This is a genomic window from Pseudactinotalea sp. Z1748 (genome assembly GCF_049725185.1).
In the GTDB taxonomy this organism is placed as follows: domain Bacteria; phylum Actinomycetota; class Actinomycetes; order Actinomycetales; family Beutenbergiaceae; genus CALKWS01.
Genome location: NZ_JBMPQB010000002.1, coordinates 368,967 through 425,199, shown reverse-complemented (window position 1 = coordinate 425,199; position 56,233 = coordinate 368,967). Strand labels below are relative to the sequence as shown.

The 56,233-nt window shown below is 69.8% G+C and carries 56 protein-coding genes and 1 tRNA gene (2 of these 57 only partly in view); 18 read left to right on the top strand and 39 right to left on the bottom strand.

Annotated features, from left to right (window positions below; translation table 11 throughout):
* From ACO0LU_RS06275 to ACO0LU_RS06230, 10 genes are all read right to left on the bottom strand, one after another.
* Positions 1–49: the 5' portion of a 50S ribosomal protein L25/general stress protein Ctc gene (locus ACO0LU_RS06275; RefSeq protein ID WP_424790546.1), read on the bottom strand. 602 nt of this gene lie to the left of the window's left edge; the window shows 49 of its 651 coding nt (coding positions 1–49); its start codon is at positions 47–49; its stop codon lies beyond the left edge, outside the window.
* Positions 50–281: 232 nt separating this feature from the next.
* Positions 282–1,268, bottom strand: coding sequence for a MurR/RpiR family transcriptional regulator (locus ACO0LU_RS06270; RefSeq protein WP_424790545.1), 987 nt, complete (start codon positions 1,266–1,268; stop codon positions 282–284).
* Positions 1,265–2,164, bottom strand: coding sequence for a phosphonate ABC transporter, permease protein PhnE (gene phnE / locus ACO0LU_RS06265; RefSeq protein WP_424790544.1), 900 nt, complete (start codon positions 2,162–2,164; stop codon positions 1,265–1,267). The genes ACO0LU_RS06270 and phnE (ACO0LU_RS06265) overlap by 4 nt, the downstream gene beginning before the upstream one ends.
* Positions 2,161–2,985: a phosphonate ABC transporter, permease protein PhnE gene (gene phnE / locus ACO0LU_RS06260; protein ID WP_424790543.1), complete on the bottom strand. Its 825-nt coding sequence runs from the start codon at positions 2,983–2,985 to the stop codon at positions 2,161–2,163. The genes phnE (ACO0LU_RS06265) and phnE (ACO0LU_RS06260) overlap by 4 nt, the downstream gene beginning before the upstream one ends.
* On the bottom strand, positions 2,982–3,764 hold the full coding sequence (phnC, locus tag ACO0LU_RS06255) for a phosphonate ABC transporter ATP-binding protein (RefSeq protein WP_424790542.1): 783 nt from the start codon (positions 3,762–3,764) through the stop codon (positions 2,982–2,984). Before phnC ends, phnE (ACO0LU_RS06260) begins: the two co-directional genes overlap by 4 nt.
* Positions 3,765–3,829: 65 nt before the next feature.
* Positions 3,830–4,882, bottom strand: a complete 1,053-nt coding sequence (gene phnD, locus ACO0LU_RS06250; RefSeq protein WP_424790541.1) for a phosphate/phosphite/phosphonate ABC transporter substrate-binding protein — start codon at positions 4,880–4,882, stop codon at positions 3,830–3,832.
* 131 nt (positions 4,883–5,013) lie between these two features.
* On the bottom strand, positions 5,014–5,796 hold the full coding sequence (locus ACO0LU_RS06245; RefSeq protein ID WP_424790540.1) for an HAD family hydrolase: 783 nt from the start codon (positions 5,794–5,796) through the stop codon (positions 5,014–5,016).
* A gap of 3 nt (positions 5,797–5,799) precedes the next feature.
* The gene (locus ACO0LU_RS06240) at positions 5,800–6,780 is read right to left on the bottom strand and encodes a ribose-phosphate diphosphokinase (protein ID WP_424790539.1); all 981 of its coding nucleotides are present in this window, start codon (positions 6,778–6,780) and stop codon (positions 5,800–5,802) included.
* A complete protein-coding gene (gene glmU, locus ACO0LU_RS06235; protein ID WP_424790538.1) occupies positions 6,777–8,411 on the bottom strand; it encodes a bifunctional UDP-N-acetylglucosamine diphosphorylase/glucosamine-1-phosphate N-acetyltransferase GlmU in 1,635 nt (544 codons plus the stop codon). Before glmU ends, ACO0LU_RS06240 begins: the two co-directional genes overlap by 4 nt.
* Positions 8,412–8,543: 132 nt before the next feature.
* Positions 8,544–8,616 (bottom strand) — tRNA-Gln (locus ACO0LU_RS06230).
* A 138-nt stretch (positions 8,617–8,754) separates the two neighbouring features.
* On the opposite strand from ACO0LU_RS06230, the gene ACO0LU_RS06225 reads away from it, so the two are divergent.
* The 7 genes from ACO0LU_RS06225 (at position 8,755) to ACO0LU_RS06195 (ending at position 15,955) form a co-directional block, all read left to right on the top strand.
* A complete protein-coding gene (locus tag ACO0LU_RS06225) occupies positions 8,755–9,441 on the top strand; it encodes a TetR family transcriptional regulator (protein ID WP_424788030.1) in 687 nt (228 codons plus the stop codon).
* Entirely contained in the window at positions 9,438–10,373 is a 936-nt protein-coding gene (locus ACO0LU_RS06220; protein ID WP_424790537.1) for an ABC transporter ATP-binding protein, read from the top strand. Before ACO0LU_RS06225 ends, ACO0LU_RS06220 begins: the two co-directional genes overlap by 4 nt.
* Complete coding sequence (locus ACO0LU_RS06215; protein WP_424790536.1) at positions 10,370–11,557, top strand: ABC transporter permease; 1,188 nt, start codon at positions 10,370–10,372, stop codon at positions 11,555–11,557. Before ACO0LU_RS06220 ends, ACO0LU_RS06215 begins: the two co-directional genes overlap by 4 nt.
* A gap of 84 nt (positions 11,558–11,641) precedes the next feature.
* Entirely contained in the window at positions 11,642–12,148 is a 507-nt protein-coding gene (locus ACO0LU_RS06210; protein WP_424790535.1) for a MarR family winged helix-turn-helix transcriptional regulator, read from the top strand.
* A gap of 97 nt (positions 12,149–12,245) precedes the next feature.
* On the top strand, positions 12,246–14,045 hold the full coding sequence (locus ACO0LU_RS06205) for an ABC-F family ATP-binding cassette domain-containing protein (protein WP_424790534.1): 1,800 nt from the start codon (positions 12,246–12,248) through the stop codon (positions 14,043–14,045).
* Positions 14,046–14,143: 98 nt separating this feature from the next.
* Positions 14,144–14,848 carry a Crp/Fnr family transcriptional regulator gene (locus ACO0LU_RS06200; RefSeq protein WP_424790533.1) on the top strand — a complete coding sequence of 235 codons (705 nt, stop codon included), beginning with the start codon at positions 14,144–14,146 and terminating at the stop codon, positions 14,846–14,848.
* A 27-nt stretch (positions 14,849–14,875) separates the two neighbouring features.
* On the top strand, positions 14,876–15,955 hold the full coding sequence (locus ACO0LU_RS06195) for an LLM class flavin-dependent oxidoreductase (RefSeq protein ID WP_424790532.1): 1,080 nt from the start codon (positions 14,876–14,878) through the stop codon (positions 15,953–15,955).
* Between the two features lie 22 nt (positions 15,956–15,977).
* Here ACO0LU_RS06195 and ACO0LU_RS06190 read toward each other — a convergent pair whose 3' ends face one another.
* The 11 genes from ACO0LU_RS06190 to ACO0LU_RS06140 form a co-directional block, all read right to left on the bottom strand.
* A complete protein-coding gene (locus ACO0LU_RS06190) occupies positions 15,978–16,883 on the bottom strand; it encodes an NADP-dependent oxidoreductase (protein WP_424790531.1) in 906 nt (301 codons plus the stop codon).
* Positions 16,884–16,906: 23 nt separating this feature from the next.
* A complete protein-coding gene (locus ACO0LU_RS06185) occupies positions 16,907–17,146 on the bottom strand; it encodes a heavy-metal-associated domain-containing protein (protein WP_424790530.1) in 240 nt (79 codons plus the stop codon).
* A 145-nt stretch (positions 17,147–17,291) separates the two neighbouring features.
* Complete coding sequence (locus ACO0LU_RS06180; protein WP_424790529.1) at positions 17,292–18,233, bottom strand: 4-(cytidine 5'-diphospho)-2-C-methyl-D-erythritol kinase; 942 nt, start codon at positions 18,231–18,233, stop codon at positions 17,292–17,294.
* On the bottom strand, positions 18,230–19,138 hold the full coding sequence (gene rsmA, locus ACO0LU_RS06175) for a 16S rRNA (adenine(1518)-N(6)/adenine(1519)-N(6))-dimethyltransferase RsmA (RefSeq protein ID WP_424790528.1): 909 nt from the start codon (positions 19,136–19,138) through the stop codon (positions 18,230–18,232). The genes ACO0LU_RS06180 and rsmA overlap by 4 nt, the downstream gene beginning before the upstream one ends.
* 2 nt (positions 19,139–19,140) lie before the next feature.
* Positions 19,141–19,962 (bottom strand): SDR family NAD(P)-dependent oxidoreductase, encoded by an 822-nt coding sequence (locus ACO0LU_RS06170; RefSeq protein ID WP_424790527.1) that lies wholly within the window; start codon positions 19,960–19,962, stop codon positions 19,141–19,143.
* 82 nt (positions 19,963–20,044) lie between these two features.
* Complete coding sequence (locus ACO0LU_RS06165) at positions 20,045–21,454, bottom strand: transglycosylase family protein (RefSeq protein ID WP_424790526.1); 1,410 nt, start codon at positions 21,452–21,454, stop codon at positions 20,045–20,047.
* A gap of 178 nt (positions 21,455–21,632) precedes the next feature.
* The gene (locus ACO0LU_RS06160; RefSeq protein WP_424790525.1) at positions 21,633–22,784 is read right to left on the bottom strand and encodes a G5 domain-containing protein; all 1,152 of its coding nucleotides are present in this window, start codon (positions 22,782–22,784) and stop codon (positions 21,633–21,635) included.
* Between the two features lie 182 nt (positions 22,785–22,966).
* Positions 22,967–23,869 (bottom strand): TatD family hydrolase, encoded by a 903-nt coding sequence (locus ACO0LU_RS06155; RefSeq protein WP_424790524.1) that lies wholly within the window; start codon positions 23,867–23,869, stop codon positions 22,967–22,969.
* A 115-nt stretch (positions 23,870–23,984) separates the two neighbouring features.
* Positions 23,985–25,790 (bottom strand): methionine--tRNA ligase, encoded by a 1,806-nt coding sequence (gene metG, locus ACO0LU_RS06150; RefSeq protein ID WP_424790523.1) that lies wholly within the window; start codon positions 25,788–25,790, stop codon positions 23,985–23,987.
* 83 nt (positions 25,791–25,873) lie between these two features.
* A complete protein-coding gene (locus tag ACO0LU_RS06145; protein WP_424790522.1) occupies positions 25,874–26,605 on the bottom strand; it encodes a pyrimidine reductase family protein in 732 nt (243 codons plus the stop codon).
* On the bottom strand, positions 26,602–27,792 hold the full coding sequence (locus tag ACO0LU_RS06140) for an aminotransferase class I/II-fold pyridoxal phosphate-dependent enzyme (protein WP_424790521.1): 1,191 nt from the start codon (positions 27,790–27,792) through the stop codon (positions 26,602–26,604). Before ACO0LU_RS06140 ends, ACO0LU_RS06145 begins: the two co-directional genes overlap by 4 nt.
* Before the next feature lie 158 nt (positions 27,793–27,950).
* Between ACO0LU_RS06140 and ACO0LU_RS06135 the strand changes: the two genes are divergently transcribed.
* Positions 27,951–28,529: an isochorismatase family protein gene (locus ACO0LU_RS06135; protein WP_424790520.1), complete on the top strand. Its 579-nt coding sequence runs from the start codon at positions 27,951–27,953 to the stop codon at positions 28,527–28,529.
* 15 nt (positions 28,530–28,544) lie between these two features.
* On the opposite strand, the gene ACO0LU_RS06130 is transcribed toward ACO0LU_RS06135, so the two are convergent.
* Together ACO0LU_RS06130 and ACO0LU_RS06125 are read right to left on the bottom strand one after the other, a co-directional pair.
* Positions 28,545–29,567 (bottom strand): 6-phosphofructokinase, encoded by a 1,023-nt coding sequence (locus ACO0LU_RS06130; protein ID WP_424790519.1) that lies wholly within the window; start codon positions 29,565–29,567, stop codon positions 28,545–28,547.
* Between the two features lie 85 nt (positions 29,568–29,652).
* Positions 29,653–30,222 (bottom strand): helix-turn-helix domain-containing protein, encoded by a 570-nt coding sequence (locus ACO0LU_RS06125; RefSeq protein WP_424790518.1) that lies wholly within the window; start codon positions 30,220–30,222, stop codon positions 29,653–29,655.
* 71 nt (positions 30,223–30,293) lie between these two features.
* Between ACO0LU_RS06125 and ACO0LU_RS06120 the strand changes: the two genes are divergently transcribed.
* Complete coding sequence (locus ACO0LU_RS06120) at positions 30,294–31,298, top strand: NAD(P)/FAD-dependent oxidoreductase (RefSeq protein ID WP_424790517.1); 1,005 nt, start codon at positions 30,294–30,296, stop codon at positions 31,296–31,298.
* A 92-nt stretch (positions 31,299–31,390) separates the two neighbouring features.
* Here the strand turns inward: ACO0LU_RS06120 and ACO0LU_RS06115 are convergent, their stop codons facing one another.
* Positions 31,391–31,996 carry a class I SAM-dependent methyltransferase gene (locus tag ACO0LU_RS06115; RefSeq protein WP_424790516.1) on the bottom strand — a complete coding sequence of 202 codons (606 nt, stop codon included), beginning with the start codon at positions 31,994–31,996 and terminating at the stop codon, positions 31,391–31,393.
* Between the two features lie 112 nt (positions 31,997–32,108).
* The gene (gene rsmI / locus ACO0LU_RS06110; RefSeq protein ID WP_424790515.1) at positions 32,109–33,026 is read right to left on the bottom strand and encodes a 16S rRNA (cytidine(1402)-2'-O)-methyltransferase; all 918 of its coding nucleotides are present in this window, start codon (positions 33,024–33,026) and stop codon (positions 32,109–32,111) included.
* Positions 33,027–33,055: 29 nt separating this feature from the next.
* Here rsmI and ACO0LU_RS06105 point away from each other — a divergent pair, with 29 nt between their 5' ends.
* Positions 33,056–34,792 (top strand): dolichyl-phosphate-mannose--protein mannosyltransferase, encoded by a 1,737-nt coding sequence (locus ACO0LU_RS06105; RefSeq protein WP_424790514.1) that lies wholly within the window; start codon positions 33,056–33,058, stop codon positions 34,790–34,792.
* 44 nt (positions 34,793–34,836) lie between these two features.
* On the opposite strand, the gene ACO0LU_RS06100 is transcribed toward ACO0LU_RS06105, so the two are convergent.
* Positions 34,837–35,667: an aldo/keto reductase gene (locus ACO0LU_RS06100; protein WP_424790513.1), complete on the bottom strand. Its 831-nt coding sequence runs from the start codon at positions 35,665–35,667 to the stop codon at positions 34,837–34,839.
* Between the two features lie 86 nt (positions 35,668–35,753).
* Between ACO0LU_RS06100 and ACO0LU_RS06095 the strand changes: the two genes are divergently transcribed.
* Positions 35,754–36,800, top strand: a complete 1,047-nt coding sequence (locus ACO0LU_RS06095; RefSeq protein ID WP_424790512.1) for a glutathione S-transferase family protein — start codon at positions 35,754–35,756, stop codon at positions 36,798–36,800.
* Between the two features lie 21 nt (positions 36,801–36,821).
* Here ACO0LU_RS06095 and ACO0LU_RS06090 read toward each other — a convergent pair whose 3' ends face one another.
* From ACO0LU_RS06090 to ACO0LU_RS06060, 7 genes are all read right to left on the bottom strand, one after another.
* Positions 36,822–37,493, bottom strand: a complete 672-nt coding sequence (locus ACO0LU_RS06090) for an OmpA/MotB family protein (protein WP_424790511.1) — start codon at positions 37,491–37,493, stop codon at positions 36,822–36,824.
* 5 nt (positions 37,494–37,498) lie between these two features.
* Entirely contained in the window at positions 37,499–38,185 is a 687-nt protein-coding gene (locus tag ACO0LU_RS06085; RefSeq protein WP_424790510.1) for a hypothetical protein, read from the bottom strand.
* An 87-nt stretch (positions 38,186–38,272) separates the two neighbouring features.
* On the bottom strand, positions 38,273–39,595 hold the full coding sequence (locus tag ACO0LU_RS06080; RefSeq protein ID WP_424790509.1) for a serine/threonine-protein kinase: 1,323 nt from the start codon (positions 39,593–39,595) through the stop codon (positions 38,273–38,275).
* Positions 39,592–40,299, bottom strand: a complete 708-nt coding sequence (locus ACO0LU_RS06075) for an RNA polymerase sigma factor (RefSeq protein ID WP_424790508.1) — start codon at positions 40,297–40,299, stop codon at positions 39,592–39,594. Before ACO0LU_RS06075 ends, ACO0LU_RS06080 begins: the two co-directional genes overlap by 4 nt.
* A gap of 58 nt (positions 40,300–40,357) precedes the next feature.
* Positions 40,358–40,705, bottom strand: a complete 348-nt coding sequence (locus ACO0LU_RS06070; RefSeq protein WP_424790507.1) for a hypothetical protein — start codon at positions 40,703–40,705, stop codon at positions 40,358–40,360.
* A 69-nt stretch (positions 40,706–40,774) separates the two neighbouring features.
* On the bottom strand, positions 40,775–41,431 hold the full coding sequence (locus ACO0LU_RS06065; protein WP_424790506.1) for a LuxR C-terminal-related transcriptional regulator: 657 nt from the start codon (positions 41,429–41,431) through the stop codon (positions 40,775–40,777).
* Positions 41,428–42,666 (bottom strand): PspC domain-containing protein, encoded by a 1,239-nt coding sequence (locus tag ACO0LU_RS06060; protein WP_424790505.1) that lies wholly within the window; start codon positions 42,664–42,666, stop codon positions 41,428–41,430. Before ACO0LU_RS06060 ends, ACO0LU_RS06065 begins: the two co-directional genes overlap by 4 nt.
* Before the next feature lie 159 nt (positions 42,667–42,825).
* On the opposite strand from ACO0LU_RS06060, the gene ACO0LU_RS06055 reads away from it, so the two are divergent.
* On the top strand, positions 42,826–44,436 hold the full coding sequence (locus tag ACO0LU_RS06055) for a PspC domain-containing protein (protein WP_424790504.1): 1,611 nt from the start codon (positions 42,826–42,828) through the stop codon (positions 44,434–44,436).
* Positions 44,437–44,533: 97 nt separating this feature from the next.
* Positions 44,534–44,800: a hypothetical protein gene (locus ACO0LU_RS06050; protein WP_424790503.1), complete on the top strand. Its 267-nt coding sequence runs from the start codon at positions 44,534–44,536 to the stop codon at positions 44,798–44,800.
* An 89-nt stretch (positions 44,801–44,889) separates the two neighbouring features.
* Here ACO0LU_RS06050 and ACO0LU_RS06045 read toward each other — a convergent pair whose 3' ends face one another.
* Positions 44,890–46,083 (bottom strand): glycosyltransferase family 4 protein, encoded by a 1,194-nt coding sequence (locus ACO0LU_RS06045; RefSeq protein WP_424790502.1) that lies wholly within the window; start codon positions 46,081–46,083, stop codon positions 44,890–44,892.
* 350 nt (positions 46,084–46,433) lie between these two features.
* On the opposite strand from ACO0LU_RS06045, the gene ACO0LU_RS06040 reads away from it, so the two are divergent.
* On the top strand, positions 46,434–47,258 hold the full coding sequence (locus ACO0LU_RS06040) for a methyltransferase domain-containing protein (protein WP_424790501.1): 825 nt from the start codon (positions 46,434–46,436) through the stop codon (positions 47,256–47,258).
* On the opposite strand, the gene ACO0LU_RS06035 is transcribed toward ACO0LU_RS06040, so the two are convergent.
* The 4 genes from ACO0LU_RS06035 to ACO0LU_RS06020 are packed head-to-tail and all read right to left on the bottom strand — an operon-like array spanning position 47,222 to position 50,160.
* Positions 47,222–47,620 carry an MmcQ/YjbR family DNA-binding protein gene (locus tag ACO0LU_RS06035; RefSeq protein WP_424790500.1) on the bottom strand — a complete coding sequence of 133 codons (399 nt, stop codon included), beginning with the start codon at positions 47,618–47,620 and terminating at the stop codon, positions 47,222–47,224. The genes ACO0LU_RS06040 and ACO0LU_RS06035 overlap by 37 nt on opposite strands.
* 37 nt (positions 47,621–47,657) lie before the next feature.
* Positions 47,658–49,232, bottom strand: a complete 1,575-nt coding sequence (gene guaA / locus ACO0LU_RS06030) for a glutamine-hydrolyzing GMP synthase (RefSeq protein ID WP_424790499.1) — start codon at positions 49,230–49,232, stop codon at positions 47,658–47,660.
* Between the two features lie 33 nt (positions 49,233–49,265).
* Complete coding sequence (locus ACO0LU_RS06025) at positions 49,266–49,718, bottom strand: DUF3626 domain-containing protein (protein ID WP_424790498.1); 453 nt, start codon at positions 49,716–49,718, stop codon at positions 49,266–49,268.
* On the bottom strand, positions 49,678–50,160 hold the full coding sequence (locus ACO0LU_RS06020) for a DUF3626 domain-containing protein (RefSeq protein WP_424790497.1): 483 nt from the start codon (positions 50,158–50,160) through the stop codon (positions 49,678–49,680). The genes ACO0LU_RS06025 and ACO0LU_RS06020 overlap by 41 nt, the downstream gene beginning before the upstream one ends.
* A gap of 154 nt (positions 50,161–50,314) precedes the next feature.
* Between ACO0LU_RS06020 and ACO0LU_RS06015 the strand changes: the two genes are divergently transcribed.
* Positions 50,315–51,481: a nucleotide sugar dehydrogenase gene (locus ACO0LU_RS06015; RefSeq protein ID WP_424790496.1), complete on the top strand. Its 1,167-nt coding sequence runs from the start codon at positions 50,315–50,317 to the stop codon at positions 51,479–51,481.
* Between the two features lie 34 nt (positions 51,482–51,515).
* Here ACO0LU_RS06015 and ACO0LU_RS06010 read toward each other — a convergent pair whose 3' ends face one another.
* Positions 51,516–52,007: a DUF3817 domain-containing protein gene (locus ACO0LU_RS06010; protein ID WP_424790495.1), complete on the bottom strand. Its 492-nt coding sequence runs from the start codon at positions 52,005–52,007 to the stop codon at positions 51,516–51,518.
* Between the two features lie 191 nt (positions 52,008–52,198).
* Here ACO0LU_RS06010 and ACO0LU_RS06005 point away from each other — a divergent pair, with 191 nt between their 5' ends.
* The 3 genes from ACO0LU_RS06005 to ACO0LU_RS05995 all read left to right on the top strand — a co-directional run.
* Positions 52,199–53,215, top strand: a complete 1,017-nt coding sequence (locus ACO0LU_RS06005; RefSeq protein WP_424790494.1) for a hypothetical protein — start codon at positions 52,199–52,201, stop codon at positions 53,213–53,215.
* Between the two features lie 131 nt (positions 53,216–53,346).
* Complete coding sequence (locus ACO0LU_RS06000) at positions 53,347–55,230, top strand: ABC transporter ATP-binding protein (RefSeq protein ID WP_424790493.1); 1,884 nt, start codon at positions 53,347–53,349, stop codon at positions 55,228–55,230.
* Positions 55,227–56,233, top strand: the 5' portion of a protein-coding gene (locus ACO0LU_RS05995; protein WP_424790492.1) for an ABC transporter ATP-binding protein. Its footprint extends 727 nt past the window's final position; 1,007 of the gene's 1,734 nt are visible here — the first part of the coding sequence; it begins with the start codon at positions 55,227–55,229; the stop codon falls past the right edge of the window. Before ACO0LU_RS06000 ends, ACO0LU_RS05995 begins: the two co-directional genes overlap by 4 nt.

The following is a 56,233-nucleotide window of genomic DNA, read 5'->3' as shown; positions in this document are numbered from 1 at the left end:
ACTCGGTACGGACATTGGCTTCAAGGGTGTACTTGTCGTTGTCAGACACGTGAGGATCTCCGAAAGGGAAGCGTGCAGGTCGGTGGGTGGGCCACGGGCGGGGACACCGGGCGGACGACGCGCGAAGGTCGGGACCACCGCGTCGAATCACGGACTGACAGCGGGCGCATCTGCCCAACCGACGTCCCTCGCCGAGGCAACCTGTCCATCCTAGCCCCATGACCGCCGTGGGTCACCACCTGTACCGGCCGGGCAGGGCGAAGGTGTGCGAGCACACACGCTCAGAGGGGGTCCTGGGCGAAGGCGTCGCCGATGACCTCCAGCATCCGGTTCTGTGCTGCCTGCGCACGCTGGGGATCGCGCGCGATCAGCGCATGCACGAGCGCATTCACCACGATGGTCTGGGGCAGTCTCGGGGTGCGGGTGATCTCCTCGGCGAACGTGCCCGTACCCAACGAGGCACTCACACCCATCGATGCCACCAGCGCCACCGTTGCGACATCCCCCAGCGGACTGGGAGTGGTCGCGGTCAGCGCGATCACGCTGGCTCCCGCCGCCGCGGCGGCCCGGGCCGGCTGGAGGGTGTCCCGGGTGCTACCCGACCCGCTGATCGCGAGGCACACATCGGCCTCGGTCAGCGCCCGGGCACGGGTACCGCGCAGGACCCGGTCCGGCGGCGCCTCGACGAGGATCCCGGTGGCGTTCAACCGCAACGCCGCCTCCAGCGCGATCGGCTCCGAGAGTCCGGTGCCGACCACCAGGACGCTGCGTGCCCGGTGCAACAGATCCACAGCGCGCACCACATCGGCTTCGGGCAGCAGGGACGGAAGATGCTCCACCGCCGTGCGCACCTGGGCGAGGTACTCACGAACCAGGCCGATGGCGTCGTCCGGACCGGCCGGGCCGGGCAACTCGAACGGGCCGGCGTCCGGGTCGGCTCCCGCCGGTCCCCCGACCTTGCCCGCCGACTCGGCATCCGCCTCGTCCCACCGACGCCCGAGCGGGGACATCGCGCCCACATCCCGGGCAAGGAGGACCCGCAGTTGGGGGTAGCCGGTGAAGCCCAGCCGCTGGGCGGTACGCACCACGGTCGCGCGCGAGGTCCCGGCTGCATCGGCTACTTCCTGCGCCGAGGCCTCGATCGCCCACTCCGGACGGCTCGCGATGACTTCGGCTACCCGCAACTCGCTCGGGTGCAGCAGCGCCATCCCGGCCCGGATCCGCCCCGGAACCGAGCCCAGTTCGGGAACCTGCGGTCCGGTGTTCATACCACCTCGGCATCCACCTCGACCAGCGTGGCCCTGGGGTCACCGGAGATGATCCGGGCTCGCACCCGCGCGGAGATCTGGTCCACCAGGACGGTGATGAGGATGATCACCATCAGCGTGATGCCGATCCGGTCCCAGGCCCGTACGTTGAACAACTGGCTCAGCAACGATCCGATCCCTCCGGCACCGAGGAACCCCAGGATCGCCCCGGCGCGGATGTTGATCTCGAACCGGTACAGCCAGAACGCCATGATCTCCGGCATCACCTGCGGGGTGATCCCCCAACGCAGCACCTGCCACTTGTTCGCCCCGGCGGCACGGGCGGCCTCCACCGGCCCCAGATCGATCCCCTCGATCGCCTCCGAGGTCAGTTTCCCCAGCGTGCCCACAGCGCCCACCCCCAGGGCCATCGCGCCGGCGAGCGGTCCGAGGCCGAAGATCGGGAGCATCACCGCGATCGCCAGGATCAACTCGGGGATCGCGCGGATGATGTTCAGGATCTGCCGTGTCACGAAGACCACGGCCCTGGGTGAGACGTTGGAGGCGGCCAGGAATCCCATCGGGAAGGACAGCAACGCCCCGAGCATGGTGCCGATCCACGCCATGTGCAGCGACTCGATCATCAGCGAGGTCGCACGGGACCAGTACTCGGTGTTCGGATCCACCAACGGGTTCTGCAGCACGCCCTGGGTCATCAGCCGGAAGTACTCCGGCCCGGTGGTGAACAGGTTGGCCAGTCGCGGCCAGTTGGCGTCCACCTGCCAGAGCGCCACCAGGATGATGACCAGGGTGAGGATCATCGCGAGCGTCTTGCGGGTCTTGGATGGCGGAGCCGGCCGGGTGCCCCCGGTGTGAGTCGGGCTGCCGGCGCGCGGTCTCGTTGTCCGGTCGCTCATGTCAGCCTCCGTCGCACCGCGCGGGAGGCTTGGTCAAGCACGAACACCACCACGAACAGGCTGACGATGATCGCACCGAGGCGCTCGTGCTGGAACTGCCCGAGCAACGTGCTGATCAGTGCGCCGATGCCGCCACCGCCGACGATGCCGATGACCACCGAGGCGCGCAGGTTCAACTCGAACACGTAGAAGCAGTAGGACAGGTAGTTCGGAGCGATCTGCGGGAAGATCGCCCACCGGGCCCGCTGGATCCGGTTGCCACCGCCGGCCTCCACCGCCTCGATCGGCCCGGGGTCCACAGCATCGGCGGTCTCGCCGGTGAGCTTGGCGATCACCCCGATGTTGAACATGATCAGCGCCAGAATGCCGGCGAGGGGGCCGGGCAGCACGATCGCGGCGAACAGCGAGCCCAGGGCCACATCGGGCAGGGCCCGCAGCACCGACAGCACCGCCTTGGACACCTGGTACGTGGCCTTGTTCGGTGCCGACGTCTTGCTGGCGAGCATCGCCATCCCCAACCCGATCGCGCAGCCCACCGCGGTGGCCAGGATGGCGATGAAGAGCGTGGTGAGCCACGACTCGATCACCACCGCACGGGTCAGGAAGGCCCAGTCGGGGTCGAAGAACTCGGCGATGACGTGCCGGCCGCGGGTGACATCGGTGAACAACGGCATCAGCGTGAAGTCGATCGACCAACCCGCCCACACGGTGATCGCGGCGGTGATGGTCAGGCCCCCGATGACCGCGGGGCTGGGCTTGGGTTTGCGCGGCCGTGCTGGTGCCGCCGCGGCGGGTCGATCAGCAGTGGCGGTGGTGCTCACGCGATCGCTCCGGGCTCCTTGGCGATCACGTCATCCGCGGTCAGGGATCGACCGTAGATGCGTTCGAAGACTTCGTCGTCGGCTTCCTCACCGGTCCCGTCGAAGACGATCTTGCCCGAGCGCATACCGATGATCCGCTGGCCGTATCGGCGTGCAAGGTCCAGGAAGTGCAGGTTCACCACCGTGGTGATGCCCAGTTCCCGGTTGATCCGCTCCAGATCCTTCATCACCTGGTTCGCCGTCGGCGGGTCCAGGGAGGCCACCGGCTCGTCAGCGAGCATGATCTTGGGGTCCTGGGCAAGCGCCCGGGCGATCGCTACCCGCTGCTGCTGACCGCCGGAGAGTTGGGAGGCGCGGACCCACGCCTTCTCCACGATGCCCACCCGCTCGAGCGCGGTGAAGGCGAGTTCCTTGTCAGCCTTGGAGTACAACGCCAGGGAGGACCGCAGCGTACCGGTGGAATGCAACCGCCCCATCAGGACGTTGTTCATCACCGAGGTGCGCCGCACCAGGTTGAAGGACTGGAAGATCATCCCGATGTCCGAGCGCAGCGCCCGCAGTTTGCGCCGTCCGGCACCCTTGACCGACTCCCCGTCGACGGTCAGATCACCTCCGGTGACGGGAACCAGGCCGTTGATGGACCGCACCAGGGTTGATTTACCGGCACCGGACAACCCGACCACGACCACGAACTGGCCATCCGGGATCGTCAGGTCCACACCGTCCAACCCCTTCACCCCGTTGGGGTAGGTCACGGACACGTCGGAGAACTCGATCATCGCTGCTTCCTCACAGGCCACACACCGGTGGGAGCGGAGTGCTCCTCCGCTCCCCCCGGTCATGGTCACTCGCCGAAGTTGGACTCCACCTGGCGGGCGGCATCCAGCGCGTCCAGGTCCGCCGGGACCAGGTCCTCGATGCTGTACACCTCATCGAAGGCATGCGCGCCGTCCTCGGTTGAGATGACCGCCATCATGGCGTCGGCGATCCGCTGCTGCAGGTCGCCCGACAGGGAGCCGGCGACGGCGACGCCGTCGTTCGGGATCTCATCGGACCACGCGAACACGGTGACCTTCTCACCGATCTCGGGATCCTCTTCCACCACGTTGTCGCGAGCGTCGTCGAAACTCACCCCGACCGGGTAGTCACCACCGGCCACGTTCAGGATGGAGTTCGGGTGGCCTCCGGCGAACTGGGTGTTCAGCCCCAGCGCGTCCAGGCCGGCCACACGCTCGAGTTGGGTGGCCGGGTAGTAGTAACCGGACGCGGAGTTGGCGTCCACCATCGAGATGAGGGTGTCCCCATCGATCAGTGCCAGGGCGTCCTCGCCCACCGGACCGGCATCGGCACTGTCGGTGCCGTTACAGAAGGTGAAGATCGCACCGTCCTCCTGCTCCACCTCGACCACATCGTCCAGGCAGTAGGTGTCGGGGTCGTTGGTGAACCACTGCGTGTGATAAGTGGGCGACCCGAAGCGCACCGATTGCAGCACGATCTCGGCGCCGGCTCGGTCGGCAGCCTGGACCAGGGCGATCGGTCCGAACATGCCGATGTCGGCCTGACCGGTCTCCATCGCGATGATCAAGGCATTGTAGGACTCGGTCACCACCGCTTCGACCTCGATGCCGAGTTCCTCGGAGAGCAGGTCGCCCAGCATGTCGGCGTCCTCCACCAATTTGTCCATGTCCTGGGATGGCACCAGGCCCAGGACGAGGGTGTCGGGGTCCTCCCCGGCGCCATCAGCAGAGTCGGCGTCGTCGCCGTCGTCCTCGGTGACATCCTCGGCCGCGCCGTTGGTGTCGGTGTCCGCGTCGGTGTCGTCGGCCCCGTTGCCGCACGCACTCAGGACGAGCAGGGAGGCGGCGGCCAGCGCCGCCCAGGTCGTGGTTCGCTTCATCGGAGGTTCCTTGTTCTTCAACTCGGTCGGCTACAGATCCCGCGCAACAACGTTTCGTCGGGCACACGCGCTTGTGAACGCACGTTTCACGCTAGTTCACGCTCCGGTTCCGGCGGAAGGCCCGGAAGGTCTCAATTGGGTGAACTCTGGGTGTCCGCACCGGTGCGGTCGTCCGCCACCGCGCCGGCATCACGCGCCCAGCGGCGGATGTGCGGGTACATCGCCTCGAACGTGGTCTCGGTCCGGCTGGCCGGCCCCAGCCCCGCACCGAAGCGGTCCAGGTACATCCCGACCCCGCCCAACGCCATCGCCGGTTCGATGTCGTTACGCCACACGTCACCCACGCTTGCCAGGTGCGCCGGTTCGGCCCCGAATTCGGTCAGGATGCCACTGAGTACCGCGCGCATCCGGGCCGGCTTACCGGCGTCGGGTACCACGGCGTCGAGCCGCTCGGCCACCTCGTGCCGGGCCAGCCACACATCCACCCCGACCAACGGCGCGTTGGTCACCAGGACCACGACCACACCGGCGGCACGCAACTCGTCCAGGAGTTGCGTCAGCCCTTTGGGCGGATGCGTCGCGTCGACGTCCAACTCCGCCCGGGAGGCGAGATAGGCCGCGGACAGGTCCTCCTGGGACAGGTCCTGGCCGCTGAGGGCCACCACCGCCTGGTACCCGTCCTCGCAGTCGGGCAGGGCCCGGCTCCCGGCCAGGAACTCCCTGATCCCGGTGCGTACCCGCTCCCGGCCCGACGGCGGTAGCCGGCCGGCCACCTGCTCGGCGTAATCCAGCACCGGGGCGTCGCCCACGCATACGGTCCCGTCGAAGTCCAGCACCAGGACCGGCCGGGGCGAAGGCGCAGCAGCGGCGGCGGCGGTGCGGGGAGGAGCCGGCCGAGCGCGATCAGGCGTCACTGGTCAGGCGTTGCCGTCGAACAAGGACGTCACCGACCCGTCGTCGAAGACCTCGCGGATGGCCCGTGCGATCAGCGGGGCTATGGACAGCACGGTGAGGGTGTCGAAGCGCTGCTCGGCCGTGATGGGCAAGGTGTCGGTGACGACCACCTCCCGGGCTCCGCACTCCGAGAGCCGTTGGGCGGCCGGGTCGGAGAGCACCCCGTGGGTGGCGGCCACGATCACCGAGGCCGCGCCGGCGCCCTCGAGCACCTTGACCGCCTCGGAGATGGTGCCGCCGGTGTCGATCAGGTCATCGACCAGCACGCAGTCGCGACCCTCCACCTCACCGACCACGCGGTTGGCCACGGCCTGGTTGGGCCGGCCCATATCGCGGGTCTTGTGGACGAATGCCAATGGTCCGCCACCAAGTTTGGCCGCCCAGTGCTCGGCGACCCGGATCCGCCCGGCGTCGGGTGAGACGACGGTGACGTTGGAGGTGTCCACCCGGGTGCGAACGTGCTCGGTCAGGATCGGCATCGCCCACAGGTGGTCCACCGGCCCGTCGAAGAAGCCCTGGGTTTGAGCGGCGTGCAGGTCCACGCTCATCAGCCGGTCCGCGCCTGCGGTCGCGAACAGGTCGGTGACCAGCCGGGCCGAGATCGGCTCGCGACCGCGATGCTTCTTGTCCTGGCGGCCATACCCGTAGAAGGGCACCACCGCGGTGATCTGCTTGGCCGAGGCCCGCTTGAGGGCATCGACCATCAGCAGGTGCTCCATGATCCACTGGTTGATCGGGGCGGTGTGGGACTGCAAAACGAACACGTCGGCACCGCGCACGCTCTCGGCAAACCGGACGTAGATCTCCCCGTTGGCGAAGTCATAGGCGGTGGTGGGCACCATCTCGATTCCCAGTTCGTCGGCCACATCGGCCGCCAGCGAGGGGTGCGCCCTGCCCGAGACCAGCACCAGCCGCTTCTCGCCATAACTCGTGATCCCGGTCATCGCTCCTCATCCAGGTGTGCCGATCCGTGCCGGTTCGCTGCTGTGTCCTGATCCGCCGCGTTGTTCGTCGTGCCGGCCCGGCTCCGCTCGGCCTGCGCCTGGGGCGACAGCTCCGCGGAGGCCCCGTCGCGGTCATCGGCCTCCAGTGCGGCCTGGGCAGCCTGGGCGGCCGGGGTTCCCGCTCGTCTGCTCAACACCCAATTCTCGATGTTTCGCTGCTGCCCCCCGGAGATGCCCAGCGCACCGGGTGGCACGTCGCGGCGTAGCACGGTCCCGGCGCCGGTGTAGGCGCCATCGCCCACCGTCACCGGAGCCACGAACATGTTGTCCGCACCAGTGCGGGCATGGTCTCCGATCGTGGTGCGCCGTTTCGTCACGCCGTCGTAGTTCACCGTCACCGAGGCGGCGCCGATGTTGGTCTCGCGTCCGATCGTGGCGTCGCCGATGTAGGACAGGTGCGGCACCTTCGAACCCGCCCCGATCTGGGCGTTCTTTGTCTCCACGAACGCTCCGATCTTGCCCCGCTCGCCCAGCGCGGTGCCCGGGCGCAGGTACGCGAAGGGACCCACGGTGGCGCCGGCATCGATCTGGGCCCGTTCGCCGTGGCTACGGATGACGGTGGCACCCGGGCCGACCTGAACGTCGGTCAGGGTGGTGTCAGGTCCGATGGTGGCCCCGGTCAGCACGTGGGTCTGACCGTGCAGCTGGGTGCCGGGTAGCAGCGTCACGTCGGGTTCCAGTTCCACACCCACGTCCACCCAGGTGCTGGTCGGATCCACGATGCTGACCCCGGCGCGCATCCAGTGCCGCAGAGTGCGGGCGTTGAGTTCGGCACCCAGGGTGGCCAGCTGCACCCGGTCGTTGACGCCCTCGACCTGCAGGGAGTCGGCCACCACCACCGTGCCCACGCGGTGTCCGGCGCGGTGGGCGTGGGCCAGCACGTCGGTCAGGTAGACCTCACCCTGGTTGTTGCCCGCATCGACCTGACCCAGGCCGTCGCGCAGCACCGCGGCGTCGAAGGCGAACACCCCGGAGTTGATCTCGGTGATGGCGCGCTGCCCGGCGGTGGCGTCACCGTGCTCGACGATGCCGGTGACCGCCCCGTCCTGATCGCGCACGATCCGCCCGTACCCGCTCGCATCGGGCAGGTGCGTGGTCAGCACCGTCACCGCGTTGCCCTGCTCGTGGTGGGTGTCCAGCACCTCCTGCACAGTCTGCGGCTGCAGCAGCGGGACGTCACCGAGAAGGACGACCACGGTGCCACTGATGGCGATCTCATCCGCCCTGGGAAGTTCCTCGCGCTGGTCGCTGGTGGCCATGGCCCGGCCCTGGGCGGCCAGGTCGAGCGCAGCCAGGCCGCACTGCACGGCACGGCCGGTGCCGGGGATCTCGTCCTGGTCGGCGATCAGCACGTCGGGATCCAGGGTCTCGATGTGCTCGGCCACCTGGTCGCGCTGGTGGCGGACCACGGTGACCAAGTGCTCGGGCTCGACTGCGCGGGCGGTGGCAAGCACGTGGCCGAGCAGGGACACTCCCCCGATCGGGTGCAGCACCTTGGCCCTGGCCGACCGCATGCGGGTGCCTTGGCCGGCAGCAAGAATGACAACAGCAGCAGGGGCGGGTCGGCTCACACGCTCCACTGTACTGCTCTGCTGCCAGGGTGCTCAGCCCCATGGTGGTGGTGATCACGTCCACCCCGCTCGGTGGAATCCGGGGGGCGCGAACCGGGCGGCGAAGAACACGACCCGGTACGGCGGCAAGGGCTCCGCCCCCAGGACTCGAACCCGGACCACACGGCACCAAAGGCCGGCGTGCTGCCAATTACACCAGGGCGGAATGCTGCGAGGTTCCCGTGCCCAGGGCCCGGGAACGTCTGCACCAGCGTCGGAGCCTACTGTAGTGTCTCGCAGCGGAACCGACGTCAGGCAGGATGATTCCGTGACCGAGTCGAGCAGACGCCCTCCGCGGGCTCGCATGAGTGCACGCGAACGCCGTGAGCAACTCCTGGATGTGGCGCGTTCGCTGTTCGCCGAGAAGGGGTTCGACTCCACCTCGGTCGAGGAGATCGCCGCCCGGGCCCAGGTGTCCAAACCCGTGGTGTACGAGCACTTCGGCGGCAAGGAGGGCGTCTACGCCGTCATCGTGGACCGTGAGGTGCAAACCCTGCTGGCGGCGTTGACCGGCGCGCTGGAACGCGGCGGCCACCCGAAGGTGACGGTCCAGGCCACCGCTCTGACGTTGCTGGATTACATCGAGACCCATACCGACGGGTTCCGGATCCTGGTGCGCGATTCCCCCGTGGCCCAGGCCACCGGGACGTTCTCCTCCCTGATCGGGGACGTGGCCAGCCAGGTCGAGCACATCCTGGCCTCCACGTTCGAACGCCAGGGCCTGCCGGCCGAGACCTCCCCCATCTACGCCCAGATGCTGGTGGGCATGATCGCCCTCACCGGGCAGTGGTGGCTGGAGACGCGCAGCCCGGACAAGCAACAGGTAGCCGCGCATCTGGTGAACCTGGCTTGGAACGGATTGCGCGGCCTGGAGCGTGATCCCACCCTGACGCCGGCGGCGCTGCGGGTCAGCGCGCAGCGCTGGGCCCGGGGCACCCACGGCCCGGCGGCCACCCCCCCGGCCGCCCCAGAGGGAAGCGCGCGCGGGTGAGCCATCTGGAACTGGATCGCCTGAACAAGTCCTACGGTTCCCTGCGAGCCCTGACGGACCTGAGTTTCGCCGTCGGGGCCGGAGAGATCCTCGGATTCGTCGGTTCCAACGGCGCCGGTAAGACCACGGCGATGCGCATCGTGCTGGGGGTACTCGCGGCCGACTCCGGCCAGGTGCGCTGGAACGGCGCCGAACTGGACCTGCGGGCCCGACGCCAGGTGGGCTACATGCCCGAGGAGCGCGGCCTGTACCCGAAGATGAAGGTGGGCTCCCAACTCGTCTACCTGGCAAGGCTGCACGGGATGTCGAAGCCGGAGGCCACGGCGGCGATGGAGCGCTGGACGCAGGTACTGGCCATCGATTCCCGGCGCGGGGACGAGGTCCAGAAACTCTCCCTGGGCAATCAGCAGCGGGTCCAGTTGGCTGCCGCGCTGGTACACAACCCCAAGGTGCTGGTGCTCGACGAACCCTTCTCCGGGCTGGACCCCGTGGCCGTGGACGTGATGAGTCAGGTGCTACGCGAACGCGCCGCCGAGGGGGTGCCGGTGGTGTTCTCCTCACACCAACTGGACCTGGTGGAGCGCCTGTGTGATCGCGTCGGTGTGATCAGCAACGGGCGGATGGCCGCGGTGGGCACGATCGACGAGTTGCGCACCACGCCCACCCAGCGCTGGCGGGTGGTCAGCAACGCACCAGCGGGCTGGGCGGATGCGGTCCCGGGCACCCGCGTGCTCAGTCAGGACGGCGCGGAGACTGTGATCGAACTGCTGCAGCCCGGCACCGACGCCGAGCAACCCCTGCTGCACGCCGCCCTGGCGCACGGCGGTGTGCGGGAGTTCGCGCTGATCCGTCCGAGGCTGGTGGACCTGTTCCGGAACGTGGTCACCACGGACAGCGACGCCGATGACGGCGGCACCGGGAGCGCCGCATGAGTACGTTCGGCGCGATCACGCTAGTAGCAGGCCGGGAGATCCGCACCAGGCTGTTGTCCAAGGCCACGATCATCGCCACGGTGGTGGTGGTGGTGCTGATCGTAGGCGGTGTGCTGGCGCTGTCGTTGTTGCTGGCCAGCCGGGACAGCTCCGCCACCCGGGTGGGTGTGGCGCAGGAGACCGCCTCCCTCACCCCGGCGCTGGAGCAGACCGGGGCCCAGGCGGGGATGAACCTCGAGGTCGTCGCGGTCGAGGTCGACGCCGCGGATCAGCAGGTCCTGGACGGGGACCTGGCGGCTCACCTGTCCGGGCCACCGGCGAGACCGGTGGTGACGGTGGACGGCATCCCGGGCGTGCAGTTGATGTCGGCGATCACCAATGCCACGCAGCAGTACGCGCTGACCGAACTGGTCACCTCCCTGGGCGGGGACCCGGCGCAGGCTCAGTCCGAACTGGCCGGGGCCGTTCCCTCCCTGCAGGTAATCGAGACCGGCACCGATCTGGACCCGATCAGGATCGTCGTAGCGTTCGTGATGGTCTCGCTGCTGCTGTTCGCGCTGTTGCAGACCACCCAGATGATCGCCACGGGGGTGGTGGAGGAGAAGGTCAGCCGGGTGGTGGAGATCCTGTTGGCCACGATCCGGCCCGGGGTGCTGATGGCCGGCAAGGTGCTGGGTATCGGCGTGGTCGGGGTGGTCCAGGTCACGCTGTTCGCCACCGCCGGGACCCTCACGGCCCTCGCCACGGGCCTGCTGGACGGGGTGCAGGTCAATATCGCAGCCTCCCTGGGTTGGCTGCTGGTGTGGTTCGTGCTCGGGTTCGGTCTCTACGCGGTACTGGTGGGCGGCGTCGCGGCGCTGGTCTCGCGTCAGGAGGACATCGGATCGGTCACCACACCGTTGTTCATCCTGATGATGGCCCCGTTCTACCTGGGCATCTGGCTGGTGCCGTCCAACCCCGACTCCCTGCTGGTGCGGGTGTTGTCCCAGATCCCCTTCTTCGCCCCGTTCATGATGCCGCCGCGGCAGGCCTTCACCGAGGTGCCCGCCACCGACCTGATCGTGGCGGTGGTGGGGGCGCTGGTGCTCATCCCGGTGCTGATCTGGCTCGGCGGGCGGATCTACTCCCGCGCCGTGCTCACCACCGGTGGCCGGATGAAACTGCGCGAGGCCCTGCGAAGTTGAGCGTTCCTCATCGGGCCGACCACTCCCCTGGCCCCCGACGGACCGCCACACGTGCGATATCTCGATGTCGAGTAATCTCGGGGTATGGGCACACCACAGGACGAGGTGGATCGGATCGTCGCCGCCTGGCATCGGGAGCGCCCCGATCTGCCCACACTGCCCCTGTCCGTGTTTTCCCGGATCACCCGCCTGGCCCGGCACTTGGACCGTGCCCGCCGCGCCGCGTTCGCCCAGCACCATCTGGAAGTCTGGGAGTTCGACGTCCTCACCGCACTGCGTCGGGCCGGGGAGCCCTACCAGCTCACCCCGGGTGTGCTGATGAACCAGACCATGGTCTCCTCCGGCACCATGACCAACCGGATCGACCGGCTCGTGGTGCACGGCCTGGTGGTGCGAACCGCCCACCCCGCCGACCGCCGGGTGGTGCAGGTGCGGTTGACCAAGGAGGGCATGGCCACGGTGGATGCTGCGATGAGCGACCTGCTGCGCATCGAGGCGGACGCGCTGAAGACACTGCCGCCGACCGAGCAGACCCACCTGGCCGACCTCCTGCGGCACCTGCTCGTGCAGTTCGAGAGCCCCGGCGCATGAGTCGTCTGCTCGGGCTGGTCACGAACGGGATCGGATCCACCGCCGTGCGGGCAACCCCCTACGTCCCGGATGAGCAATCCGCCGAGGTGGTGGTCTGATGGCTGCCCATCTGCTTGGAGCCGAGGGCCTGCGTCTGGAGTACCCGACGCGCGTGGTCTTCGAGTCGGTGACGCTCGGGCTGGAGGAAGGCGATCGGATCGGGATCGTCGGGCGTAACGGTGACGGCAAGTCGAGCCTGCTGGGGATGTTGTCCGGACAGATCGAGCCGAACGCGGGCCGGGTGACGCGTCGCGGCGGGGTGCGGTTCGGGGTGCTGGACCAGCGCGACGACCTCGATCCGGAAGAGACGGTCGGCCGCTCGATCGTGGGCGACGGGCCCGAACACGAGTGGGCGCGCGACGCCCGCGCCCGCGACGTGATCGGCGGCCTGGCCTCCGATATCCCGTGGGAGACGAGGATCGCCGACCTGAGTGGTGGGCAACGGCGCCGGGTCGCCCTGGCTGCTCTGTTGGTGAGCGACTGGGACCTGCTCGCCCTCGACGAGCCGACGAACCACATGGACGTCGAGGGCGTCGCCTGGCTGGCCGAGCACCTCAAGCGGCGATGGGCGAAAAGCGCCGGCGGGCTGCTGGTGATCACCCACGACCGCTGGTTCCTCGATGAGGTGTGCACCCAGACGTGGGAGGTCCACGACGGGATCGTCGAGCCGTTCGATGGCGGGTATGCCTCCTACGTGCTGCAACGGGTCGAGCGCGACCGGATGGCGGCGGCGAGCGAGGCGAAACGGCAGAACCTCATGCGCAAGGAACTGGCCTGGCTGCGCCGCGGAGCACCGGCCCGCACGTCCAAGCCGAAGTTCCGCATCGACGCCGCGAACCAGCTCATCGAGGACGTCCCCCCGGCGCGCAACCCGATCGAACTGCAACGACTCGCCGTGGCCAGGTTGGGCAAGGACGTGGTGGACATCGAGGACGTCTCGGTGAGTTTCGGTGACCACGAGGTGCTGCGGGACATCACCTGGAGACTCGCGCCCGGTGAGCGCACCGGCGTCCTCGGCGCGAACGGGGCGGGCAAGTCGACCCTGTTGGGATTGATCTGTGGGACGCTGCAGCCGACAACCGGGCGCGTCAAGCACGGCAAGACGGTGCGGATCGGTGTGCTGGACCAGCAGTTCTCCCAACTCGCCGAGATCGGCGGCGACCGGGTACGCGAGGTGCTGGCCCGGACCAGGACCACGTTCACGATCGACGGCAAGGACCACACTCCGGCGCAACTGCTCGAACGCCTCGGTTTCTCCCGCGAACACCTCTCCGCCCGCGTCGAGGATCTCTCCGGAGGCCAGAAGCGCCGCCTGCAACTGCTGCTGTTGCTACTCGGCGAACCCAACGTCATCGCACTGGATGAGCCGACGAACGACGTGGACTCCCAGATGCTCACCGCAATGGAGGACCTGTTGGACTCCTGGCCGGGCACGCTCATCGTCGTCTCCCACGACCGGTACCTGCTGGAACGGGTGACCGACCAGCAGTACGCGATCCTTGACGGCCGGCTGCGGCACGTGCCCGGTGGGGTCGATGAGTACCTGCGGCTGCGGCAGGCGCAGGTGACGACGCAGACCGACCGGCCCGACCTCGCGAGGACGACGTCGGACTCTGAGGACGCGTCGGCGTTGTCCGGCGCAGCGCGTCGAGCGGCCCAGAAGGAGTTCAGCGCAATCGAACGTCGACTGGTGAAGATGGCGGGCAGCATCGAGGCGGTCCATCAGCGCCTGGCCGACCACGACCAGAGCGACTACGAAGGGCTGCAACAGCACACCGACAAGCTGCGTGAGTTGGAGGCCGAAGTCGCGCAGCTGGAGGAACGGTGGCTGGAGCTGTCGGACGTCGTCACCGGCTGACGTTCCGGAGGAAACGCTCGACGGACCCGTCCCGTGCCGGCCGAGGACCCCCGGGCGGCAGCCGTTGCCTGTCCTAGACTCGCATCAGGAGGTGCAGCGTGGTCGACACCCATGTCCCGCAGGGCCGGGATGACCTGTGTGTGGTGCAGGTGCCCCTGTTTCATGGCCTGAACTTTGACGATCAGGTCAAGGTCGCCGACGTCGCCACTCCCACGAGTGTGGATGCCGGCGAGCAGATTTACGCCGCCGGGTCGGACACCTCCCAGTTGATGGTGGTGCACACCGGCGCGGTGAAGGTCTCCCGGGTCGACGCCGAGGGGCGCGAGCAGATCCTGCGAGTGCTGGGGGCGGGTGAGTTCGTCGGTGAGTCGGCGTTCCTGACCGGTGCTCGACCCGATCACTTCACCACCGCGCTGGAACCGAGCAGCATGTGCGTGTTCCGCCATGCCGACCTCGGCCGCCTGGTGGCCGCTCACCCCTCGATCGGGATGCGGATGCTGCAGGAGGTCAGCAAGCGCCTGGCCCAGACCGAGACCCGGCTGGCCTCGGTGATCTCCGGTGATGTGACCTCGCGACTGGCCGAGTACGTGCTCTCCCTGCACGGCACCACCACCGAGGACGGGGTGGTGGTGGAGTTGCCGCTGGCGAAGAAGGACATCGCCTCGCTGCTCGACACCACGCCCGAGTCGCTCAGCCGCCAACTACGCAAGCTGCAACAGTCCGGGATCGCCCACACCCGGGGTGCCCGCGGGCTGATCATCCACGACATCGACGCCCTGATGGACCTGGCCGCCGTCGCCTGAGCCTACGCCCGGGCGTATCGTGTCCGGATGAGTGAGTCGACGCCTCCGCTGCAGCCGGTCCTTGCCCCCTCCGAGGTCGAATTGGGCCTCGACACCTTCGGGGACGTCACCGTCGACACCTCCGGCGCCCCGCGCACCCAGGCCCAGGTGCTGCGCGAGGTAGTCGAGCAGGGCGTGCTGGCCGACGAGGTCGGGGTGGACGCGATCGGCCTGGGCGAGCACCACCGCGACGACTTCGCCATCTCCGCCCCGGAGATCGTGCTGGGGGCCATCGCCAGTAGGACCGAGCAGATCCTGCTGGGCACTGCCGTCACCGTGCTGAGCTCGGACGACCCGGTGCGGGTGTACGAGAAGATGGCCACCCTGGACGGCATCTCATCCGGTCGTGCCGAGGTCACGCTGGGGCGGGGATCGTTCACCGAGTCCTTCCCGCTGTTCGGTCTGGACCTGACCGACTACGAGAAGTTGTTCAGCGAGAAACTCGACCTGTTCGCCGACCTGCGCTCGGAGGGGCCGGTCACCTGGGAAGGAACGGTGCGGGGGCCCCTGCAGGGCGCCCAGGTCTACCCCAAGACCGAGGCAGGGACGCTGCGCACCTGGATCGGAGTGGGCGGGTCACCGGAGTCGGTGCTGCGGGCGGCGCGCTACAACATCCCGATGATGCTGGCGATCATCGGAGGCGACCCGGCCCGGTTCGCGCCCTTCGCCGACTTGTACCGGCGCGCCCTGGGCGAGTTCGGTCTGCAGGAACTCCCGGTGGGCGTGCACGCCCCGGGATTCGTGGCCGCCACCGACGATGAGGCGCGGGAGTTGATGTTCCCCCACTTCAAGGCCAACCGGGACCGGATCGGCGGGGAGCGTGGCTGGCCGCCGACCACCCGCTCCGACTTCGAGGCCGAGGTGGCCTCCGGAGCGGTGTTCGCCGGATCACCGGAGACGGTGGCTACCAAGATCGCCCGCACCGTGCGTCAACTCGGACTGTCCCGATTCGACCTCAAGTACAGCAACGGGCCGATGCCACACGTCCACACGATGGAGGCGATCCGACTGTACGGCACCGAGGTGATCCCGCGGGTGCGCGAGTTGCTCGCCGGCGGCGCCGACTAGCCGGGACGCCCTACTGCGCTGCTCAGGGCTCGATGATCACCTTGCCGGTGGCGTGGCCGGACTCGACCAGGGCCAGCGCCTCGCGGGCCTGGTCCAGGCCGAAGGTGTGACTGATCCGGGGCGTGATCACCTGATAGCCGATCACATCGGTGATCTTGGTGAGGGACTCGGGGTCGGCCTCCCGTCCCGACCCACCGAGCGCAACCGCAGTGTCACCGTCGGCCGCGGAGACGATCCGGGCCGGCGACTTTGCCACCGGGGCGAGGTCACGCAGGGCCTGTCCCCCGACCAGGTCCACCAGCAGGTCCACGCCCTCGGGCAGCAGTTCACGCACCGCCTCGGCCGCTCCCGCACCGGCTGCCACGAACACCGCACCGGTGGACTCTACGAGTTGCCGCTTACCCTCGGAGGCGACACCGATCACGCGGAACTGGTGCACCCGACCGATCTGGGCGGCCAGGTGCCCGACCCCGCCGCCGGCGCCCAGGATCACCAGGCTCTGCCCCTCCTCCAGTTCGATCTGGTGGGTGAGGTCGTAGGCAGTCGTTCCGGCCACCGGGATCAGGGCGGCAGTGGCGAAGGTGAGGTCCTCCGGCTTGGCCACCACGTCGGCGGCCTCCAGGAGGGTGTGGTCGGCGAACCCGCCCTCGCCGTGGGCGACCGGCCCGAGCACCTCGTCCCCGGCCGTCAAGTCCGCCACGTCCGCGCCCACCGCGGTGACCACCCCGGCGACCTCGCGGCCCATCGGCACCGGAACCGGCTCGTGCCGGCCCAGCAGACCCTGGCGGATCTTCCAGTCCACGGGGTTCACCCCGGCTGCCTTGACCTGCACGGTCACCTGGCCCTTGCCCGGCTCGGGCACCGGCCGTTCGGTGAGCTTCTCGCCGTCGGGTCCGCCGTAGGTGGTGAAGACGTACTGCCTCGACATCGTGTGATTCTCCTCGGCCGGCTTCAGAAGGCGGATGGGCGCGCGGTGTAGCCGGCCTTGGCAATAGCGGCGACCAGGTCGTCGGTGGTAGCGACCTCGGCGTCGTGCACGACCTCGACGCGGGCCGAGGCGAAGTGGACCTTCACCGAGTCCACGCCCTTGACCTTGCCGACGCGCTTTTCGATCTTGGCCACGCACGAGGGGCAGGAGAAACCTTCGGCCCGCAGGATCGTGGTGGTCGTGTTACTGGTGGTGGCGCTCATCGTGGCGCTCCCTTCGTGGTTGTCTGGGTCCGTTCCGGGCACCTCGCCCGGGCTGGTGATCCTCAAACTACGCACGTTGGGACTCCATCTCCTTGATACAGGTCAAGTCCGACGGCAGTCCCTGCCCGGTTCCTCGTGGCCGGGTTCAGTGATCGGTACGGACCTGCTCGGTGAGCCGAGCACCCGGCACCGGCCCGTGCACCACAAGCACCTCATCGGCCACCCGGGACAGGCGCACCTGCTCGGCGATCGCCACCGCCGCGGTGTGATCGGCCGCGAGCGCGGCGATGGTGGGACCGGACCCGGAGACGACTGTGGCCAGGGCATCGGTACCCTCGAACGCGGCCAGGACCTGCGTCAGGTCTGGGCGCAGGTGCACCGCCGGTTCGGCCAGATCGTTGACCAGGTGACGGGTGAGTCGGCTGGGTTCCCCGGTGAGCAACGCCTTCATCATCGACGGCGGCACGCTCACCCGACGGTTGGGCGGGATCGCCCCGGAGGCGTCCAGGAAGGCAAACACCTCGGGGGTGGGCAGCCCGGTCTCGCTGACCGCCAGCACCCAATGGTATCGCCCACGCGCCAACGCCGGCGTGAGCATGTCTCCCCGGCCCACGCCCAGCGCGGTCTGCCCGGTCAGCGCGAACGGCACGTCCGCGCCGAGTTCAGCGGCCAGGTGGCCCAGTTCCTCCCGGTCCAGCCCGGTGCCCCACAGTTGATCGCACGCCAGTAGCGTGGCGGCGGCGTCGGCGGAGCCTCCCCCCATGCCGCCGGCCACCGGGACCTCCTTGGTGATGTGCAGGTGCACCCCCGTGCTGGTCCCGGTGGCATCGGCCAGCAGGGTGGCGGCGCGATGGGCCAGGTTCCGCTCATCGGTGGGCACCTGCTCGGCGTGCCGGCCGCTGACGCTGACGGAGATGTCATCGGCGACCCGGGCGCGCACGTCCTCGAACAGGCTGACCGCTTGGAACACCGTGGCCAACGGGTGGTAACCGTCCCGGCGCACCGGGCCCACTCGCAGACGCAGGTTGATCTTGCCGGGAGCGCGCACGTGCACCGCATCCGGCCGGGGCATGGTGGCCGCGCTCACCGGGACTCCTCGGCGTCCTGGGTGGCGCGCTCGCCGGTGCTGCCCAACTCGGCTCCGGCAGCCGCGATGGCGGCGAAGCCCGTGATGTCCACCCGCTCCCCCCGCAGGGTGGGCTCGATCCCGGCGCGGCGCAGCACCTGCTCAGCCCTCGTCGTCGTCCCGGCCCAGGCGGCCAGCGCCGAGCGCAGCATCTTGCGGCGCTGGGCGAACGCGGCATCGATCACCTCGAACACCTGCTCCCGGGTGGCGCTGGTGGGCGGCGGATCCCGCCGGACCAGGCGCACCAGTGCCGAGTCCACATTGGGCGCCGGCCAGAACACCGATCGTCCGATCGATCCGGCTCTGCCCGCCGCGGCGTACCAGGCAACCTTGGCCGAGGGGACCCCGTAGGTGCGCGATCCGGGCGGTGCAGCGAGCCGGTCGGCCACCTCCGACTGGACCATCACCAGGACCTCGCGCAGGCTGGGGTAACGCTCCAGGAAGGTCAACAGCACCGGGACGGCCACGTTGTAGGGCAGGTTCGAGACGAGTTTCAGCGGATCGGCCGGCAACTCCCCCGGGTCCATCGCGTCCATGGTGAGCACGGTCAGGTCGGCGCCGCTGCCGGGCGCCTGCACCGCCACCGTCTCCGGCAGCGCCCCGGCCAGCACGGGATCGACCTCCACCGCGATTACCCGGGCACCGGCGTCCAACAGTCCCAACGTGAGGGAGCCCAGACCCGGCCCCACCTCCACCACCACCTCCCCGGGGGTGACCGCGGCGGCGCGCACGATCCGGCGCACGGTGCCGGGGTCGGTGACGAAGTTCTGCCCGAGCGCCTTGGTGGGACGCACTCCCAGGCGCTGGACGAGGTCGCGCACGTCGGAGCCGGTGAGCAGGCGGACATCGGCTGTGAACGGGCTCACACTCACGACCCTAGGGCAGACCCGTCGCCGGTGGCGTCCAGGAAGTCCCGCCACGCGGCGGTGGTGGTGATCTGGCGCGGACCGGTCAGCATCCCACCGTCCACCGGCAGGGTGATTCCGGTGATCCACGCCGCGTCGGCGGATGCGAGGAACGCGATCGCCGCGGCGATGTCCTCGGGTTCACCGGGGCGGCCCAGCGGGATCAGCGGGGCGTTCCGGTCCGCACCACCGCGCTGACCGTCCCACACCCGGGTGCGCACGGTGCCCGGGGCCACCACATTGATCCGTAGCCCCCGCGCGGCCAGGTCGATCGCCAGGTTCCTGGTCAGGGCAGTCAGGCCCGCCTTCGCCGAGGAGTACGGCTCGGAGCCGAAGGCGGCGAGGCCGTTGATCGAACTGACCGAGACGATCGAGCCACCCTCCCGCAAGTGCGGTACCACCGCCCGGATACAGCGCATCACCCCGGTCAGGTTCAGATCAAGTTCGTGCGCCCACTCGTCGTCGTCCATCTCCTCGATCGGGGGGTGCGGCCGGGCTCCCCCGGCCACGTTCGCCAACACGTCCAAGCCGCCGGCCCATCGGGCGCCGGTGGTGACCGCCTCGTTCACACTCTCGGTGTTGGTGACGTCGCAGGCCAGGGCCAGGGCGTGGTCGCCCGGGTACTGTGCGGCCACCTCACCCGCCGCATCGGCGTCGACGTCGGCGAGCACCACCCGGGCACCCTCGGCCAGGAATCGTTGGGCCGTGGCACGTCCGATCCCGTGCCCGGCGCCGGTGACCAGGACGGTGGAACCGGTGAAACGATCCGGAATTGGTGCGGGCATCAAGTACTCCATCGGTCGGCGGTGCAGGCTCGGTCAGCCTAGCGACCGGACCGACCGCCCGCCCGCCCGGGACCGGCTCGCGTCAGCGCAGCCCGAGCACTGAGGAGCAGTGCGGCCACTGGCCCCAACCGGAGCGGGCCTGCAACGCCTGAGCGCGCTGGGTCTGCTCCGCCGGGGAGGCCTCCGAGGGCAGCCCCGAGCCGCCCACGGACTGCCACGTGGCCACCGAGAACTGGTAGAGCCCGTGGTAGGTGCCCGAGGGGGAGACCGCACGCGGGTTCCCGCCGGACTCGCACTGGGCCAACCGGGCCCAGACGTCACCTGAGACCGAGCCGCCACCGGTGGAGCCGCTGGTGGAGTCCGAACCGGACGAACCCGACGAGCCGGAGGAACCGGACGAACCCGACGAGCCGGAGGAACCGGACGAACCCGACGAGCCGGAGGAACCGGACGAACTGGACGAACCCGACGAACTTGTGCCGCTGGAACGCGTGGGGGCCGGCTGCGGCGCCGGGCGTACGGCGGTGCCGACTTCCACGACCCGGTCCTGGGGTTCGGTGGTGACCTCCACCCCGATGTGCTTGGTGGACTCGACCTCACCGTCCACCAGGACCTGGGCACTGGTGTACGTGCGTTCGCCGTCGGCGCCCTCGGCTACCACCCGGGATTGGCCGCGGTACAGGTCGGCAGTCTCGCGCTGGACCGATTCGTGCTCGATGGTCTCGGTGTGGGTGACGCGCTCGTTCTGAACCCGCTGCACGGTCAGTACGGGGGTGCCCTGGTCTCCCATGCTCAGGCTCACCCGGTCGGCCGGGTTGATCTCGATCTCGGCAAGGCGCAGCACACCGGCCAGATCGGCGGTGCCACTGGGTGAGACGGTGCGCTCCTCACCGTCGATGTGAATCTGCACCGGGCCACCCTGGGTCAGCGGCATGGCCAGTTCGGCACGCCCGGAGGAGCGGGAGGCGGTCATGGCCACCTCGCGGCCGCTGGCTGCGAGGTGCTCCAGGGCCTCATCCGCGGAGAGCGCGGTGGTCCACAGGGTCTCGAACTCACCCTCGACCTGGAACTCCACCTGCTGGGCGCTGCGCACCACAACCTGGGCACCGTCGCGCAGACGCTCCTGCGGGGCCGGCACCACCAGGTCACGCTCGGCCGGTTCGATGCCCTCGGCCGCCAGCAGTGCCTCGATGTCCCGGCTGAACGTGGACACCTCGTGGATCTGCCCGTCGACGTCCAGTTCGACCGTCTTGTGCGCCGCGGCGGTCAGTCCTCCTGCTGCGCCCAGGGCCACGACCAGCGCCCCGGCCGCCACCAGCCTGCGCCGTCGACGCGGCGTGGCCGCGCCGGCTCCAGCGTCCTCCGTGGCTTGGTCACCGGTGTCCGGCTGCTCATGGGAACCGTCGGTCGCGGCGGGGGCGTCGGCGGTTACGTCGACGTCGGACCGGGATTGGTCAGGGCTGTCGGATCGCGACTTACGGAAGAGACTCACAAACGTCCTACGGGTCGTGCCGGATCACCGGCGGGAGGGATAGCCGAGTTGGTGGCTGAGCGGTCGTCGCGCGGGGCGCAACGTCACCGCGCGACTGTAATCGAATTGTGACCGTCCGGCCAGGGTCTGTGAGCGCACTCACGACCGGCCAGGGCCAGTCGGCACGGGTTGGCGCCCCTCAGTACCAGTTCCGCTGCTGGGAGTGGGCCCAGGCTGCACATGGGTTGCCGTACCGGCCGGAGATGTAGTTCAGGCCCCAGGTGATCTGGGTGGCGGGGTTGGTGCGCCAGTCCGAACCGGCCGAGGCCATCTTGCTACCGGGCAGCGACTGCGGGATCCCGTAGGCGCCCGAGGAAGGGTTCTGGGCGCGGTGGTTCCAGTTCGACTCCTTCTGCCAGAGCCGGTCCAGGCAGCTGAACTGGTCACTGCCCCAGCCGCGGTCGGCGACCATCTGCCGGGCGATCGACCGGGGATCGCCGGAGTAGGAGCCCGAGGAGGAGGGCTCGGACGAACTGGAGCCGGAGGAACTCGACGAACTAGAACTCGAGGAACTCGAGGAGCCGGAGTTCGACGAACTTGAACTCGAGGAGCCGGAACTGGAGGAAGTGGCGGTGGGCGCGGGCTGGGGTGCGGCAGTACCGACCAGGACCACCTCGGTGACCGGAGCGCTGGCCAGGATCTCGGACTGAATGGTGCGGGAGACCTCCTCGCCGTCCTCGTAGGTGGCGACGTAGGTGCGGACCCGCTCGCCGTTCACGCCGGCCGTCTGGACCTGGCGGTTCCCCCGGGTCAGCGAACTGGTGTAACGCTCCTCGGTCTCATAGGCGATCTCCTCCGTCTCGGCACCGAAGACGGTGCCGACGCGGGTCACCTCGATCTCGTCCCCATCCTCCGGCGGCTTGTTCATCGGCGCGGAGACCTCATCATCCAGCCCCACCAGGATTCCGTGATCGATCAACGCATCGGCAAGGGTGGGAGCCCCGGAGGTGATATCCAGTTCGTCACCGTCGATGGTGGCGGTGAAGGTGACCGGGTCGGCCTCCAGGGAGTCCAGGTCGGTCCGCTCATCGCCACTGCGGGAGACCTGGGACCAGACGCCGCGGGCGTCCAGGTCCGGTCCGGCTGCGGGCTCCTGATCAGTGGATCCCCCGCTCAGCGGCGCGATACCCCCGGTGAAGGAGGCGAAACCGACCGAGCCGGCCATGATCACGGCCAGGGCACCGGCACCGATGGCACGTTTCAGGGACCTCGGTAGCCCAGCGGTCGTCGAACCGGCCGCACGGTGGCGGCGCTCGGACCCGGATGCAGTTGACTCAGAATTGGATGACACAGAAACGGGCGTCCTTCGGCTACGTGACGACTGTGGAGGGTACAGCCACCCCCGACCGTAACCGATCTGTGACCTTCTCGGCCAGCCCCCGAGAGGATATTCCTGCCCAGGTGGTGACCCGGAGAGTCCGGGTCACCGTGCGGGCATCCCGGGTCCCGCTGCGCACCCGTGCCGGTGAGGCCTCACCAGGGCCCGTAGATCTCCTCACTGGTGCGGGTGATCGCCGCGCCCAGGACGGCGGGGTCCTCACCGCGCACCTGCGCCAGGGCCCGCACCGTGTGCGGAACCAGGTACGGGCCGTTCGGAGCGCCTCGCCACGGGTGCGGGGTCAGGAACGGTGCGTCGCTCTCCACCAGCAACTGGCTCACCGGCACCGCCAGCGCCGCCTCGCGCAGGTAGTGGGCGTTCTTGAAGGTCACCGTGCCGGCGAAGGACAGGAAGAAGCCGCGCTCCGCGCACTCCCGCGCGAAGTCGGCGTCACCGGAGAAGCAGTGCAGCACCGTGACCGGAGGCGGCCCGTCCGCGTCGAGCACGGCCAGGATCTCCGCGTGCGCCTCGCGATCATGCACTTGCATCGGTAGGTCCAACTCCTTGGCCAGGGCGATGTGCTCGCGGAAGGAGCGGTGCTGGCTGGCCCGGCCTCGCTCACCGGTACGGAAGAAGTCCAGTCCGGTCTCGGCGATGGTGCGCACCCGTTCGTGACCGGCCAGGCCGGCGATCTGTGCGATGGCCTCGTCCAGACCGACTCGGTGCCGCTCCAGCACGTGCGGCTCCAGTCCGTCCGGTGCTACCTCCCGCACCCCGTCGTGCAGCGGTGCCTCGTTGGGGTGGATCGCCACACCGGCCAGCACCTTCGGGTGCGCGGCCGCCATGGCCACACTGGCAGGGGCGCTGTCCAGGTCACAACCCACCTGTAGCACCCGGCCCACCCCGACGGCCGCTGCCCGGCGCAGGTGCGCTGCCACGCCCGGGTCACCCGCGCCGTCGTCCAGTACGTCACCGACATGAGTCAGGTGGGTGTGGTTGTCCACCAGCGGGACCTCGAACGGCTCGGGGTCCGGTGGCCACCCGCGCGACCGTGCCATCAGCGCTTCCCGCGATGCGGCAAGCGCGCGATCGGGCGGGCCGGGTGAGCCCGGCGGTGCTGGAGGCAGGTCATCCGGTGACGCCGGCGGCCCCAGCGGTGCACTCGGCAGACCATCAGGACGCCGGGATCCCGAGCCGCGCTCGTTCGGACTCGACCACCTCGGTGTCCAGTTTGGTGAACACCGGTGTGGGTGCATCGATCGTGGTGCCCGGGGTCACCGGCACCGACGCCCACGGCGGGGTCCGGGTGTACTCACCGGTGATCACCATGTAGTCGCGGGTGACGTCGTCCATGTCGTCCACGCGCTCACTGCGCGGCATCGGCATGAACTCACTGGTCCCACCGAGCACGGTGTGCACACGGTTGGCGGCGTGCGGCAGGAACGGGGCCAGAATCCGGTTGAGGTCACTGACCGCCTGGGCCAGCACGTGCAGGACGGTGCCCAGCCGGCCCCGCTGCTCGGGTGCCTTGAGTTTGAACGGTTCGGTGACCGAGATGTACTTGTTCACCTCACCCACCACCGCCATCGCCTCGGCGATCGCGGCGCGCTGGCGGTGCCGCTCGATCAGGTCGCCCACGGTCCCGAAAGCGGCGCGCACGCGGGAGAGCACCTCGGTGTCCACCGGCTCCAGGTCGGCTACCGGGGGGATCTCCCCGAAGTTGCGGTGGATCATCGTGGCGGTGCGGTTCACCAGGTTTCCCCAGCCGCCCACCAATTCTGCGTTGTTGCGCTGGACGAACTCGGCCCAGGAGAAGTCGGCATCGGCCGTCTCGGGTCCGTTGGCGCTGATGAAGTAGCGCAGCGGGTCCGGTCCGTACCGCTCCAGCACCTCGCGTACGTAGATCACGTGGGAACGCGAGGTGGAGAAGGCCCGCCCCTCCATCGTCATGAACTCCGACGCCACCACCTGGGTGGGCAGGTTCAGTGTCCCGTAGGTTCCCGGTTCCCCTCCGGCGTCGCCGGCTCCGGCGTAGGCGAGCAACTCGGCCGGCCAGATCTGGGAGTGGAAGGTGATGTTGTCCTTGCCCTGGAAGTAGTATGACTGGGCCTGCGGATCGGACCACCAGTCCCGCCAGCGCTCCGGCTCACCGATCCGGCGGGCCCACTCGATCGAGGCGGAGAGGTACCCGATCACGGCGTCGAACCAGACGTACAGCCGCTTGTTCGGGTTGTCCCGCCATCCCTCCAGCGGGATGGGGATCCCCCAGTCGATATCGCGGCTCATCGCCCGGGGGCGCATGTCCTTGAGCAGGTTCAGGGAGAAGTTGATGACGTTGGGGCGCCAGGTGCCCGAGGCCGCGCGCTCCTCCAGCCATTCCCGCATCGTCTCGGCCAGGGCGGGCAGATCGAGGAAGAAGTGGTTGGTCTCGATGAACTCGGGCGTCTCGCCGTTGACCTTGGAACGGGGATCGATCAGGTCGGTGGGGTCGAGTTGGTTGCCGCAGTTGTCGCACTGGTCCCCGCGGGCGTCCGGGTAGGCACAGATGGGGCAGGTGCCCTCGATGTACCGGTCCGGCAGGGTCCGCCCGGTGGAGGGACTGATCGCACCGGAGGTGGTCTGCTCGATCATGTAGCCGTTGCGGTGGCAGGTGGTGAACATCTCCTGCACCACCTGGATGTGATTGGCGGTGGTGGTGCGGGTGAACAGGTCATAAGACAAGCCCAGGTTCACCAGGTCGGCGACGATGATCTCGTTGTTCTCATCGGCCAACTCCTGCGGGCTCACACCCTGGGCGTCGGCGGTGACCAGGATCGGGGTCCCGTGCTCATCGGTCCCGGAGACCATCAGCACCTCGTGGCCGGACATGCGCATGTACCGGCTGAACACGTCGGAGGGAACGCCGAAGCCGGCGACATGGCCGATGTGCCGGGGGCCGTTGGCATAGGGCCAGGCCACCGCGGAGAGTATGCGGGTCATGTCTCCCGATCCTAACGGCCGGTCGCCGTCGTTCCCGACGACGCCGATCGCCGTTTCAGCCCGGCCGCGCCCGGTGACGCGGCTCAGCCGGCCGGAGCCAGTTCCGGGCGCACGTACCGCAGGATCAGCATGTCCTCGGCGCGCAGCAGGGAGAGCAGCGACATCGCACTGGTGCGCTGGCGACCGTCGCGCACGATCCGGGTGGCATCGCCCCCCTCCAGCAAGGGACTCAGGGTCAGGCACATCTCATCGACCGCATCGTGCTCGATCATGGTGGCGAACCAGGCCGGCCCGCCCTCGCTGAGGATCTGCGGAAGGCCGCGCCTGGTCAGTTCGGCGACCACCTGCCCGGGCTCCACCGACCCGCTTCCGGCACTGACGACGTCGGCCACCTCGGCCAGCCGGCTGCGCGGGCCCTCGGGGGCTTCGGTGGTGGTGAAGACGATCGGCCGCACCGGAGCACGGGTGAACAGCGGGGCCCCCGGATCCAGATCGAGGCTGCGGGAGACCACCGCCATCACCGGGTGCGGTGGCCACCCCTGCGCTGTGCGCCAGTCGGCCCGGGCATCGGTGACGGCCAACTCCTCATAGCCCTCGTTGCGTACCGTGCCGGCACCGACAAGGACCACGTCGGCCAGCATGCGCAGGGTGTGGAACACCTGGTGGTCGGCCTCGTTGTTCAGGCCCTTCGTCAGCCCGTTGTGGGTTGCGGCCCCGTCCAGGCTGGTGACGAAGTTCGTCCGCAGATGTGTCCGGGACCGGTCGGGCACCTGGTACCGGGCAAGGAGGTCATCCAGGTCGAAAACATCGGTCACGGTGCCTCCAGTCGGGTCAGCCCGCGGCGCAGGCCCCGGACCGCTTGGCCGATCCGGTGTTCGTTCTCAATCAGGGCGAACCGGACGAACTCCTCCCCGCCGGCACCGAACCCCACTCCCGGTGAGACCGCGACGTCACATTCGTGCACCAAATGTGTGGCGAAGGCGATGGAGTCCATGTCGGCGTAGGCCGGGGGGATCCGGGCCCAGGCGAACATCGTGCCACGGGGTTTGACGATCTCCCAACCGATTCGGCTCAGTCCCTCGTGCAGAGCGTTGCGCCGGGACTCATACACCTCACTCAGTTCTGCCGGATAGTCCTGGGCCTCGTTCAGCGTGACCGTGGCCGCGATCTGGATCGGCTGGAAGGTGCCGTAATCCAGGTAACTCTTCAACTGGGAGAGGGCGTGGATCACGTCCCGGCGCCCGACCATGAACGCCACCCGCCAGCCGGCCATGGAGAAGGACTTGGTCATCGAATACAACTCGACGCCCACTTCGGCGCCGCCGGCGCACTGCATCAGGGAGGGCGGCTCCCACCCGTCGAAGCACATGTCCGCGTAGGCCAGATCGTGCACGAGGACTACCTCGCGTTCGCGGGCCCAGTCCACCAGCCGTTGCAGATCGGCGAGATCCACCACGGAGGTGGTCGGGTTGTGCGGGAAGGAGAGCACCACCACCCGCGGTTTGGGCCGGCCCATCTCCCAGGCCTCGATCACCCGGTCGATGTATCCGGGTCCGTCGGTGCCGTCGCCCATCGGCACCTGGCGGGCCTCGGCACCGGCGAAGTACGGGCCCCAGATGTGGATCGGGTACGAGGGAGTGGGCACGATCGCGGCGTCACCGGGCTCGAGCAGCACCCACATCAGGTGGCTGAATCCCTCCTTTGCGCCGATCGTGGAGTGCACCTGGGTGTCCGGGTCGAGAGTGACGCCGAAGCGTCGCTGGTACAACTGCGCCACGGCCAGGCGTAGGTTCGGAATGCCCCGGGAGGAGGAGTACCGGTGGTTCCGGGTCTTCCGCGCGGCCTCGGCCAGTTTGTCCACCGCGATCTGCGGAGAAGGCAGGTCCGGGTTCCCGAAGCCGAGGTCCACTACATCCCGACCGGCTCGACGCGCCTGCTGCTTCAGCCCGTCGATGATGGTGAACACGTAGGGCGGCAGGCCCTGGATACGACGGAACTCCATGACGGTCCAGCCTACTGGCGAACCAACGGCGCCGCCGGGGGTGGGCGAGGCCGCTCCGCCCGAGAGTCCCGGGCAGCATGGTTGTGGCAGCGGTCCCGGTTGGGTGCGAACCAACGCCAGACCTAGCCGGGACGCTCGGTGCCTGGCAGAGTCGGGGTATGGCTACCCAACGCGCACTCCTCGTGGTCGACGTCCAACCCACGTTCTGCGAGGGCGGCGCCCTGGGCGTCGAGGGCGGGAACGCGGTGGCCGAGCAGATCGCGCGCTACACCGCCGAGCACCGGGACCGGTACGACCTGGTTGTGACGACCCAGGACTGGCACATCGACCCCGGTGACCACTTCTCCGACAACCCCGACTTCATCGACACCTGGCCCCCGCACGGGGTCGCCGGGACTGCCGAGGCCGAACTGCACCCCGCGCTGGTGGACCTGGCTCCGGACGACTCGGTGAAAAAGGGCGAGTACGAGGCCGCCTACTCCGGTTTCGAGGGCACGAACCCCGACGGAGTGCACCTGGCGGAGATCCTACAACGCGGCGGGATCACAGCGGTCGACGTGGTAGGCCTCGCCGAGTCCCACTGCGTGAAGGAGACGGCGCTGGATGCGATCAAATCCGGTCTGCGCGCCCGGGTCCTGACCGACCTCACCGAGCCGGTCAGTCCCGAACTCGGCGAACAGGCCCGGGAGCGGATGACCGCCGCGGGCGTCGAACTGGTGCCCTCCGGCTCCGTCTGACCCGCACGGTCGGCCTCAGGCCAGCGCGCGAGCCGCGGTGAGCAGTTCCTGCGGCACGGTCTTGAGTTTGCCCGCGACCTCCCGCAGTGGCACCAGTTCCACGTGTTCGCCGCGCACCGCGGTCATCACCTCGGAGTGTCCGTGGTTCAGCGCCTCGATCGCGGCGTGACCGAACCGGGAGGCCAGCACCCGGTCGCTGGGCAGCGGGGTACCGCCGCGTTGGATGTGACCGAGCACCGTGACCCGGGTCTCGAACCCGGTGCGCTCGGCGATCTCCCCCGCGACCCGTTCAGCGGTGGCGCCGGCAACGATCTGTCCGAGTTCATCGCGTTCGGTGGTGTAGTGCATGGCGGTGTCCTGTGCCGGGACCGCGCCCTCGGCCACCACCACGATGGAGAAGGAGGCGTGCGCGCGGTGCCGGTGCCGGAGCGCGCGGGTGACGGCCTCGATGTCAAACGGGTGCTCGGGTGCCAGCATGATCTCGGCACCACCGGCGATACCGGCGTGCACCGCGATCCAGCCGGCGTCGCGGCCCATCACCTCCACCACCATCACCCGGTTGTGGGACTCCGCTGTGGTATGCAACCTGTCGACCGCCTCGGTGGCCACGTGCACCGCGGTGTCGAACCCGATGGACTTGTCAGTCCCCCAGACGTCGTTGTCGATGGTCTTGGGAATTCCCACCACCTTGACCCCGGACTCGGCGACCTTGCTGGCCGCATGCAGGGTGCCATCGCCTCCGATGCAGATCAGCGCCTCCACCCGCTCCTGCTCCAGGGTGGCCTGCACCGCCTCCACGCCACCATCCTCGCGGTGCGGGTGGAACCGGGCCGTGCCCAACACCGTGCCGCCCAGCGGGAGGACGTTGCGCACATCGGACCGACTCAGATGCAGCACGTCGCCTTCGGCCACGCCCTTCCACCCGTTCCGGAACCCGACGATGGAATGCCCTGAACTGGTGCCGTGTTTGACCACCGCACGGATCGCGGCGTTCAGGCCGGCGCAGTCTCCGCCACCCGTGATCAGGCCGATGCGCATGAGGACTCCAACTACAGGTCGGGGAGGACGGCGGACGCTCCCATCCTATGGACCTACCCCACCCGCCCCGGCCCACACCGCGATCTCAGGCGGGCTTGTCGTTGCCGTGGCCGCGGCGGGCGGCGCGGTCGAAGATCCCCAGGACCTCGGCGGGGGCGCGCTCGGCGCCGAGTGCATGCGGCAGCATCGTGGGGAACTCGGCGGCCTGGTTCGTCTCGAGGCGGTAGCGACGCTGGCCCAGCATGAGGATCGCGGTGCCGGAGATGACCACCAGCCACTCCCGGCCCAGGTGCGCGTGCATCCGCGCCGGGTTCGCCGCCGGGGGCTCGGTCAGACGCTGGCGTACCACGGTCATGCCGGGGTCGGCCCGGACCTGCCAACGTAGCCACCCGTGGCTCCGGTCGATGACCGGGGAGATGACCACGTCGTCGGGAGCGGCCTCGACCAGTTGGTCCACGGTGGTACCCAGGGCGCGGGCCAGGCCCACGAGCTGGTCCAGCGCGAGGCGCCGCTGCCCGGTCTCGATACGCGAGAGCGTCGAGGCGCTGAGGTTGGCCCGGGTGGCCAGTTCCTCCAGCGACCAGCCGTGCGACACCCGCAAACCGCGGATCCGGTTGCGCACGAGGCTCTCCAGTCCCGCATCTCCTTGCGTCATACGCACAATGCTATGCCGTCACCGCAATGCAGACATAGCGTGGCGAGTCCAGCACCCGAACAGGAGACACCATGGACCAGACCACCACCAAAACCCGCAACGACCAGTTGCCGGCCGGGCTCGTCGACGTCGCCGTGATCGGCGGCGGGGCAGCGGGGCTGAACGGCGCGCTGATGCTCGCCCGCTCGCGCCGCACCGTTGTCGTCCTCGACTCCGCAAGTCCGCGCAACGCCCCGGCCGAAGGGGTGCACGGGCTGCTCGGACTCGAGGGCATCGCGCCGGCCGAACTGTACCGACGCGGACGGGAGGAGGTCCGCAGTTACGGCGGGCTCGTTGTGGACGGTGCGGTCGCCGCCGCCCTCCCCGCTGCACCCGGACCGGATGGCGACCTCCGCTTCACCCTCACCCTGGCCGACGGTCGCACGCTCACCGCGCGGCGCATTCTGGTCGCCACCGGGGTGCGCGACGTGCTGCCCGACATCCCCGGCCTGGCTCAGCACTGGGGCGCCGGTCTGGTGCACTGCCCCTACTGCCACGGCTGGGAAGTGCGCGACGAACCGATCGGGATCCTCGCCGTCGGGCCGGGATCGGTGCACCCGACCTTGCTGTTCCGCCAGTTGAGCGAGGACGTCATCGTCTTCGCCGACCGGACCGAGTTTGATGCCGACACCCGTGCCCGGTTCACCGCGCGGGGCATCGAGGTGATTGAGGGGGCGGTGGCCGAGGTGGTAGCGAACGCGGCCGGCGGGATCGCCGGCGTGCGGCTGGACGACGGCACGGTGGTGGCCCGCCGGGTGCTCACGGTGATGACACAGTTGCGGGTGCGCACCGAGGGCCTGGACGGTCTGCAGTTGCCGATGGCCGACCTGCCCGGCGGGACGGGCCGGCACTTCGTCACCGAGATGGCCGGCAGTACGGCAGTGCCCGGGGTGTGGGTGGCCGGCAACGCAGCCGAGCCGATGACCCAGGTGGGCGCCTCGGCCGCCGCCGGCGCACTGGCCGGAGGGCACATCAACGCCGACCTCGTCAGTGCCGATACCGATGCGGCCCTCGGGGCGGCGGCGCGGGCAGCATGATCGTGGCGGTACAGCCAGCGACGAACCGTAGCCGGAGAGATCGCGTGCTCCTCGGGGTGGCCCCACGCCGGCCGGCGCCCCTTACCCGGGGGTCAGGCCTGGCGAAGGAGGGCGACCAGGAAGTCGGAGTCCTCGGTGTAGGGGCGCAGGTCCCAGGTGGACAACAACAGGTCCGGGGCCAGGCCGGCGTCGTGGGCGTCGCTGAGGAAGTCGGCGACGTCATAGCCCCGGCCCGCGCCGAAGCCGATCGCCGCCCGCCCCCCTGCGCGCAGGTGCCGCGCCATCCGCCGCAGGGTCTCCCGCCGGGTGCTCGGGGCCAGGAACGTCATCACGTTGCCGGCGCACAGGATCGCGTCGAACCCTTCGGTGATGCCACGGGCGGGAAGGTCGAGTTCGGCCAGGTCCCCCACGAGCCAGGTGGGCCCGGGGAAGTCCTCCTTGGCGGCGGCGATGAGCACCGGGTCCACGTCCACGCCGACTACCTCGTGGCCCGCTTCGGCGAGGTAGCCACCGTGCCGCCCGGGCCCGCACCCGGCGTCCAAGACCCGGGCGCCGCGCGGGATCATCGCGTCGATCAACCGCGCCTCCCCCACGAGGTCGGCCCCGGCGGCCGCCATGGCGCGGAAGCGCTCGATGTACCAGGTGGAGTGGTCAGGGTTCGCTTGGGTCATCTGGACCCACTTGCTCGGTTCAGCCATGCCACCATCCTGCCCTGCCGGTCCGCTGCGTCCAGCCCGGTCGACCACCCGACCGGTCGGACGCGAGGCCGGTGGCACCGCAACCGACCGGCCTCGGCGGCGGGGGGAGGGGTCAGTGGGGGCGGCGGGCCTGCAGGGCTGCCTCGTACAGTTCCCGTTTGCTGGCCCCGGTCAGCGCGGCGACCTCGGTGGCGGCGTCCTTGAGCCGCTGGCCGCCCTGTACCCGGGCCAGCACCGCATCCAGGGCGTCGGCGGCATCGGGGATCGTCGGCTCGGCACCGGCGACCACCACGGTCACCTCCCCCAGCAGCCCCTGCCCAGCCCACGCCGCCAACTCGGCCAGGGTGCCGCGCCGAACCTGCTCGTGGGTCTTGGTCAACTCCCGGCACACCGCCGCGGCCCGGTCGGCACCGAATGCCCGGGTCATGGCCTCCAGCGTGGGCCCGGCCCGGCGGGGGGACTCGAAGAAGACCATGGTGCGTTCCTGGGTCGCCAGCGCCGCGAGCGCACGGTCGCGCTCCCCCGGCTTGCGGGGCAGGAAGCCCTCGAAGGCGAACCGGTCACTGGGCAGCCCGGACAGGGCGAGCGCAGTCAGGACCGCGCTCGGTCCGGGCACAGCCGTGACCGGCACGCCGGCCTGCGCCGCCGCACGCACCACGCGGTACCCGGGGTCGGACACCCCCGGCATCCCCGCGTCCGAGACCACCAGCACGGTGGCACCGGCTGCCGCCTCGGCCACCAGTTCGGCAGCCCGGGCGGTCTCGTTGTGCTCGTGGTAGGAGACCACCTTGGCCGTCACCTCCACCTGCAGCCGGCCGGCAAGGTCTCGGAGCCGGCGGGTGTCCTCGGCGGCGATCAGGTCGGCGCTCTCCAGGAGGCGGCTCAACCGCGGCGAGGCGTCGGCGACGTTACCGATCGGGGTTCCCGCCAGCGTGATCGACCCGGTCGCACCCTTTCCCCGGGCACCCATCCGGCCGGGCCCGCCGTCCGCGGCCGGGCGCGCATCGCCGTCGTCCCTCACGCTCACCATCCCAGTGTGCCCCACCTAGACTCACCTGCGTGCCTGCCGCCCGTCACTCCGCCACCGGCGGTGCCGCGGTGCCCGCACGGGCACGGGAGGATCGACGGCGACTGCCGGACCTGAGGGCGGTACGCACCTGGCCGACCCGGTGGTGCCGGCGCCTGCGGACCGACCCACCGCCCAGTGCCGGGCGGTCGCCCGAGGCGGTGGAGCGGGACCTCCTTGCCCGGCTGCTCACCCCGGTCAGCGGCCGCTCGTGGGTCGGCTGGGTGGTGGCCCTGGTGGTCGCCGCCCTCGCGGCCGTCCTGCGCCTGGTGCACCTGGACCGCCCCGGACGGTTGGTGTTCGACGAGACTTACTACGTCAAGCAGGCCTACTCCCTGCTCGCGCTGGGCTATGAGGGTGTGTGGAACGAGGAGGCCGATTCCGCCTTCGAGGCCGGGGACTTCTCCGACCTGAACCCGCAGGCCGATTACGTGGTGCACCCGCCACTGGGTAAGTGGATGATCGCACTCGGGATGCGCCTGGTGGGGGTGGACAACCCGGTGGGGTGGCGCTTCGGCGCGGCGATCGTCGGAGCGCTGAGCGTGCTGATGCTGGTGCGTATCGGCCGGAGGTTGTTCAACTCCACCCTGCTGGGCGCGGTGGCGGGCCTCCTCCTGGCCGTGGACGGGGTGCACCTGGTCATGTCGCGGATCTCGATCCTGGACATCTTCCTGCAGTTCTGGATCGTGGCTGCCTTCGGTGCCCTGTTGCTGGACCGAGACTCCTACCGGCGCCGCCTGGCCCGTACCGGGGCGGGGGAACTGACCTCCCACGGCGGCTTCGCCCATGCGTGGGGGCCACGGGCGGGGATGCGTTGGTGGCTGCTCGCCGCCGGTGTGCTGGGCGGACTCGGCACCGGGGTGAAGTGGTCCGGGATCTACGCCGTCGCGGTGTTCGGGGTGTTCGCGGTGGCCTGGAGCATCAGCGCCCGCCATGCCATCGGGGTGCGGTTCTGGGCCGGTTCGGGCGTGCTGCGGGACGGTGTGCCGGCCTTCTTCACGATGGTGCCCGCCGCCGCAGCGGCCTACCTGGCCACCTGGGCGAACTGGTTCGCGCACCCCGCCTCCTACAACCGGTACTGGGCCCGGGATGTCAACGCGGTGGCCGCCGAGCCGGTACGCACCTGGTTGCCGGACGCGCTGAACTCCTTGTGGGAGTACCACCTGCGGATGTGGGACTTCCACACCGGTCTGACGTCCGAGCACACCTACCAGGCCCACCCGGGGGGGTGGTTGATCCAGTGGCGGCCCACATCCTTCGCCTGGCGCACCCTGGAGGCCGAGGACGGTGCCTGGGCGGTGTGCGGGGCTCAGAAGTGCGCGGCAGCGATCACCTCACTGGGCAACCCGGTGATCTGGTGGGGCGCGGCCCTGGCGCTGGTGCTGGTACTGTCCTCGGCCCTGGTGCGCAGGGACTGGCGGGCCTGGGCGATCCTGGCCGGGTACCTGGCCACCTACGCCCCGTGGCTGCTGTACACCGAGCGCACCATCTTCACCTTCTACACCGTGGCGTTGGTGCCGTTCGTGGTGCTCGCCCTGACCTACGCCCTGGGGGAACTGCTCGGTCCGGCCTCGGTGCCACTACCGCAGCGCCGGCCCGGGATCTGGGTGGCCACACTCATCGTGGTGATCGCCCTGGCAGTCAGCGCGTGGTTCTGGCCGGTCTGGACCAACCAATGGGTGCCCTATTCGATCTGGCACCTGCACATGTGGTTACCGAACTGGGTGTGAGCCGGCGCCCACAGGCATACGGGCGCCGACTCCGGCCGTTCGGTTCAGCCCTTGTCCGGGTCCCCGCCGAACCGCACGCCGCGGTCCAGGGCGGCGATCGTGGCCAACTCCTCCTCGGTCAGGTCCACACCGGCTGCCCCGAGGTTCTCCTCGATGCGTGCCGGGGTGACGGACTTGGGGATGGTGACCACACCGAGCGCAAGGTGCCAGGCGAGCACCAACTGAGCGGTGGTCACGCCCTTGGTCCCGGCCAACTCGGACAGGTCCGCATCCTCGAGCAGACCCTTCCCGCTACCCAGCGGGGAGTAGGACTGGGTCACGATGCCCCGGTCGGCGTTGATCGCCCGGAGGCCGGCCTGCTGGAGGTAGGGGTGCATCTCGACCTGGTTGATCACCGGTGCTTGTCCGGTCTCGTCGATGATCCGGTCCAGGTGCGCCTCGTGGAAGTTGGACACCCCGATGGAGCGCACCCGACCCTCCTCCTGCAACGCCACCAGGGCCTTCCAGGTGGCGGAGTAGTTGTCCTGGGACGGCAGCGGCCAGTGGATCAGGTACAGGTCCACCGTCTCCAGGCCCAGGCGCGCCAGGCTCTCGTCGTAGGCGCGCATCGTTGAGTCATAGCCCTGGTCGGGGTTGGCGAGTTTGGTGGTCACGTAGACCTCATCACGCGACAGGCCACTGGCCCTGAGCGCCCGGCCCACGCCGGCCTCGTTCTCATAAGCCTGGGCGGTGTCGATCATCCGGTACCCCACCGACAGGGCGTGCTCGACGGCACCCTGTGCTTCGTCGTCGGGCACCTGCCAGACCCCGTACCCGAGCTGGGGGATGGATGTGCTATCGGACAGGGACACCTGGGGAATCTCGTTGTTCGTCACGCCCCCCAGGATAGCGGTTACCGGTGCTGGACACCCGCGGAGGAACTGCACCTGCACCCTCGGTGGGACGCACCTACGCTGGGGGTATGAGCCAGGATGAGTACAGCACCGAGGGGTCCTACGTCACCGCGGGCGAGGAGTTCAACCGCGACACCGACTACATCGAGACCCGGATCACCGCCGATGAGCGCGACGGCTACCCGGTCGAGGCCGGCCGGTACCGGCTGGTCGCGGCGCGGGCCTGCCCGTGGGCCAACCGCACCATCATCGTGCGGCGGCTTCTGGGGCTGGAGGACGCGATCTCCCTGGGGATGCCCGGGCCCACACACGACTCCCGCTCCTGGACCTTCGACCTGGACCCCGGCGGGGTGGACCCGGTGCTGGGGATCGAACGGTTGCAGCAGGCCTACTTCGCTCGTTTCCCCGACTATCCCAAGGGCATCACCGTGCCCGCGATCGTGGACGTGCCCACCGGTGCCGTGGTCACCAATGACTACCCGCAGATCACCCTGGACTTCTCCACCGAGTGGACCGCGTTCCACCGCGAGGGTGCCCCGGACCTGTATCCGAAGGCGCACCGGGAGGAGATCGACCGGATCGCCCAGGAGATCTACACCGAGGTGAACAACGGGGTGTACCGGTGCGGGTTCGCCGGCTCCCAGGAGGCCTACGAGCGGGCCTACCACCGCCTGTTCGCGGCGTTGGACTCCCTCAGCGAGCGCCTGGCCACTCAGCGCTACCTGGTCGGGGACACCATCACCGAGGCCGATGTGCGCCTGTTCACCACGCTGGTGCGCTTCGATCCGGTCTACCACGGGCACTTCAAGTGCAACCGGGCGAAACTCACCGAGATGCCGGTGCTGTGGGCCTACGCCCGGGACCTGTTCCAGACCCCGGGCTTCGGGGACACGGTGGACTTCACCCAGATCAAGGAGCACTACTACGTGGTGCACACCGACATCAATCCCTCCCAGATCGTGCCCACCGGACCGGAACTGGCCGACTGGCTGAGCCCGCACGGACGGGAGGAACTCGGTGGGCGTCCCTTCGGTGAGGGCACACCCCCCGGACCGGTCGCGGAGGGTGAGCGAGTGCCGGCTGATGCGAACCCGCTCAGCGCTGAGCAGCAGTAGCAGGGCCGGCGACGGCGTACCTCACCCCTCGTAGGCGATCTCCACCCGGCGGTTGGCTGCGAACGTGGACGGGTCGTCCGGGTCCTCCCGCTCGGCCGGTTCGGCGTCCCCCACCCCGGAGACCTCCAGGTCCAGATCGGGCCGTTCATCGCGCAAGGCACCGGCCACGGCCTCAGCGCGTTCTTGCGACAGCTCGACGTTGTCGAACTCCGCGCCGGTGGGCACCGAATCGGTGTGCCCGGTCACCTGCACGGTCGCCCCTTGGGGCACGTTGGTGACCAGATCGGCGATCTTGCCCGGGGCGCTGGCCGGTAACCCCCAACTGTTCGGCGAGAACAACAGGTCCGAGGACAACGAGATCACCGACGTGTCGCCGACGACCTCAACGCCGTCCCCGAGGCTGGTCACGCTGCCATCGATGCTGAAGGCGCGCACGGCATCAGCGCTGAAGACGCGCACGGCATCGGTGCTGAAGACGCGCACCGAACCACGTTTGTCGCTACCGGAGATCCCGCCCTCCGGCTCCGGGGGCGGGCCCTCATCCACCACTGCCGCAGCGGCCGCACCGGTGGCCACCACCAGCAGCAACGCCGCGCAGGCGGACCGGATGCCGCGCTGCAGCCCAGGCAACCGCAGCGCGGAACCCTTCGGCTCGACGCCGCCGGTCGGTCGGGCCGTGTGCAGCCTCCGCATCCGACTCACCACTCGACCTGCGCGTCGGAGAACTCCACCAGACCGTCGATCACCAGGACGTCGATGGTGTCGATGTCGTCCTCGGGTGCGGCGTAGTAGGCGTGGTACATCAGCGTCTGGCCGCTCTCGACCTTGGTGCCCCCGGGAGTGGAGTCGGAACTCCAGGTGTCGCCGCTTCCCCCGAGGACCGAGTACTGCTTGAGGTTCTCCCGGTCGTTCAGGACGGGGTGGAGCCGGCGATTCTGGTTGAGGTTGTAGAGGGTGTAGTCGCTATCGCGGCCACCTTCCGGGCTGAAGGACAGGTCCAGGCGCATGACGTCGCCCTCCACCTGCAGGGAGTGCAGGCCGACGGTGACCTGCATCTCGCCGTCCGGCAGGTCATAGGTGATGGTCGCGGCGGCATCCTCCGGGCCGCGCACGTAGGTGTCACCGGAGGCCGCGTGGACCTCCTCTGCCTGGGGGTCGTCGGCGGTGCCCTTCTCGTCGTCGTCCGCGTCTTGTTCGTCTTCGTCAGGGCCATCCGCCACATCGGGCGCCTGCTCCGCATCCTCTGCGGGCTCCTGGGTCTGGTCCGCGGGGTCGAACTCGGCGGAATCCTCGGGACCGCAGGCAGCCAGGGTGCCGGCGGCCAGGGTCACACCGGCAATCGCGCCGAGCAGGCGCCGGGACGGGGAGATACGCGAGGTGGTCACAGGGTTCTCCTTGCTGGTGGGTGGTGAGTCTCGCCCGTGAGTCGCAGGCCGGGGCTGAAAAGTTGCACGATCCGAGTGTGAGATGGCTCACTCGGTGACAGTGAGGTGGTGCACTGCCTCCAGGTCGGTGCCATCCGGGGCCCGCGCTCGCAGGACCACGCTTGCCCGTCCCGGTGCGGCAGCGGTGATGGAGACGCTCGGGTGGTCCACCAGGTGTTGTCCGGTGGGCAGCGTCCACACCCAGCTCTCCACCTGGGCGGCCTCGGCGGAGAAGGTGGCCGGTTGTCCCACCGCTATCTCGCTGGGACCAGTGATGGCAATGCCGGCCTGACCCGAACGGTCCGTGGGGCCCGGACCGAGGAGGGAACCGGCGAGCCAACCGGCACCGGCGGCCAGGCCCACGGCGATCAGCGCGACGGCGATGAGGGGCCACCGGCCGCGGGGCCGGGGGTGGTGGCGCCTCGCTGCGCTCGAGGAGCCGGCGCCGGATGTTCCGGCATCTGCAGACGCCGGCGCTGCCGCGGCGGTGCCGGACCCGCGTGGTCCAGCGGCCACATGGTCGGCAGGTGCCGGTTGTGCCGATACCGCAGACGGTGCCGGGGGCATCGAGGCAACTTCGATGTCGGCGAGCCAGGAGGCCACGTCCGGGTGCCGATCGGCGGGGTCGGTGGCGGTGCTGCGGCGTAGGGCCTCGAACAGTGCCTCGGGCAACTCCGCGCCGCCGCTGCCGCCCTGGTGACACAGCCACATCAGCAGGGTGGACATAGCCCACAGATCCGCCCGGGTATCGATGATGCCCGGGCCCTGCTGTTCCGGTGGCCGGAAGCCGGCGGTGCCACCGGCCACGGTCAGCCCGGAGTTCAGGGCGAGGTCCTTGTACATGCCCAGGTCGGCGACCACCAGCCGCTCTCCCGGAGCGACCACGGCGGCACAGGCACCGTCACCACGGTCCGTGCCGCCGGGGTCTGGTTCGCTGGTGAGCAGCACATTGCCCGGGCTCAGGTCCCGGTGCACCAGGCCGGCTCGGTGCACCGCCTTGATCGCGGCAGCCAGCGATCGGGCCACGGTCAGCACATCCGCACGGGCTGGTGACCAACCCCGGGTGCGCAGGTAGCCCACCCGCTCGGCCAAGGTGCCACGGTCGGCGTGCTGGAGTACCAGGTAGGGTTGTTGGCGCTCGGACTCACCGATGTCGTGGATCGCGATCACGTGCGGACTGCGGATCCGGCGCAGGCTGCGCCCCTCAGCGATGAACCGCTCCCGCACCTCCGGATTGAGGCTGTGATTCTCGGCAAGGATCTTCACCACCACCACATCATCCAGGCGAGAGTCCACCGCCCGGTGCACCGTGGCGAAAGAACCCACCCCGATCACGCCCTCCAGCCGATACCGGCCCACCTGGTTACTCATGGGCACCTCCCTGACCGGCGGGCTCGATCGTCACCCTCATGCCAGTGCGCCGCGACCAGGGCGCGGCCACGGGCGACCCGGGACTTGGTGGTGCTCAGGCCCACGCCCAGCCGCTGCGCCACCTCGGTGTAGGACAGGCCCTGGACATCGCGCAGCACCACGGGTTCACGATAGTGAGCCGGCAGCAAGCCGAGCACCTCGGTGATCGTGGCGCGGGTGGCGATCACCGAACTGATCCGCACGCCCGGACCCATGTCATCGGCGGGCAACGGCGCAGTGGCGCGTTGCCGCCGCAGATGGTCGACTACCCGGTTGCGCACGATCCGGTGCACCCACGTGCTCAGTTGCGAGTTACCGCGGAACGACCCGATGGATTCGGCGATGGAGATCAGGCTGTCCTGCGTCACGTCGTCCACCGCAGCGTGATCCAGTAGTGCCTGGTGGGCGAACCGGTGCACCAGACCGGAGGCATCGAGGTTCTCGATCAGTAGTTCCGTCGCCAGCGGTGCGCCGTCGCCCCCGGCAGCGGCCATCTGCGCCAGTGTCTCGAGCACCCGTGCCGGCATGACCGGCGAGTTCGTGTCGTCGTGGTTCGTGCCGTCGTCCTCGCGACCGGCGCTACCGGCTTCGGCGAGCGCCCCCAGCACGCGGCGGGCGGCCAAGGGGTCACCGGAGCGCACCGCGTGGTTCAGTTCGCTGTGCACGCTCGATCCCCCTGGTCTTCGCCCGGCCGGCAGTGACGCCGACGTCCTCCCGGTTACCTCACCACAGAACGGCGAGCGCCACGTTCACTGCGATCAGACCGGCGATCCCGCCGAGGTAACCGCGGGCGATCGTCTTCTCATGGTTGCGCCCGCCGAAGATCACCATCGCGGTGACCGCGAGGGCGATGATGAGTTTCACCGTGATCTTGGTGTGGTTGATGTCCGGTCCAGCCACTCCCGCCGAGGCCACCCCGACCAGGATGATGCCGGTGAACAGGGCGGTGAGCACACCGTGCAGCACCCCGGGGTTGAGCGCGGGCTTGCGCATGCCGGCGACTACCCCACCGAAGGCGATCGCCCAGCCGAGCAGGTGCAGCACCACGAGAATCAGGTACACAGTTTCCATGCCTGCACCCTACTGGCCAGCACCGATGTCCCGGTCCGCACCGGCGCCCCGACGGTACAGGTGCCCACATCACAGCAACCGGCGAGCCGCCGCCCAGTGGGTGAGTTCGTTGCGGGAGGACAGTTGCAGTTTGCGTAGCACCGCCGAGACGTGGGTTTCCACGGTCTTGATGGAGATGAACAGTTCCGAGCCGACCTCCCGGTAGGTGTATCCGCGGGCGATCAGCCGCATCACCTCCTGCTCCCGGGCCGAGAGCCGGTCGAGTTCGTCGTCGTGAGTGGCTACATCGGAGGCGGCGGTGCCGAAGGCGTCCAGGACGAAGCCGGCCAGGCGCGGGGAGAAGACCGCATCCCCCTCGGCCACCCGGCGCACAGCGTCGGACAATTCGGCTCCACCGATGGACTTGGTGACGTATCCCCGGGCCCCGGTCCGGATCACCGAAACCACGTCCTCGGCGGCATCGGAGACCGACAGTGCCAGGAATCGCACCCGATCGAGCAGGTCGGCGCAGCCGGCGATCACCTCCGCTCCCCCGCCACCACGGCCCCCGGGCAGGTGCACGTCCAGGAGCACCACGTCCGGCAGGGCATCCCGCACCACGGCGATCGCCCCGGGCACGTCCTCGGCCTCCCCGACGACCTCCAGGCCCTCGCCCAGTTCGCCGCGCACGCCGGTGCGCACCAGCCGGTGATCATCGACCAGCACCACCCGCAATCCCTGACTCATCCTTGCTTCCCTCCATTGACCGGCATCCGCAGGTGCACCTCGGTGCCGCGGCCGGGATCACTGCGCACCTGGGCGCTACCCCCGTGGCGGCGCATCCGCCCGATGATCGAATCGCGCACGCCGTGCCGGTCGGCACCGACCTGTTCCGTGTCGAACCCCTCACCACGGTCGCGCACGAACACCTCGGTGGCCGTCTCGTTCACCTGCACGTACAGCGACACCGGTGCGGCCCCGTGCACCACGGCGTTCACCAGTGCCTCCCGGGTCGCAGCCATCAGCGGTTCGGTGCCGGCCGACGGCGAGCCGTCGCCGGCGGTGACGACGTCGATGACCGCCCCGTGCAGGTCCTCCACCTCGGCCGCCAGGCTACTCAGGTCCGCCGCGATGGAGTCACCCGGTTCGGGACGATCCCGATAGAGCCAGTCCCGTAACTCCCGCTCCTGGGCCCGGGCCAGGCGCTGAACCATGCCCGGGTCGTGGCTGCGGGACCGGATCAGCGAGAGGGTCTGCAGGACCGAGTCGTGCAGGTGGGCGGCGATGTCTGCCCGCTCGGACTCCCGGGCGCGTGCGGCCCGTTCGGCGATGAGTTCGCGCCACAACCGCAGCCACCACGGCGCCAGCACCAGTGCCGCACCGGCCAGCACCACCATCCCGGCGAGCAGGCCGCGCAGCACCTGGCCGGCGCCCTGCCCCTGCCCGATCAGCAGCACCACGCCGACCACCGACAACGCCACGCCACCGCCCACACGCACCAGCACAGCGCTTCGGGACTTGTTCCCCGCACCGGCGCCTCCGACGGAGTCGAGTTGGCTCCACGCCAGCGCGGCCCCCGCCAGCAACACCACCACCGGGAGCAGCCAGGTGCCCATCGCGTCGACCCCGAACCGGATCGCCACCAGGCTCGCGGCGATCAGCAGCAGGATCCCCCCCAGGGACACCTGGCCGACGACGCCCTGGGTGGCCGGCGTGCGCAGGGCCGGAATCAGCCGCGCCAGTCGCGGGGGCTGCGCACTTGCCGAGCCGTGGGGGACGGTCAGGGCCAGCCAGAGGTACATCAGCGCCCCGGCACCGGCTGCCAGGGTGGTGAGGGCGAAGATCCATCGGATGGTGCGCACCGGAACGTCCAGGTGCACCGCAAGCCCGGCGCAAACGCCGGACAGGATTCGGCCACGCTCCGGGCGGCGCAGGGGTGGCCTGGCCCGGCTGCTCGCGACTGCCGGTGCGGGTGCATTCACTCCGTCATCGTGTCACGCGGGTCGGCACAGCGGCAGGGCAGAACCAGCGAATCAGGGTACCTCCGGGCCGATATCCCGGCTCCAGGAAGCGTAATCCAGGGTCAGGTCAGGGTGATCCCCGATGGTGCCCGTTGATGGCACCGGAGTTGACTGTCGGGTATGGATCACGACCGCCGGGAAGACCCCGTCGAACCGCAGGGCCCGCCGGGACACGAGCACGCGCCGGCCAGTGGCGCCGAGTACGCCGATGAGCACCATTCGGGCACCGGAGCCGACCGACCCAGCCACGGAGGCCCCGGTGCCTCCTTCTTCGACTCCCTGCGCCGCAGCGGATGGATCCGCACCGCCGACCGCTGGATCGGTGGCGTCGCCGGCGGAATGGCGCGCCGTCTCGACGTCGACCCGCTGCTGGTGCGCGGGGCGTTCGTGGTGCTCACCTTCTTCGGTGGGCTCGGACTGCTCTTGTACGGCCTCGGCTGGGCGCTGCTCGCCGAGGAGTCCGACGGCCGGATCCACCTGCAGGAAGCCCTGCGTGGCCGGTTCGACGCCGGACTGGCCGGGGCGCTGGTGCTGGTGATCATCGGTCTGAACCGGCCCGGCCTGTGGTGGCACGGGTTCTGGTGGGGGGACCCGTGGGCCACCTTCGGGTTCCTGGTCGTCACCGCGCTGGTGCTGGTGGTGCTGCTGTGGATTTTGCCCCGGGCCCGAGGTGAACGTGGTGACGCGCCCGCCCCGGGGACGGGCACCCCGCCCGCCTCACCGGGTCCGGGCGGATCCGCGCCTGCCGGTCCATCCTCCGGCACGCCGGGCGGCACCGCGTCGGAGCGTCCTGCACCAACGCCTCCCGCCCTTGCCAGGTCCGCCGGCAGGTACGGTGCCGGGCACGGCCCTACCGGATCGACCGGCCGGAGCGGTACCACTGGCACCTACGGAGCCGAGCACGGTGCGGCCCGATTGCCCAGCCACCAGGGTGCCCCTGGTACCTACGGAGCCCGGTACGGCGCCGCCGCGGCGAGCACCCCGACGGTGACGAGCGCACCCGCGTGCGTTCCGTCGTCGGCTCCGCCGGACGGACGTCACCGTTCGATCGTCTACGCGATCGGCGGACTTGCCCTGGTGGGGATGGCCGTGGTGCAGATCTTGGGCCGGGTGCTGGAGTGGGAGGTCTCGCTCTGGCTGCTGAGCGGGGGCGTGGTCCTGGCCGTACTCGGCGTGGGCGTGGTGATCAACGGCGCACGGGGCCGGCGCGCCGGGAGCTTCGGCGGTTGGTCCGTGCTGGTCGCCCTGGTGGTGGTACCGCTGACGCTGACGCTGGCGGTCGCCCCCCAGGTGCGCGAGGCGCTCACCCTGGCCCCGGGCAACGTCGGGGATGCCTACTGGGCACCGTCCTCGGCGGACGCCCTGGAGGCCGGACACGTCCACACGGCCGGAAGACTGCGCGTCGACCTGAGCGCGCTACCTCCCGACACGTCGCTGGCCGAGCCGGTGGAGATCACCCTGGCCGCCGGGCAACTGGTCCTGGACGTTCCGCAGGGCTTGGATGTGGACGTCAGTGTCCAAGGCACCGGGTCGCTGCGGGTGGAGCAGCCGGGCACCTGGTACGCCGATAGCGCCCGCGTCCGCACCGACGCCGATGTGGTGCTGCTACGCGACCTCTCCCTGCGCTCCGCCGGCGGATCGGGCCCGCCCGATATTGAACTTGACGTGGCGGTGGGTGCCGGGGCGATCGTGATCCGGCAGGTGCCCCCGGCGGGAACCGCAACAGACTGAGAAGGCGACCGAACGACCAACGATTTCACAGGAGGGGTGAAGCACGATGACACCGACCGAACCGACTTCCACGTCCCCGCCGGCGGCGAATGGCGGCGTGACCGAACCGCACGGCTACGCCAACCCGGGGAGCCCGCAGGGTCCCCCGCCGGCCCGCACCGGCACGATGGTCTGGGGCCTGGTCGCGGTCCTGGTGGGCCTGGGGGCGATCGCCGTGGCCACCGGCCGACGGGTCGACCTGGAGATCGCCCTGATCTCGCTGTTCATCATCGCAGGGTTCGGGCTACTGATCGGGTCCGCCGTGTCGGCCCTGCGCAGTTCCAGCCGCGAGAGCAAGGACGGACAGGGTCGTCAGGGCCAATGACGAGCGCCGCGCCCGGCGGACCGGTGGGGTGACCTGCGCCAGTCCAGGCCGGTCCAACGCTGCGAGGCCGGCCTCGGCCGCGGCAGGTCTCACCGGCGGCGACCGGTCTCGGTGGAGCGTGGCAGAGCGCGGGCTCGCTGGTACAGCCCGTCCACCCGTTCCATCACGTCCGGCCAACCCAGCGCCGGGGGTTCGGCCCGGTTGTTTATGGTGATCGTGCGGAGCAACCCGGGCTCACGCGCCAGCCGCACCAACGCGTCGGCGATGCCGGCGTCCCCGCGGGCCAACAGGCCTTCGACGCCGTCGGTGATGAACTCGCCGATCCCGCTGTCCCGCATGCCCACCACGGCAAGACCGGCCGCGCGGGCCTCCAGAGCCGCCAGCCCGAAGGCCTCCAGGGAGGTGGGGGAAACGAACACGTCCTGGGCCCGGTAGAGGGTCGGCAGCAGGTCGCGGGGCACCCTGCCCAGCAAGGTGATCACATCGTCCAGTTCGGCGGCAGCGATCCGCGAGCGCACCGCGGCCATGCCGGGCCCGTCCCCGGCCACCGTCAGATGGATACGTGGGGTGCCCCGCTCGGTCCGGCCGAGGCGCTCGTGTACCTGGGCGATCACCCGGACCAGGGGCACGGTTCGCTTGCGCGAGGCCATCCGCTGGCTCGCCACCACCCGCAGCACGCCGGGCTCGGCGCCGGGCTCGGGGCGGGCGGCGACCCCGCGCCAGGGGGCCAGGTCCAATCCGTTCGGTACCACCTGCACGTCCGAACGACCCAACGCTTGGGCGACCTGCCCGACCACCAAGGCACTGACGGCGCTGGGGGCGAAGGCCGCGGTGTCCCACCACGTCGCCCGCGCGCCCCAGCCCAGCAGGTGCCGGGCGCCGGAGAGCACGCAGTGCCAGGTAATGGCTAACGGGAGGCCCACATCCCGGGCCGCTCTGGCGCCGTCGTAGGCGAAGGGCGAGACCACCCCGGCGTGCACGTGCACCACGTCGGGTTTGAGCAGGCGCAGCGCCCGGGTGATCAGCGCTCGTCCCCGCGGATGCACGGGGACACCGAAGGTGGCCGGGGTGGCCAGGCGGTGCACCCGCAGCCCACCGTCCTCGGTGCTGGAGAACCGGTGGCGGGAACGCCCCGGTGGCACCGCGGCGCGGTCCTGTGCGGTGGCGGTCAGGACATGGACGGCGTGGCCCGCCCGCGCTTGCCGGATCCCCAGATCCTGGACCTGGTTCTCGATGCCGCCCAGCCGTGGGGCGAAGCAATCGGAGATGTGGACGATGCGCACCCACTCACTGTAACCAGCATGCCGCCCTGGCGACCGCTCACGCCGCCCGCCGCCCGCCACACGCCACACGCCACACGCCGCGCGCCGCGCGCCATAACAGTCCAATTGGATCGTTGTAGCGCTCACGACGAGCCCGAAGGCGCTGTAACAGACCAATTGGATTGTTTTGGCGCGGGCGGTGGCGACCGGGCGTGCTCGGGGGCGCGGCCGGTGGCGACCGGGCGTGCTCGGGGGCGCGGCCGGTGGCGACCGGGCGTGCTCGGGGGCGCGGCCGGTGGCGACCGGACACGCTGGGGGATCCAGGACGTTTATCTTGACGTCGAGATAAATGGGGAGGGAGAATGCCACCGATGAGCGCGACCTGGAACCCGGCCACCTACCTGCACTACGCCGACGAACGATCCCGGCCCTTCACCGAACTGCTCGCCCGGGTCCCCACCGAACCGGCCACCATCGCCGATCTGGGCTGCGGGCCGGGCCACCTGTCGGGCCTCCTGCGGGCGCGCTGGCCGCACGCGCGTATCGACGCGCTCGACTCCTCGCCCGAGATGATCGAGCGAGCCCGGGCCGAGCACCAAGCCCCAGGCGTGCACTACCACCTGGGGGACCTGCGCACCTGGCGCCCCCCGGCGCCTGTGGATCTGCTGATCTCCAACGCCACGTTCCAATGGGTGCCCGGTCACCTGAACCTGCTGGGCGACCTCACCGAGCACATCTCCGATCAGGGCACGCTGGCGTTCTCGGTGCCGGGCAACTTCGATGGCCCGAGCCACCGGTTGCTGCGCAGCCTGGCCAGAAGCGACCCCTACGCCGCGCACACCGAGAACGTGACCTTCCCCCACGCGCACGACCCCGGCGTCTATCTGGACGCCCTGGCCACGCTGGGGTGGCGGGTGGACGCCTGGGAGACCACGTACCTGCACACCCTGACCGGACCCGACCCGGTGCTGACCTGGATCAGCGCCACCGGCGCGCGCGAGGTCCTCGCGGCCCTGCCGCCGCACCTGCTGGAGCGGTTCCGCGCCGAGTACGGCGCGGCGTTGCGGCAGGCCTACCCCGAGACCGAGCACGGCACCGTGCTGCCCTTCCGCCGGATATTCGTGGTGGCTCGACGTCCCGGTCGCACCGACCCGGCGGCTCAACCTGCGCCGTCGAGTCCCCGCTCAGCCACATAGGCCCGGGCCGTCCGCTTGGGGGCGCGGGACAGCCAGGCCTCGACGAGCAACTCGTGAAGTTCGTCGGCCGGCAGGTTCCCGAGCCGGGCGAGCACCATGGGGAATCCGTCGAAGTGCGGCGCGGTGAAGTACACCTCGGGCGAGGTGGACAACAGCATCTCCTTCACGCCCAGATCGGGCACGTACGCGCCCAGGATGGGACCCTGTGGCGCAGCCCGACCCAGTGCTTCGTGATCGGACTTGCGCAGCGGACGCTCCAACGCGAACAACTTCGAGCGCACGCGCCACTCGTGCCTGTCCTCGCGCTGCTCGACCTCGGGGAGCGCGTTGGCGATCCTGCGGACCTCATCCCATGTGGCCATGTCCCATCGTATCGGCACGGTCGGTTCGCCGACCGGCTCACTCCCACTCGATGGTGCCGGGCGGCTTGCTGGTGACATCCAGCACCACCCGGTTCACCTCAGCGACCTCGTTGGTGATCCGGGTGGAGATCCGGGAGAGCACCTCGTACGGCAACCGGGTCCAGTCCGCCGTCATGGCGTCCTCGGAGGAGACCGGCCGCAACACGATCGGGTGGCCGTAGGTGCGCCCATCACCCTGGACCCCCACCGAGCGCACAGCGGCCAGCAGCACCACCGGGCATTGCCAGATTTCCCGGTCCAGGCCCGCACGGGTCAGTTCGGACCGCACGATCGCATCGGCGCGGCGTAGGATGTCCAACCGCTCACCGGTCACCTCCCCCACGATCCGAATCCCCAGCCCGGGGCCGGGGAAGGGCTGGCGCCACACGATCGACTCCGGCACGCCCAGTTCCAGACCCACCGCGCGCACCTCGTCCTTGAACAGCGTGCGCAGCGGCTCGATCAGGTCGAACTGCAGGTCATCGGGCAGGCCGCCCACGTTGTGGTGGGACTTGATGTTGGCCGATCCGTCAGCGCCGGACTCGACCACGTCCGGGTACAGCGTGCCCTGCACCAGGTACCGCACCTCGTCATCGAACCTCCCGGCGGCCTCGACCACCTCCCGGGCGGCCTGCTCGAACACCCGGATGAACTCCCGTCCGATGATCTTGCGCTTCTCCTCCGGGTCGCTCACCCCGGCCAGGGCGTCGAGGAAGCGCTGCCGGGCATCGACCACCATGAGTTTGACGCCGGTGGCCTTCACGAAGTCTTCCTCCACCTGCTCCGCTTCCCCTTCGCGCAGCAGACCGTGATCGACGAACACGCACGTCAACTGATCCCCGACCGCCTCCTGCACCAGGGCAGCGGCCACCGAGGAGTCGACCCCACCGGAGAGCCCGCAGATCACCCGATCGGTGCCCACCTGGGCACGGATGGCTTCGACGGTCTCGGCCACGACATTGTCCGCGGTCCATTCCGCTGCCAACCCGGCCCCGCGGTAGAGGAAGTTCTCCAGCGTGGCCTGGCCCAGTTCGGAGTGGCGCACCTCCGGGTGCCACTGCATCCCGTACAGGCCGCGGGCAGCATCCTCGAACGCTGCCACCGGCGAACCGGCGGAGGTGGCCAGCACCGTGAACCCCTCGGGCGCCTCATGCACCGCATCGCCGTGGGACATCCAGGTGGACTGCTCCGGGGTGGACCCATCGAGCAACGTTCCGGTGTGCTCCACCTGGACCACCGTGCCGCCGTACTCACGGGTCCCGGTCCGTGCCACGGTGCCCCCGAGCGCTGCGGCCATCACCTGGAACCCGTAGCAGATGCCCAGCACCGGGACCCCGGCGGTGAACAGGGCCGGATCCACCGACGGAGCATCGTCGGCGTACACCGAGGCCGGGCCCCCGGACAGGATGATCGCGGCCGGCTCCTTCGCCAGCATCTGCTCCACAGTGGTGGTGCGCGGAACGATCTCGGAGTAGACCGCGGCCTCACGTACGCGGCGGGCGATCAGTTGGGCGTACTGGGCCCCGTAGTCAACGACGAGTACCGGTCTGGAGGTCTGCGGCGCGATGGTCACGAACCCAGGATAGGGCGCCAGGGCCGGCCGCATTCACCGTCCGAACCGCGCCACCAGGTGCCAGACCCGCTTCAGATCCTGCTCGTGCGCGCGCCCGGTGGCCGCGGCACGTCCGATCACCGCCGCATCCAACCGCCCGCCCTCGGCGATCTGTTCACCGACGGCGACGATCCCAGCGCCACGGAAGTCCGGATGTCGCCGCAGCTCGGCGACGGTCAGGACGCGCCCCTCGTGCCATTCCACCGGCACACCGAGGGCGTGCGCCTGATCCTGCACCACGGTCCCGGCGTAACAAGGATCCAGGACAAGTGCCTCGACGTCGGTTGCCAGGTGGATCGGCCCGTGCACGTGGGCCTCGATGTAGTCGTCCAATGCACCACCCAGGGCCGCCTCCTGCGCCTCGGTGCGTGGCGTAGCGGCGAACTCCTCGGCCAGGGGGATCAGGTCACAGGACTGGGCGGTGGCGAAGTCCTGCGGGTTCAGCACCGAATCCGCAGAAGCAGAACGTGGTGCGAGCCAGCGTCGACCCGGCCAGGCGCAGGTGGGCCGACCCGAACCGCGGGGCCGCCCCGATGGAGCGCCGGCGGTGGTTCAGCGCGCCGTACTTGGGTCGCTGGGTCGGTGGTGCGTCGTCATAGGCGCCATCGAAGATCCGCTGCTCCCAGCGCCACCGGTCGCCGCCGGGGTGGGCGCTCAGCCCACCGGCGGAGGTGCCGGTCTCGAACTGGCTGCGGTAGGTACCGTGCTCGGCCATCTGCGCCAGCACCGTCCGCCCATTCGTGAGCCGGTCGGGGTGGAAGTTCAGCGTCACCCGCAGGTCCCCTTCCAGCGCCGGACCGCGGGCTCGCCTGCGCACCGCCGCCATCGCACGGCAGGCCCATTCGGTCATCTCGGCCGCCGTGCCCGAGCCCGGGGTGAGATCGCTCATCACCAGCACTATGCCGCCGCCACCCCACTGGCCACAACAGCACCCGCCCGCGTGATCCCCGCCTCAGTACTTCTCCCGGTGGAGGGGTCGGTGACACACTGAGGCTGCGTCGTCGTCGGGCACTGCCCGGCGCACAGAGAGTGAGGAGCGCTGGGTGAGGATCGCTGTGGTGGGCACCGGGTATGTCGGGCTGTCCCTGGCCGTCATGCTGGCTCAACATCATCAGGTGGTGGGCCTGGACATCGATGCGGAGAAGGTGGCCCAGATCAACGCCGGCCACTCCCCGATCATCGATGCGCTGCTCCAGGAGTACCTGTCCGCCAAGGAGCTGAACCTGCGCGCCACCACCGAGGCCACCGAGGCGCTGGAGGGGGCGCAGGTGGTGATCGTGGCCACCCCCACCAACTACGACGAGGTGTCCAACTACTTCGACACCTCCTCGGTGGAGAAGGTGCTGGTGCAGGTCGGCGAGTTGGCCCCGGAGGCCACCGTGGTGATCAAGTCCACCATCCCGGTGGGATTCACGTCACAGATGCGCACCGAGCACCCGGGGCTGAACGTGCTCTTCTCCCCGGAGTTCCTGCGCGAGGGCCGGGCGCTGGAGGACAACCTCTACCCCTCCCGGATCGTGGTGGGTGAGCAATCCGAGCGCGGGCGGGCCTTCGCCGATCTGCTGCTGGAGGGGTCCCTGGCCAAGGATGTGCCGGTGCTGCTGACCGGGTCCACCGAGGCCGAGGCGATCAAACTCTTCGCCAACACCTACCTCGCGCTGCGAGTGGCCTACTTCAACGAGTTGGACACCTACGCCGCGGCCCACGGGCTGAGCACCCGCCAGATCATCGACGGGGTGGGCCTGGACCCGCGGATCGGGGCCCACTACAACAACCCCTCCTTCGGCTACGGCGGGTACTGCCTGCCCAAGGACACCAAACAGCTGCTGGCCAACTACGACGAGGTCCCGCAGAACCTGATCCGAGCGGTCGTCGATGCCAACACCACCCGCAAGGACTTCGTGGCCGCCGACGTGCTGCGCCGCAACCCGCAGGTGGTGGGGGTCTACCGGCTGATCATGAAGGCCGGGTCGGACAACTTCCGCACCTCCTCCATCCAGGGCATCATGAAGCGCATCAAGGCCAAGGGCGTGGAGGTCATCGTCTACGAGCCGAACCTGGATGAACCGGACTTCTACCACTCCGAAGTGGTCAACGACCTGGAGGACTTCAAGGCCCGCGCCGAGGTGATCGTGGCCAACCGGCCCACCGATGATCTACAGGACGTGGCAGACAAGGTCTACACCCGCGACCTGTTCGGCCGGGACTGAGCCGCCAGGGCCCGGGCCTGCCGCCGCCCGGGCCTCAGGCGTCCTCGGCCGGGGTCTCGCCGGAGCCGTGGCGCGCGGCGAGGGTCTCCTCGAACCAGGTGCGGGCGTTGCGTTCCATCACGAACGACAGGACCGGCACCACCCCACCGGCGATCAGGGCGACGATCCGACCGAAGCCCCAGCGCATCCGCGACCACAGGTCGAACACCGACACCAGATAGACCACGTAGATCCATCCGTGGACGAATGCGATCCAGTTGCCCAGTACCGGAGCGGCGCTTCCATCGGCCTGCACTCCGTTGAGTTGCAGTGCGTACTTGAGGAACATCTCCACCACGAGCAACAACAGGAATCCGCCGGTGATGAAGGCCATCACCCGGTAGCGGGCGAAGGAACCACGGTCCCTGGAATCCACCAGGGCCTCGCTGTTGTCCCGTCCACCATGGCCGTCCGGTGTGTCGGACGAACTGCCGGCCGGGCGGTCGCTGCTGCGATCCGCGGGCTGGGAGGGCGTGGGCTCAGTCATGCCCCCATTGTGTCACCGCCCCGTGCGTAGCCGACCAGGAGGCCCTTCCCCACGCCCCGGCGGCAATCCGGACCTCCCCCACCAGGCCGCGACGGGCTGATCCCGGGTGCGCGCACCTGGGTACCTATGGGCAGGACCCACGACGACCATGGCACGCTAGGGCACGTCCGCCCCTCGACCAGGAGCCACACGTGCCCGCCGAACCCACCCCGTCCCGGCCGTCGCCGCGCACCCGCCGGGTACTGCTGCCGGTGACCATGGCGGTGGTGGCCATCGTGGTGGCGATGATGCTGCTGAACCGGGAGAGCCCGGACGACGTGCAGCGCCAGGATCAGGTCCGTGCCTGGACGGTGGACCTGGATGCCTGGGCCGAGGCCACCACGGAACGACTCGGCCCGGCCGGCACCCCCGAGGCCGGCGAGCACGACCTCGCCGCGCTGTTCGAACCGGACTGGACCCAACCCGTGCGCTACCCGGTGCAACCCAGCACCGCAGGCTGGGCCGAGGTCGATGCCGTCAACTCCGCGTGCACCGCCTATACCTCCTTCATCCAGTCCGGGCAGGAGGCCGTCCAACCCCCGGCGCCTCCGACGGGTCTGGACACCGAGCACCCAGACGCCGGCGAGACCGGCCAACGTTTCGGCGACTACCAGTTGGCGGTGGCTGACTTCCGGCGCAGCACCGGAGCCATCGAGTCGGCGGTGCGGACCTTCTGCGGGACCTACCCGGCGCTGGTGGCCGCGCACGCCGGGGCCGCGGAGGCACAGGCAGACCTGCAGGAGGTGCTCCGGTGCACCGAGGCAGGCTGCGCACACTCCCCCGACACCGCCACTACCCCGGGCGACCTCGTCGAGCGCTCCGAAGCCGCGGCGGCGATCCCGAACGAACAGATCCACGCCTCGCTGAGCACCCAGTGCTACCTGGCGGATCTGGCACCGGTGTGCGCCGCCGACGCCCTCGAGGCCGCGGACCTGGCCCGGGCCTGGCGCGCCTGGGACGGGGAACTGACCGATGGCGGTCCCGACGACGACGTGGCCGGGACAGCGACCATCATCGAGGCCGCACGGGCCGACTTCGACGCCCCTGACGCCGACCTGGACCGCGCCGGTGCCGGCGAACTCGCACAACAGCGTCTGGAGGAGTTCGGCTCGACGCTGTCCGGCGCCGCCACCGACCTCTCCGTGGCCCTGGATCGGGCCCCGGCATGAGCCGGTGATGGCAGCCACCACGCCGGGCCGCACGACAGCGCCGTAGCCAGCGCGCGCCCTTCCCGCCACCGGGGCCGGGTGACCGAAAAGACATGGCTCGCCCGGTCCGGGCTGGCCTAACCTTGACCCTCGTGCGAGCCCTCCCTCACCCCGATCCCGGTCGCCCTCCGCTGACCGGTCCCGCCGCCTTCATCTGGTGGCAGGCCAAGCGGCAGTGGCCGGTGCTGCTGGGTGCCATCGGATTCGGGATCCTCGGTGCCCTGTGCCAGGCTGCGCTGCCCTACATCCTGGGCCGCGCGGTCGATGAGGGTCTGGCCGCGGGCGTGGTCGAGCGGTTGATCTTCTGGTGCACGGTGCTGCTGGGTGTCGGTGCCGTCGCGATCGTGGCCAACGCCGTCGGGCACCGCTTCGATGTGGCCAACTGGCTGCGCGCTTCACTGAACGCCTCCCAGTTGCTGGGCCACCACGTGACCAGGTCCGGTGCGGCCATCACCAAGGAGTTGCCCACCGGTGAGGTGGTCGCCACCGTGGCCACAGATGCGCTGCGTTTCGGTGAGCTCTTCGCCGGCATGGCCCGCTTCCTGGGTGGCGTGGTGACCTACATCGTCGTCGCCCTGGTGTTGCTGAACAGTTCGCTGGCGCTGGGACTGACCGTGCTGATCGGGCTGCCGGTGGTGGCCGCGATCCTGGCACTTCTGGTCCGGCCGCTGCAGCGCCGCCAGGCCGCACAGCGAGAGGCCCAGGGCCGGTTGACCACTCTGGGTTCGGACACCGTCTCCGGCCTGCGGATCCTGCGCGGGATCGGCGGGGAGGACGTGTTCGCCCAGCGTTACCGCGACCAGTCCCAGCAGGTGCGCCGGCGCGGCACCGCCGTGGCGCAGACCCAATCAACCCTCGACGCGTTGCAGGTGTTGCTACCCGGGTTGTTCCTGGCGCTGGTGGTGTTCCTCGGTGCGCACCTGACCGTGCGCGGGGAACTGACGCCGGGTCAACTGGTCACCTTCTACGGCTACGGGGTGTTCCTGACCCAGCCGCTGCGCGCGGCCACGATGGTGGTGCAGCACGGCACCCGCGCGGTGGTGGCCGCCCGGAAGATGATCAAGGTTCTCCAGGTGGTCCCGGACGTCGCCGACGAGGGTACCGCCGCGGCACCGGCGCCGGGTGCCTCCCTGGTTGACCTGCGCTCGGGCCTGGAGGCCAAGCCCGGTCAGGTCCTGGCCGTGGTGGCTGCAGATCCCGACGCCAGCGCCGATGTGCTGATCCGGATGTCCCGGCTGATCGACTCCGACACCACGGTGTGCTGGGACGGCCAGGACATCCGCTCCTACCCGCTGGCCGCCGTGCGTGAGCGGATCGTGCTCGGTGAGCCCACACCTGCCCTGTTCACCGGCACGTTGGCCACCGAGGTCGACGCCCGCGGTGGGTCCACGTCGGAGGAGCTGCTGGCGGCCCTGCAGGTCGCCGACGCCGGTGATGTGCTGGAGTCGCTGCCGCAGGGCCTGCACGGGCAGATCGCCGAGAAGGGCCGGTCCCTCTCCGGGGGGCAGCGTCAGCGCGTGGCCCTGGCCCGGGCGCTGACCACCGATGCCGAGATCCTGCTGCTGATCGAGCCGACCTCAGCGGTTGACGCCCACACCGAGGCCAGGATCGCGGCGAACCTGCGCACCGCGCGGGCCGGACGCACCACGGTGATCGTCTCGGCCAGTCCGTTGCTGCTGGAGCACGTCGATGAGGTGGCCTTCCTGGGGTCCGACGGCGTGGTGCGGGCCCGCGGACGCCACCACGAACTGCTCGAGGCCGCTGAGTCCGGGTTCGAGCACGCCCGGAGTTACCGGGACGTGGTCAGCCGCAGCATGGGCGAGCCCGGGGAGAGCGCGCCCGAGAGCGACGAGCTCGGAGACGGCGGACCCGGCCACGGTGAGACCGGTGACGGCGAGGAGGCCCGGGGTGACCAGACCCTGTCCCGCGACTCCACCGAACCTGCCGGAGCCACCGGGAAAGGAGTGCCGCGATGACATTGCCGGTAGCCGACTCGGCGACGGTTCGTTCACGCACCGGCGCCCTGCTGCGCCAGCACTCGGCGAAACTGATCGGTGTGGTCAGCCTGCACACCCTGGCGGCGCTGGCCGGCCTGGTGGGGCCGTGGCTGCTGGGCCGGATCATCGACGACGTCACCAGCGGCACCACCGCCGCCGCGCTGAACATCATGGTGGCCATCCTGGTGGCGGCCGTGCTCGCCCAGACGGTCCTGGTGCGCTTTGCCCAGCGCAACGCGATGATCCTGGGTGAGGAGGTCTTCGCCGACCTGCGCGAGGACTTCATCGCCAAGATCACCGCCCTGCCGCTTTCCACGGTGGAGCAGACCGGCACCGGTGACCTGGTGGCTCGTACCACCAACGACATCGACCGGGTGCAGTACACGGTGCGCTTCGGGGTGCCACGGGTGCTGGTGTGCCTGGCCACGATCCTGCTGACCGTGGTGGCCGGGCTGCTCACCAACGCGCTGGTGGCGCTGGCCACCTTCGTGGGGGTACCGGTGCTGATGCTGGCCACGCGGTGGTACCTGCGCCGGGCCACCCCGGCCTACCTGCGCGAGTCAGCCTCCTATGCCGCCATCAACGGCTCCCTGACCGAGTCGGTCGAGGGCGCCCGGACGGTGGACGCCTTGTCCCTGGGAAAGCGGCGGCGCGAACGGATCGACGCCGACATCTCCGAGGCGTTCAAGGCCGAGAAGGACACCCTGTGGCTGCGTACCGTGCTGTTCCCCGGGATCGACGCGGCGTTCATCCTGCCGATCGTGGCCGTCCTGCTGTGGGGCGGGTACCTGGTCTCAAACGGGCACGCCACCATCGGTGCGGTCACCACGATCGCCCTGTACGCCATGCAGATGATGAACCCGATCGAGGAGTTGATCTTCTGGCTCGATGAGATCCAGGTGGGCGCGGCGTCCATCTCCCGGATCTTCGGAGTGGAACTGGTCGAGAAGGACCGCACCGCCTCCGGTGAGCAGCCCGAGGA

What these genes read in the sequence shown, in the direction of transcription:
- ACO0LU_RS06270 (WP_424790545.1), bottom strand. Translation starts at nt 1,268, where the DNA reads ATGAACACCGGACCGCAGGTTCCCGAACTGGGCTCGGTTCCGGGGCGG.
- phnE (WP_424790544.1), bottom strand. Translation starts at nt 2,164, where the DNA reads ATGAGCGACCGGACAACGAGACCGCGCGCCGGCAGCCCGACTCACACC.
- phnC (WP_424790542.1), bottom strand. Translation starts at nt 3,764, where the DNA reads ATGATCGAGTTCTCCGACGTGTCCGTGACCTACCCCAACGGGGTGAAG.
- phnD (WP_424790541.1), bottom strand. Translation starts at nt 4,882, where the DNA reads ATGAAGCGAACCACGACCTGGGCGGCGCTGGCCGCCGCCTCCCTGCTC.
- ACO0LU_RS06240 (WP_424790539.1), bottom strand. Translation starts at nt 6,780, where the DNA reads ATGACCGGGATCACGAGTTATGGCGAGAAGCGGCTGGTGCTGGTCTCG.
- ACO0LU_RS06225 (WP_424788030.1), top strand. Translation starts at nt 8,755, where the DNA reads ATGAGTGCACGCGAACGCCGTGAGCAACTCCTGGATGTGGCGCGTTCG.
- ACO0LU_RS06215 (WP_424790536.1), top strand. Translation starts at nt 10,370, where the DNA reads ATGAGTACGTTCGGCGCGATCACGCTAGTAGCAGGCCGGGAGATCCGC.
- ACO0LU_RS06210 (WP_424790535.1), top strand. Translation starts at nt 11,642, where the DNA reads ATGGGCACACCACAGGACGAGGTGGATCGGATCGTCGCCGCCTGGCAT.
- ACO0LU_RS06205 (WP_424790534.1), top strand. Translation starts at nt 12,246, where the DNA reads ATGGCTGCCCATCTGCTTGGAGCCGAGGGCCTGCGTCTGGAGTACCCG.
- ACO0LU_RS06195 (WP_424790532.1), top strand. Translation starts at nt 14,876, where the DNA reads ATGAGTGAGTCGACGCCTCCGCTGCAGCCGGTCCTTGCCCCCTCCGAG.
- ACO0LU_RS06190 (WP_424790531.1), bottom strand. Translation starts at nt 16,883, where the DNA reads ATGTCGAGGCAGTACGTCTTCACCACCTACGGCGGACCCGACGGCGAG.
- ACO0LU_RS06185 (WP_424790530.1), bottom strand. Translation starts at nt 17,146, where the DNA reads ATGAGCGCCACCACCAGTAACACGACCACCACGATCCTGCGGGCCGAA.
- ACO0LU_RS06170 (WP_424790527.1), bottom strand. Translation starts at nt 19,962, where the DNA reads ATGCCCGCACCAATTCCGGATCGTTTCACCGGTTCCACCGTCCTGGTC.
- ACO0LU_RS06155 (WP_424790524.1), bottom strand. Translation starts at nt 23,869, where the DNA reads ATGGCACGGTCGCGCGGGTGGCCACCGGACCCCGAGCCGTTCGAGGTC.
- metG (WP_424790523.1), bottom strand. Translation starts at nt 25,790, where the DNA reads ATGACCCGCATACTCTCCGCGGTGGCCTGGCCCTATGCCAACGGCCCC.
- ACO0LU_RS06140 (WP_424790521.1), bottom strand. Translation starts at nt 27,792, where the DNA reads ATGGAGTTCCGTCGTATCCAGGGCCTGCCGCCCTACGTGTTCACCATC.
- ACO0LU_RS06135 (WP_424790520.1), top strand. Translation starts at nt 27,951, where the DNA reads ATGGCTACCCAACGCGCACTCCTCGTGGTCGACGTCCAACCCACGTTC.
- ACO0LU_RS06130 (WP_424790519.1), bottom strand. Translation starts at nt 29,567, where the DNA reads ATGCGCATCGGCCTGATCACGGGTGGCGGAGACTGCGCCGGCCTGAAC.
- ACO0LU_RS06125 (WP_424790518.1), bottom strand. Translation starts at nt 30,222, where the DNA reads ATGACGCAAGGAGATGCGGGACTGGAGAGCCTCGTGCGCAACCGGATC.
- ACO0LU_RS06120 (WP_424790517.1), top strand. Translation starts at nt 30,294, where the DNA reads ATGGACCAGACCACCACCAAAACCCGCAACGACCAGTTGCCGGCCGGG.
- ACO0LU_RS06115 (WP_424790516.1), bottom strand. Translation starts at nt 31,996, where the DNA reads ATGGCTGAACCGAGCAAGTGGGTCCAGATGACCCAAGCGAACCCTGAC.
- rsmI (WP_424790515.1), bottom strand. Translation starts at nt 33,026, where the DNA reads ATGGTGAGCGTGAGGGACGACGGCGATGCGCGCCCGGCCGCGGACGGC.
- ACO0LU_RS06095 (WP_424790512.1), top strand. Translation starts at nt 35,754, where the DNA reads ATGAGCCAGGATGAGTACAGCACCGAGGGGTCCTACGTCACCGCGGGC.
- ACO0LU_RS06090 (WP_424790511.1), bottom strand. Translation starts at nt 37,493, where the DNA reads ATGCGGAGGCTGCACACGGCCCGACCGACCGGCGGCGTCGAGCCGAAG.
- ACO0LU_RS06080 (WP_424790509.1), bottom strand. Translation starts at nt 39,595, where the DNA reads ATGAGTAACCAGGTGGGCCGGTATCGGCTGGAGGGCGTGATCGGGGTG.
- ACO0LU_RS06070 (WP_424790507.1), bottom strand. Translation starts at nt 40,705, where the DNA reads ATGGAAACTGTGTACCTGATTCTCGTGGTGCTGCACCTGCTCGGCTGG.
- ACO0LU_RS06065 (WP_424790506.1), bottom strand. Translation starts at nt 41,431, where the DNA reads ATGAGTCAGGGATTGCGGGTGGTGCTGGTCGATGATCACCGGCTGGTG.
- ACO0LU_RS06055 (WP_424790504.1), top strand. Translation starts at nt 42,826, where the DNA reads ATGGATCACGACCGCCGGGAAGACCCCGTCGAACCGCAGGGCCCGCCG.
- ACO0LU_RS06040 (WP_424790501.1), top strand. Translation starts at nt 46,434, where the DNA reads ATGAGCGCGACCTGGAACCCGGCCACCTACCTGCACTACGCCGACGAA.
- ACO0LU_RS06035 (WP_424790500.1), bottom strand. Translation starts at nt 47,620, where the DNA reads ATGGCCACATGGGATGAGGTCCGCAGGATCGCCAACGCGCTCCCCGAG.
- ACO0LU_RS06020 (WP_424790497.1), bottom strand. Translation starts at nt 50,160, where the DNA reads ATGAGCGATCTCACCCCGGGCTCGGGCACGGCGGCCGAGATGACCGAA.
- ACO0LU_RS06010 (WP_424790495.1), bottom strand. Translation starts at nt 52,007, where the DNA reads ATGACTGAGCCCACGCCCTCCCAGCCCGCGGATCGCAGCAGCGACCGC.